This window comes from Saccharothrix deserti, from assembly GCF_009769385.1.
In the GTDB taxonomy this organism is placed as follows: domain Bacteria; phylum Actinomycetota; class Actinomycetes; order Mycobacteriales; family Pseudonocardiaceae; genus Actinosynnema; species Actinosynnema deserti.
Genome location: NZ_ML775960.1, coordinates 306,842 through 364,095, shown reverse-complemented (window position 1 = coordinate 364,095; position 57,254 = coordinate 306,842). Strand labels below are relative to the sequence as shown.

Below are 57,254 nucleotides of genomic sequence, written 5' to 3'. Positions count from 1 at the left end.
TCCACGAAGCTGAACGGCCTGCCCTTGGCAAGCGTCAGCAACCACAGGGACAGTTTCGCCAGATCCACGGCGAGTTCGTCGCGGTCGACGCCGTAGAGGCAGCGGGCCGCGATCATGCGCATCGCGGCGAGCCTGATGTCCTCCGCAGTGCCGCCGATACCGCTGGGGTAGCCGTCCCGCTCCCAGGCCTCCACCAGGCGGTCGGCCAGGTACTCGCACGCCGAAACCAGGAATCCGCCGGACCCCATCGTCGGGTCGCACACCTTGAGCGACAGCAGTTCCTCGGCCGTGCGGGGACGAGAGACGCCGGAGGCCTCGCGCACTCGGCATAGCGGTGCGAGCGTGTGCTCGACAATCTCTCGCGCGAGAGCACGAGGGGTGTAGTACGTCCCCGTGGCACGTCGGCCGCTGTCGTTGGTGAACACGACCGACTTCGCGGGGAACACGGTCGGCGCACCGCGCAGGTCCTTGCGCAGCAGGCCCCAGAACGGCCGGACGCGCTCCGCCAGCTCGGAATCGTTGTCGCACGCGGCGTGCAGAGCGGCCAAATCATTCGGTGTGGGTTGGGCGGCGAGCGCCTTCTCCACCTGCCTGGAGGTGAGCCCGCAAACCTCCTTGAAATCAACCCCGGCTTCGACCCGTGCCAACGGCAGTTCGGGTTCCCGCTTGCCGATCAAGCCCAGGTACGGCTCGTCGACCTTGCGGCAGGAGAAGTCCAGCAGACCCTCGTAGACGTGCCCGATCTGCTCCACGTCGAGAGCCTGGTAGCTGAGTCGTTCAGCCGCCTTGCCGCGGTGCTTGAGCACCAGCAACGACTCCAGGATCTCGTGCACCACCCGGTCCGTGACGGGCACGGCGGCCAGCCACGGTGACACCGCGGGATCGAACAGCGAGCCGCCGTGGGCCGCGATCCGCAGGTCGGGGTGTTCGCTGCCGCCGTGGATCGCCCGGAACGTGGCCTGCAGTCGCAGCCAGGCGGCGCTGCGTCGGTCGCCGACCTCCTCGCCGTGTCGGTCGCGGTCCTCGCTCAGCTGCCGGTGCAGCGTCGTGACCGCGTACCCGTCGCGGTAGACCGGGTCTTTGACGGGCAGCAGTTCGCGTTGCTCGGCGTAGAGGAGGAACACCAGGCGCATCAGTGTCCTCAGCGCGCCCCGGTAGATGCTCCGCTCGTCGACCTGGGCCAGCACCGTCCCACCGGCTTCGCGGTCCAGCCGGGAGAGCTCGCCGACCAGCAGCTCCACCGCCTGCCGGACCTGCTCGCCCAACGTTCCGGTGATCCGGGTCTGCTCGTCCTCGGTCCTGGCGAACAACGCGGTCAGCGTGTCCGGCCGGTCCGAGGGCGCCAGGACCCGCTGCGGCGACAGCAGGGAGGCGAACGCCCGCAGCATGATCGGCTCCTCCGACCACAGGTCCGCGTCGAACACGGCCGTGCTGGTGGGGCCGCCGGGACGGGCGTGGACGAGCGTCCAGAACCGACCGTCGGTCGACAGCGCCAACGGCGTCCGGGTGTCCCGGCACACGCGGGCGGCCAGCTCGGGGTCGACCTCACGGCGGTAGACGTGCAGACGCACCGCGTGACCGCCCGAGCCGGCTGCTCCGAGCACGACCTGGTCCGGTTTGAAGGGACCACGGATGTCCACATCGGACACTGCGGTTTCCCGAAGCGCGGCGGGTGGGTAGCGGAGCAGTTCGCCGAGCACGAAGTCCTGCCAGCGCGTCCGGAGTCGGTCGGGATCGGCGTCGAATTCCCCCCACGCCTGGCGTGTCCTTTCCCGCAAAATGCGGGACAGGTTCTCCACTCCGCCCGGAAAAACCTCTGTGAGTACCGGGAGTCCGATGAACGGACCGGTTGGGCGTAGCAGTGTCAGCCATTCGCCGTGCTGTTCGGCAACGGTCAGTGGCGGTTTGGCCGCCGTTTTCGTATTCAGCGCCGTGCTATTGATCTGCCCTGTTTTGGTCGCCACAGGGTCCTAGCGGAGGGGTGCGGAATTCATTACGGTCGGTGTGGCCGGCTACCGTACGGCCATGAGCGAGAAGCCCGTCCTGGCCGTGCCCGAGGCGCGGGCCATCCGCGACGAGTTGCAGCGGTTGGTGCTCGCCGACCTGCTCGGGCCGCTGGAGGGCGAGCACGAGGAGTTCACCCGCGAGGACCCGCTGGACCGCTATCCGCTGGGCAGGCTCGCACCGCGCGGTGAGGTGATCGAGCCCGAGACCCAGGACGAGTTGGCCGAGAGCCCGGCCATCGATCCCGAGGAGGGCGGCCAGGAGCCGAGCGCGCCCAACATGGCCAGCCTCGCGCTGTCGTCGATCGGGTTCACCGCGACCGTCGCCGGTGACGTCGAAACGCTGGAGGTGAACGCCGAGTGGGCGCGCTACGAACGCGTCGTGGCGGAGACCGGGGAAGGCTTGCCGGACCGCGTCTGGCGGCGTGTTCCGATGAGCGGTGTCGTCACGGTCGCGCTGAACGAAGCGGCGCTCCAGGAAGGGCTGTTGCCGCCCGTGCCGGCGCACGCGGAAGCGCCGAACGTCGTCGTACGCGGGCGGGTTCGTCGCCACGACGACGACTGGCTGGTGTCGCTGTTCCTGGAGAACCGGCAGCCACGCGGGTCCGGTCGGGCATCGGCGGACTGGTTGTTCCAGGTGGAGTTGTCGGCCGCAGCGCCGGACGGGGCCGAGGTGTTCCTCCCCAGGCCGGACCGGCCCTCCGGTGGGCACAAGGCCGACCAGGCCGAGCAACGGGGCCTCGCCATGGCCTACCGCTTCACCCCCGAGTTCGCGGTCGGTCATGGTGTGGCCGTGCACGCGGACCGGCACACCGACCGGTCGTTGCGGGCAATTCGGCTGACCACGCGCACCGTGCCGGACATCGAGATGCCCGCGACGGACGTTCCGGACCCCGAACGGGACGCCGACCTGACCGCGTTGCGTGATGTCGTGCTCGACATGACCCGGCTCGCGGATCTCGCGGAAGGGCCGTCGGAAGAGCTGTCGGCAGTGCTGCGCCCGCTGGTGACCGGCTACCGGGACTGGATCGACCGGCGTGCCGGGGAAGTGGACGCATCCGACGCGCACCTCGACGGCCACCGTGACGAGGCGCTGAACGCGCTGATCGCCGCACGACGTGCGGCCGACCGCATCGAGGCCGGGGTGGAGCTGCTGGAGACCGATGCCCACGCGCGCAAGGCGTTCGGTTTCGCCAACCGCGCGATGGCCCGGCAGCGCCTGCACACCATCGCCGCCGACGAGCGGCGCGCGCACCCGTCGAAGCTGCTCGACGACGTGGTCACGGAGGTCGACGTGCCGCGCAACCGCAGTTGGCGACCGTTCCAGCTCGCGTTCATCCTGCTCAACCTGCCCGCGTTGGCCGACCCGCGGCACGTCGAGCGGTCCGAGGGCGCCGACGACGGTCTGGTCGACCTGCTGTGGTTCCCGACCGGTGGCGGCAAGACCGAGGCGTACCTGGGGCTCACCGCTTTCACGCTGGCGATCCGCAGGCTCCAACCCGCGTACGGCGGGCTGCGCGCGGACGAGGGTGTGGCCGTTCTGATGCGGTACACGCTGCGGCTGCTGACCATCCAGCAGTTCGAGAGGGCGACCACGCTCATCTGCGCCACCGAGGTGCTGCGGCGTGACGATGAGGCGACCTGGGGTTCCGCGCCGTTCCGCATCGGGCTGTGGGTAGGCGGCCGGGTCACGCCCAACCGCACCGACCACGCCGCCGACTGGGTCAAGGAGGTCCGCCGCTCCAGCGGCAGGCCGACCCTCGGGCAGGGCTCGCCGCACCAGCTCACCAGCTGTCCCTGGTGCGGCGCCGCGATCGAGAAGGGGCGCGACATCGAGGTCGACCCGACCCGCCGGCGGACGCTGATCCAGTGCTCCGACGTGTTCTGCCCGTTCGGCTCCATCGCGGGGCCGACGGAGGTGTCGAACCGGGGACTGCCGGTGCTCGTGGTGGACGAGGAGATCTACCGCCATCCGCCCGCCCTGCTGATCGCCACCGTGGACAAGTTCGCGCAGCTGCCCTGGAAGGGGGAGACGGCGGCGCTGTTCGGGCGCGTCAGCAAGCGCTGCGAGCAGCACGGGTACCTGACCGAAGACCTGGAACAGGCCGACTGGGAGCGGGCCAGGCACCCCGGCCGCGTGGTCGGCACGAGCGCCATCCGGCCACCCGACCTGATCATCCAGGACGAGCTGCACCTCATCTCCGGCCCGCTCGGATCGTTGGTCGGGCTGTACGAGACCGCCGTCGACCGGTTGGCGACGTGGAAGCTCGAAGGCGGCCGGTCCGTGCGGCCCAAGGTGATCGCGTCCACGGCGACGGTCCGCCGCGCGACCCGGCAGATCCACGACCTGTTCCACCGCCGGACCGAGGTCTTCCCGCCACCCGGCCTCACCATCGACGACAGCTACTTCGCCCGGCAGCGGCCGATCGACGAGCGGCCCGGCCGTCGCTACGTCGGCATCTGCGCCCACGGTTCCCGCATCAAGTCCACCCTGATCCGGGTCTACGTCTCCGTGCTCGGCGCGGCGCAGCGGCTGCACGAGCAATACGGGCGCAACGAGGTGACGGACCCGTACATGACCCTGGTCGGCTACTTCAACAGCCTCCGCGACCTGGGCGGTATGCGCAGGCTCGTCGAGGACGACGTCAGCGCCCGCCTGGCCAGGGCGGACGCGCGCGGGCTGGCCAGGCGGTACGACCCGAAGCAGAAGGAGCTGACCTCACGGCTGAGCTCCGACGCCATCCGCCCGCTGCTCGACGAACTCCAGATCCCCTTCACCGGGACCAGGCCCAAGGGGACGGCCGCGCCGATCGACGTGCTGCTGGCCACCAACATGATCGCGGTCGGTGTGGACGTGTCCCGGCTGGGTGTCATGGTCGTGACCAACCAGCCCAAGTCCACCGCCGAGTACATCCAGGCGACCAGTCGCGTCGGTCGCCAGGCACCGGGGCTGGTGTTCACCGTCTACAACTGGGCCCGGCCCCGCGACCTGTCGCACTACGAGACGTTCGAGCACTTCCACCAGACCTTCTACCGGCGCGTGGAGGCCCTGTCGGTCACGCCGTTCGCCGACCGCGCCATCGACCGCGGCCTGACCGGTGTCATGGTGGCGCTGGTGCGGGAACTGGAGCAGGCGTACAACGGCAACCTCCGTGCGCAGGACTTCGACCGGCACTCGGAACTGGCCGATCACGTGGTGCGGTTCCTCGGCAGGCGAGCGGGCGGGAGGCCACGCCACATCACCCAGCGCATCACCGACCAGCTCGACCTGCGCCTGGACATGTGGGCCAGGGAACGGGCCGTTCCGGGCCGCCGGCTCGCCTACGACCAACCTCGGGTCAGCGAGGACATCGCCGGGTTGCTGCGCCGGCCGGGCGTGGCGGGGCGAAGCCCGCTGGTCGCGCCCACCTCCCTGCGTGACGTCGAGCCTGGCGTGCAGTTGCAGCTGCTCCCGGGGATCGACCCGTGGGACACCGAACCGGCGTTCCGCGCGCCGACCGACGAAGCCGACCCGACCGGGAGTGCACTGTGACCGCGCCCGACCGTCCCCGCACCAGCAGAGTCGGCGCGCTGCGGCCCAACCAACTGCTGCACACCTACGGCGTCGGCGCGGTCGCGGACCTGCCCAACCTCTCGGTCGTGACGATGGGGCTGGACCGCTGGGAACTCCGCCACGCGACCGAGATCACCGAGGAACGGCTGCTCGCGGCCGTCCGCACCCGGTTGGGCACGCAGGTCGAGGCGCTCCGGCAGCCACCGCACCTGCCGGAGACCAGTGACGTGTTCGGCGAGTGGGCCAAGGTCGGTGTGCCGGTCGGCCTGTTCCCCACCTGGCTGCGTTGCTCGGACACCCGGTGCAACCAGCTGGGCCGTGCCGACGCCGGGTACTTCGAGCTGATCCACGACATGTTCAACCCCGACCGGGTGCGGTACGTGCACAACTGCCGGGGTGGTCGCACGACCCGACCGGTCGCCGTGCCCGCGCGATTCGTGCTCGCCTGTGACAACGGGCACCTGGACGACTTCCCGTGGCAGTACTTCGTCCACAAAGGATCGGTCCCGGAATCGGGTCACTCCCTGAAGCTCGCCGAACGCGGCACCACCGGTGAAGCGGCCAACATCGTCGTCAGCTGCGGCGAATGCGGCAACCAGCAGAGCATGGCGCAGGCGCTGGGTGCGGCGGCCGCGGAGAACCTGCCGCTGTGCCGCGGGCGCCACCCGCACCTGGGCACCTACGAGGACTGCGACAAGCAGCCGCGCACCCTGGTGCTCGGCGCCACCAACAGCTGGTTCGCCATGCAGCTGCGCGCGTTCAGCCTTCCTCGCGCCGACGAAGCGGTGGACCAGCTGGTAGCCGAGTTCTGGGGCCAACTGGGTCTGTTGGCGGCGCTGCCCGAGGGCATCGCCAAGAACCTGATGCGCACCCAGCGCTGTTGGCCGGAACTCGAACCCTACGGCGAGGACAAGGTGTGGGAGGCGATTCGACGACATGCCGAATCGCCGCCCGATCGGCAGCCGGTCGACGACCACGACTTGCTCACTCCCGAGTGGCAGACCTTCAGCGAGGGCGATCCGTACGAATTGCCCGACTTCACCACTCGCCGCGAGAACCGGCCCAGGGGCACCGACAGCTGGCTGGAGAAGGTCGTGCTGGTGACCCGCCTGCGCGAGGTCGCCGCGCTCTACGGCTTCACCCGCATCGACGCCCCCGAGTGGGGTGAACCGGGGGCCGCCGACGTGCGCCGTGCGCCGCTGTCGATCGATCCGCCGACGTGGGTGCCGTGTGCCGAGATGCGCGGCGAGGGCATCTTCATCCAGTTCTCCGAGCAGCGCCTCTCGCACTGGGAGCGGAACGACGCGGTGCGCGAACGCGGACGCCGGGTGCTCGAACCGGCCCACCACCAGTGGCGGGAACGTCGTCGGCTCGACCGTGACGCCTGGCCCGGCGCGCGGTACGTGCTCTTGCACACCTTCGCCCACGCGTTGATCCGGGAACTCGCGCTGGAATCCGGCTACAGCGCGTCCGGGATCGGGGAACGGATCTACGCCGCCACGGGTGACCGGCCGATGGCGGGCGTTCTGCTCTACACCGCCGCACCCGACAGCGAAGGCACCCTGGGCGGGCTGGTCAGCCTCGGTGAACAGCAGAACCTCGGAGCCCTGATCGAACGCGCGCTCGCCGCGGCGCGGTTGTGCAGCAGTGATCCGCTGTGCGCCGAGCACGACCCGCGCGAGCACGCCCGGCTCTACGGTGCGGCCTGCCACGCGTGCCTCTTCGCGTCGGAGACCTCGTGCGAACGTGGCAACCAGTACCTGGACCGGGCGCTGCTGGTGGACACGCTGACCTCGACCGGCTCGGGGTTCTTCGGCTGATGGACCGGGAATTCGCGGCGGAACTGGCGGGCCTGGCCCGCAGGCTGTCCGACGACCAGGTCGCGAACTGGTGCACCGTGTTGGAGCACGCGCCCGGTCCGCTGGTCGCCGTCGAGGAACGGCTGATCAGCAGGGAACCCGGCACGGAGGCGTCCGGGGCGGCACGACAGCTGATCGCGTCGTGGAGCAGGCACGCACCGCTGCTGTCCGGCGAGGCGGTCGCACTGGCGCTGTCCGCCGCCGCGACCGTGCACGACAAAGCCGACCACGACCGCGCCCGGCTGGTGGCCAGCGGGCCGGTGACCAGCGCTGTGCCGGTCAGGCTCACGAGTTCGGTCGTGGTCGACCTGGTGCGGCGGGCGACAGGCCGGCTGCTGGTGGTCAGCTTCGCGGCCTACGGTGTGGCCGAGGTGGTTCGGCAACTGCTGGCGGCCGCTCACCGCGGTGTGCGGCTCGACCTGGTCGTCGAGACGTCCACCGACGTCGGCGGCACTCTGCGCGGGCCGGGCGCCGCCGAGGCGTTCACCGCGTTACGCGACGTGGCGTCGTTCTGGCACTGGCCGGCCGAGTACCGGGGTGGATCGTCGTCGTTGCACGCGAAGGTCGTGGTGGCTGACGCCGCGAGCGCGCTGCTCGGCAGTGCGAACCTCACCAACCGCGGACTGGCCGACAACATCGAGGTCGGTGTGCTGTTACGAGATCCGGACCTCGCGGGCAAGCTCGACGAGCACTTCCGTGCGTTGATGCGCCCGGAAGCCCGCTGTCTCACCCGCCTGGCTGGGTGACGAGGCCGTTTCCACCCTGGCCGCCCTCGACCGGCTCGCTCACGATTTCCTCTGCCGTGCCTGGTGGTTGGCGTACTTGCGGGCCGCGAACTCGTGCGCCTCGGCGATCATCGGGCGGACGGTGTCGAGGGTTTCCTCGCTCGGCGTCACCACGCAGACCCAGTACTGCGACGCGTAGAACGGGTGCGGCATCAGGCGGTCCCGCACCGAGTAGTCGAATCCGGTGTCCAGCACGCCGTCTTCGTCGCGCCGGGTGGGCGGGGTGCCGAACAACGCGGTGTAGGTCGCCTTGGTCACGCCGATGTTCAGCCGGTAGGCGCCCGGTCGGCCCAGGTCGGAGACGCGGTCGTAGTTGTCGTCGGTCACGATCGTCGCGAACGGCATCTGGCGTTCCGGTGGGAGATCGCCGTCGGGGTCGTAGATGAAGAACGTGTCCTCGGAGGCCTCCATGACCCGGATTCCGTCGTAAGTCGAAACAATGTGGTTCTTCAATTCATCTGCGTTCACCCTTCAAGCGTATCTTTGAACTCCTTTGTGAGACTTTTTGGCAAAAAGCCAGAAAAACGCCTGGTGGCTCGGGTCAAACCCTCAACCGGGCTGATTGGTGAGCCCGCCCAGCAGGGTCGACGTGATGCCGGTCAGTCGGTCCTTCGCGGCCCGCTCGCCGACGCCCGTCTGGATCGACAGCACGGCGACGGCGAACCGGCCGCCGACGACGCCCGCGCTGTGCAGGTAGAAGTCCGCCGGCAGGTACCACATCCAGCCCTGCTTGGCGTAGCCGCCGACACCCGGCGCGAGGAGGCCGTACGCCTGGTCGAAGCCGTCCGCGGCGGTGGGGGAGGCGGTGGACAGGGCGTTGACGATGAAATCGCGCTCGGCGTCCGGGAGTTCGGTCAGGACGTACTGGTAGAGCTTCGCGAAGTCGTTGGCCGACACCTCGACATCGCCCCACTGGGAGGCGTCCTGCGGGGCGTGGGTGTTGGTCATGCCCGCCTGGGCGGCCACGCGGTCGATCGCGCCCATGCCGTCGTGCAACGTCCACAACGCATTCATGGCGTTGTCGTCGCTCAAGCTGAGCGCGCGCTCCAGGCGTTGGCGGTCGGCCTCCGGCAGTTCGCCCGACGTCAGCATGTCGACGGCCACGAGCAGTTTGCTCAACGACGCCGAGCGGAACGGGGTGTCGGCGTTGTGCCCGGCCGCGGCGCCGGTGTCCAGGTCGACGACGGCCAGCCCGAGATCGACACCGCCGCCGACCTCGACCGCCCGCGCCACCGCCGCCGAGAGGTCCGGGGCGGGTGTCTCGGCGGTACGTGGCGCGGCCGGGTGCGGGGTCTCCGCCGAGGTGGTCGCCGGCACGTCGGTGGTCGAGGGCACGGCGAGCGACGCGTGCGCGGTGCACCCGGACTGTTCCGGGTACACCACCGCGGTCACGCCGACGACCAGCGCGACGAGGACCATCCACCAGCGTCTTCCCACATCTCTACAGTCCGTTTCACAACCGCCTGATGTCGAGTGATTCCTCCTGTGCGGTTCCTGAAGACTCGTCGCGCCGCACGACGTACGCGCCGCCCGTGGCCCGTTCGGACACCGCCTCGACGAGTTCGGTGCCGTGGTAGACGAGCCCGGCGCCGTCGTCGGTGCAGTGCGTCACCGGCAGCACACCCGACGCCACCGCCGCGTGGATCGTCGGCCGCCGCGCCTGTTCGGTGTCGTAGTGCACCCCGTTGCCGTAGGGCAGGAAGCCCAGGCCGTTGGTGATCACGCGCAGCTCCGGCCCGAACGAGTCCGTCGCGCCGCCCTGGTACCAGCAGATCGACCCGGCGGACACGCCGGCGAGCACGACGCCGTCCTGCCACGCCGTGCGCAAGGCCGAGCCGAGGTCGTGCACCTGCCACACCGCGAGCAGGTTCGCCACCGAACCGCCGCCGACCCACACCACGTCGTGCTCGCCGACCCAGCCGGTGAGGTCGGTGGTCGGCGGCATGGTGAACAGGTTCAGGTGCGACACCTCCCAGCCCGCCACCTGGCCCGCTTCGGAGATGTTCGCGTTGAACCACCGCTGGTCGCCGGCGGCCGTGCCGATGTAGCACAGCCGGGGCTTGCGGCCGTGCACGCCGGAGAGGTCGACGGCGTGGTGGACGAGTCGGTGGAACTCCAGGTTGGTGCGGTGCCCGGCGCGGAAACCACCTGAGGTCGCCACGATCGTCGGTTGGTCTGCAGCCATGGGTGCGATCCTGGCAGCGGTCGACGCCGGCCGGGTGTGGAATTATCCGGTGCGTGACGTTACTGCCGAGACTCATCCGACTTGTCACACGCACAGTGCTCGGCGGGCTCGTGATCGGACTCCTCGTCGTCGGCGGCACGGCCTTCCGCGTGTGGCAGGTGGCCCGCGCCGACGACCGCACGCACGCGGACATGGCCGTCGTCCTCGGCGCCGCCCAGTACAACGGCGTGCCGTCCGAGGTGTTGGAGGCACGGCTGGAGCACGCGCGCCGGCTGTACGACCAGGGCGTGGTCAGCTACATCGCCACCACCGGCGGCCGGCAGCCCGGCGACAACTACACCGAGGGCGAGGCCGGCCGGCTCTGGTTGGAGGCCAACAACGTGCCCGCCGACCGGATCCTCGAAGTCGGCGAGGGCACCGACACCCTCGGCAGCATCCGCGCGCTCGCCGCCGCCGCACGTGAGAAGTCCCTCACGACCGCCGTGATCGTCAGCGACCCGTGGCACTCCCTGCGCGCCCGGACGATGGCCGAGGACGAGGGCCTGTCCGCGTGGACGTCCCCGACCCGCAGCGGCCCGAACGTGCAGACCCGCGAGACCCAGCTGTTCTACATCCGCCGCGAGACCGGCGCGCTGCTCTACTACCACCTGACGAAGGCCCCGGCCGGCGCCTTCGACGGCATCCTGCTGTAGAACCGCGTGTCCGCATCCGGCCAACGGACCCGCCGGGGCTGAACGCGTCGTTAGCGTCGTGCGCGACCAACTTCCGCCGACGTCCCGGAGTGAGCTGCCATGACCACCGGTGTCGCCATCCGCGCGGTCGCAGGCGCGGTCGCAGGCGTGTTCGCCGCACTGCTGATGGCCGGTTGTGGTTCGTCGGCCGAGCCGACCACGACCGACCTGTTCCGCGAGTACCTGGACGCGACGAACGTCAAGGGGGACCCGTTCCAGGGTGCGACCGCCGGTGATCGACGCGCCAACATGGCGTCCATGGGCAGCGTGAGCCAGGTCCAGTACCGGCTGTTCGCCGCCGACCAGTGCGGCGACGACCTGATGGGTTCGATGGAGGGCTGCGACCTGAGCGTCGCGGTGACCAAAGCGGCGCAGGGCTTCGCCGGCCTGGACGGAACGGTCCACCAACGCAACGTCCTGGTCAAACGGGGCGACACCGGCCGCCTCGAGTGGATGACGCTGTACGTGGCGCGCAAATCCGACGGCTCCAGTGCGCTCGTCGACGATGACGGCGGGCTGTACCTCGAAGGGCTGGACGACTTCCGCCGGAACAACGACCTGCTCGACGCGGACGACTGGATCCTCGCGCCGCGGGACATCACCGCCACACCCGGCGAAGGCGAGCTGGTCGCGGTCTCCGGGCACACCGGCCCGCGGTGGGAGCTGTGGGTCATCGGCGGGGCCGCCCTCCTCGTGGTGGCGGTCGGCGGCAGGCTGCTGATCCGCCGTCGCCGTGCCGGTTCCGACTGACGGCTGATCGGCTCGCTTACCCTGGGTGGATGAGTCAGGGCTACACCGAACACGACTCCGCGCGGCTGCTCCCCGAGCAGGCCAAGGGAGCGGTGCTGCCCGGGGCGCGCACCGAGCGCCGCTCGCCGTTCTCCCGGGACCGGGCGCGGGTGCTGCACTCGGCCGCGCTGCGCAGGCTGGCGGGCAAGACCCAGGTCGTCGGCCCCGGTGAGGGCGCCGAGGTGACCGGTGTGCCGCGCACCCGGCTCACCCACTCGTTGGAGGTCGCCCAGATCGGCCGGGGCATCGGCGAGGAGCTGGGGTGCGATCCGGACGTGGTCGACACGGCCGGTCTCGCGCACGACATCGGGCACCCCCCGTTCGGGCACAACGGGGAACGCGCGCTCAACGAACTCGCCGGGTCGTGCGGCGGCTTCGAGGGCAACGCCCAGACCCTGCGCATCCTGACCCGGCTGGAACCGAAGACCGCCAAGGGGCTCAACCTGACCCGCGCGTGCCTCGACGCGGCCACCAAGTACCCGTGGGCGCGCCGGCCGGGCATGGTGAAGTTCGGCGCCTACGACGACGACCTCGACGTGTTCGCCTGGCTGCGCGACGGCGCGCCGGAGCGGCAGCGCTGCCTGGAGGCCCAGGTCATGGACTGGGCGGACGACGTCGCCTACTCCGTGCACGACCTGGAGGACGGCGTGCTGGCGCACCGGATCCACCTGTCTGCCCTCGGCGACCCGGCGGAACGGGCCGCCATCGCGGGCCTCGCCGCCAAGCACTTCTCCGACGAACCCGTGTCCACCCTCGAAGCCACCGCCGCCGAACTGCTGGAACTGCCCGTCATCGCGGAACTGGCCGAGTACGACGGCTCGCTGCGGGCCCAGGTGGCGTTGAAACGGCTCACCAGCGAGCTGGTCGGCCGGTTCGCGTCGGCCGCCGTCGGCGCCACCCGCGAGGTGCACGGCGACGGCCGGCTGACCCGCTACCAGGCCGACCTGGTCGTGCCGCCGCAGGTCGCGGCCGAGGTGGCGTTGCTCAAGGCGGTCGCCGTCCGGTACGTGATGAGCGACCCGTCCCGGCTGGTCATGCAGGGACTGCAGCGGGAACTGATCACCGAGCTGGTCCACCTCCTGCTCCACCGCGCGCCGGACACCCTCGACCCCGCGTTGCACCCCGCGTGGGCCGCCGCCGGCTCGGACGCCGAACGGCTGCGCGTCGTGGTCGACCAGGTCGCCGCGCTGACCGACGCCCAGGCCGTCGCGTGGCGTCGGGCGCTCGCCGACAGCGCCCCCGAACCCCTGTGACCGGTGGCACACTCGACGTCATGGCCGATGAGTCGACAAGACCGCCAGGCCGACCGTGGCCGTGGCGCCGACCGAGCCGTGATCCGGTGCCCGTCGGGGCCGAGCCGCCGTTCGACGGGTGGGACGACGATCCCGACGACGGTTCCGCCGGCGTACGCGAACCACGCCACCCCCAGCCGCTCGGACCCATGGGCGGCGCGGGCGAACGTCCGATCCCGGACGAACCCGTAGTGATCAAGGAGACTTCGTGCCTGATCGAGCGCACCTGACGTTCGCCCTCACCCTCCACGACGCCGTCGCGGCTGATCGCACGCGGAACGCGTGCTGGTCGCCGTACTCGGTGGCCAGCGCCCTCGGCATGACCGCACAGGCGGCGCACGGCGAGACGGAGGCGGAGCTGGTCGCGCTGCTCGGCGCGGACCACGCCAAGGTGCTCAAGGGCGCGGTGGTCGGGGACGACGCCGAGTTCGCCGTGGCCAACACGCTGTGGGCGTGGGACGCGCTGCCGCTGAACGAGGGCTTCCTCACCGACCTCGCCGGGTGGCCCGGCGCGAAGGCCCGCTCCGCGCCGTTCGTCGACGACCCCGAGGGCGCGCGCAAGCTCATCAACGCCGACGTCGCCGAGACGACCCACCAGCTGATCCCGGAACTGCTGGCCGCCGGCGCGATCACGTCGGACACGGTCGCGACGCTGGTCAACGCGCTGTACCTGAAGGCGGCGTGGATGGAGGAGTTCCCCGAGCACGACACCGCCGACCTGCCGTTCCGCGACGCGGGGAACGTCCCGACCATGCGCCGCGAGGGCAGCATGAGGTACGCGCAGCGGGCCGGGTGGCAGGCCGTGGGACTGCCCGCGCGCGGCGGCGTGGAGGCGGTCGTGCTGCTGCCGGACGGCGACCTCGGCGGCACGGAGGGCGTGCCCGAGGTGTTGGAGGCGTTGGACCGGGAGCAGATCGAGCTGTTCCTGCCCAAACTGGACCTGTCCGTGAACGTGTCGCTCGCCGACGCGTTGCAGGAGGTCGGCGTGCGCACGATGTTCACCCGCGCGGCCGACCTCACCGGCCTGAGCCCCGATCCCCGGCTGTACGTGGACGACGTGGTGCACGAGGCCGTGCTGCGGCTGGACGAGCAGGGCTTCGAGGGCGCGGCGGCGACCGCGGTGATGATGCGGCTGACGTCGTTCATGCCCGTCGAACCCGCCCGCACGGTCCGCGTCGACCGGCCGTACCTGCTGCTGGTGCGGCACGCCGACACGGGCGCGATCTTCTTCTTCGCCCAGGTCGCCAAGCCCTGACGACAATGGTTATTCCGCTAGATTTCACTGAATTTTAGAGTTCGTCCCCAGGGCAACTCGTTTGCCATTACCGCTGCTCTGAACGGGTGACCTTCGGTCGCCTTCGTGCTCTCTTCGGTCGCCGCACGGCGAAACGGCGGTATACCCGTTGCGTCTCTAGAGTGAGGGCGGTCGTACGCAGGCCGGTGTTCCGGTCTAATGGACCTTTTATCAGGGCATTTCCGGATGTGGACCACACGGAGAAAGGCACGCACCATGGCGAGTGTCCCCCCCGCGTTCCCCAGCGGCAGGCCGCTGACGTGGGGAGACCTGGAGTCGATGCCCGATGACGGTCGCCGGTACGAACTGGTGGACGGGGTGTTGCTGGTGAGTCCCTCACCCCGCCCCACGCATCAGCGCGTCGTCGCCCGGCTCGTCATCGAGTTGACGAAGGTGTGCCCGCCCGACTGGGAAGTCCTGCCCGCCCCGGTCGACGTCGTCCTGGCCGAGGACACCGTGTTCATCCCGGACGTCGTGGTCGGCGATCGGGCGGCTTTCACCAAACGCGCCCTCATCGGGCCGCCGGTGCTCGCGATCGAGGTCCACTCGCCCCGCACCCGGCTCGTCGACCTGGAGCTGAAGCGGACGCGCCTGCAGCAGGCCGGGTGCCCGCACTACTGGCTGGTCGACCCGGACGCGCCGTCCCTGCGCTGCCTCGCGCTGCGTGACGGCGAGTACGAGGAAGTCGCCGTCTCCGAAGGCTCCACCGTGATCACGGTGACCGAACCGTTCGAAGTCCGCCTGTCCGCCTACGGACTGGTCAGCGACCACCCGCTCTGACGGCTGTCACGTTGTGGGCGCCCTCCTCGTCCACCGGGTGAAGACCCGAAACGAGGAGGGGACATGCCCAGGATCCCGGTCGTCACGACCAAGCAGGCCAACCCGCTGCTGAAGCTCGTCTACCGGTTCGCCGAACGCCGGTACGGCGCGGTGCCCGAGCCGTTCACGGTGTCGGCCCACCACCCGAGGCTGTTCATGGCCGGTGCGCGGCACGAGTTGGGTGTGGAGAAGGCGGCCACGACGTTGCCGGTGTCGTTGCGGGAACTGGTGGTCTACGCGACCGCGGTGAAGCTCGGCTGCTCGTGGTGCGTCGACTTCGGCACCATGCTGATCAAGCACGAGGGCCTGGACGTCGACCGGCTCAAGGAGATCCACGACTACCGGAACTCCGACAAGTACACCGAGCTGGAGAAGCTGGCCCTCGCCTACGCCGACGCGATGACCGAGACGCCCACCGCCGTCACCGACGAGCAGGTCGCCGAACTGGACCGGCGGCTGGGGCACAAGGGCCTGGTGGAGCTGACCTACCTGATCGCGCTGGAGAACCAGCGCGGCCGGTTCAACTCGGCGTTCGGCATCACCGACCAGGGGTTCACCTCGGGCGACGCGTGCCTGGTGCCGCTGCCCTAGGCGTTCTCGGGGAACGGCACGTGGCCGAGCTTGTCCGGGTTCGCCATGTCGTACACGCCGGCCACCACGCCGTCCCGCACCGCGAACGCGCTGACCCGCGCGGCGACCTCGCCCTGGGCCGGGAACAGCAGCCCGAGGTCGCCGTTGACCAGCACGGGCAGCCCGGTCGGCGCGCCGCCGTACTTGCGCAGCAGGCCGAACAGGAAGCGGGCCACCTTCTCCCTGCCGCTGACCACGTTGACGGCGGTCCTGGTCTTGCCGCCCGCGTCGCCGACGAACACCACGTCCGGGTGCAGCAAGCCGACCACCGCCTCCACGTCACCGGAGGCCAGTGCTTCGAGGAACCGTTCCAGGAGCTCGCGCTGCTCCTCCAACGCCACCCGCGGCGGCGGCTCGGCCTCGGCCGCCGCCCGACGGCCCCGCGAGGCGTGCTGGCGGGCCGTGGCGACCGTGCAGCCCAACGCGTCGGCGATCTCCGCGAACGGCACGTCGAACGCGTCGTGCAGCACGAACGCCACCCGCTGCTCGGGCGTGAGCCGGTCCAGCACCACCAGTGCCGCCATCCGCACGCCGTCGTCGCGCACCACCGCGTCCAACGGGTCGTCCTCACCGGAGGTGATCAACGGCTCGGGCAGCCACTGCCCGACGTACCGCTCCCGCCGCACCGCCGCCGACCGCAGCCGGTCCAGGCAGATCCGACCCACCACCGTGGTCAGCCAGCCCCGCAGGTCCCGGATGCCCGCCTGGGCTTCCGCGCTGAGACCGGTCAGCCGCAGCCACGCCTCCTGCACCGCGTCCTCGGCGTCCGCGACGCTCCCGGTGAGCCGGTAGGCCACCCCGACGAGGTGGGAGCGGTGGCCGGTGAAGGTCGAGGCCAGGGTCTGCTCGGCTGCTGCCGGGGTCTCCTCGCCTGCGGTCACGAGCACCAGTCTGCCAGCACTAGACTCGCTCGACGTGGCAGGACGCATCCGGGAAAGCGACATCGCGTTGGTGCGTGACCGGAGCCGGATCGACGAAGTCGTGGGCGACCACGTCTCCCTGCGCGGGGCCGGCGCCGGCGCGCTGAAGGGCCTGTGCCCGTTCCACGACGAGAAGTCGCCGTCGTTCAACGTCCGCCCCTCGCACGGCACGTTCCACTGCTTCGGTTGCGGCGAGGGCGGCGACGTCATCGCGTTCGTGATGAAGATCGAACACCTCGGTTTCGTGGAGGCCGTCGAGCGGCTGGCCGACCGGGCGGGCATCCAGCTGACCTACGAGGGCGGCGGCGCGACCGTCCAGCGCGACCGCGGCACCCGCAGCAGGCTCATCGAGGCGCACAAGGTCGCCGCCGAGTTCTACGCCGAGCAGCTGTCGTCGCCGGACGCGTTGGCCGCGCGGGAGTTCCTGGCCGAACGCGGTTTCGACGAGGCCGCGGCCAGGCAGTTCGGCTGCGGTTTCGCGCCCGGCGGCTGGGACAAGCTCACCAAGCACCTGCTCGGGCGCGGGTTCGAGCTGACCGAGCTGATCAAGTCCCAGCTGACCAAGGAGGGCAGGCAGGGGCCGATCGACCGGTTCCACCGCCGGCTGCTGTGGCCGATCCGGGACATGGGCGGCGAGGTCGTCGGGTTCGGCGCGCGCCGGATCTTCGACGACGACCCGATCCAGGCCAAGTACCTCAACACCAGCGAGAGCCCGATCTACAAGAAGTCCCAGGTGCTGTTCGGGCTGGACCTGGCCAAGCGGGAGATCGCCAAGCGCAGGCAGGCCGTGGTGGTCGAGGGCTACACCGACGTGATGGCCATGCACCTGGCCGGCGTGCCGACGGCGGTCGCGTCGTGCGGCACGGCGTTCGGCGCCGACCACATGAACGTGCTGCGGCGGCTGTTGATCGACGACTCGCTCAACGGCGAGGTGATCTTCACGTTCGACGGCGACGCGGCGGGCCAGAAGGCGGCGCTGAAGGCGTTCGAGGGCGAGCAGGCGTTCTCCGCGCAGACCTACATCGCGATCGCGCCGGACGGCATGGACCCGTGCGAGCTGCGCCAGGCCAAGGGCGACGTGGCGGTGCGGGACCTGGTGGCCCGGCGCACGCCGCTGTTCGAGTTCGCCATCAAGACCCGGCTGCGCGACTACGACCTGGACTCGGTGGACGGCCGGGTCGAGGCGCTGAAGACGATGGTGCCGTTCGTGGCGCAGATCAAGGACCGGGCCAAGCGGGACGGTTACGCGACGCGGTTGGCGTGGTGGGTCGGCTGGGAGGACGAGTCGGCCGTGGTGCGCCGGGTGCGTGAGACGGCGAACGGCCGTGCTCCCGCTCCTTCGCGGCGTTCGGCGCCGGTCGACCCGAACCAGGGCGCGCTGGCGGTGGACGTCGACGGGCCGCCGCGCCCGGACCCGCGTGACCCGGCGTTGTGGGCGCAGCGGGAGGCGTTGAAGGCGGCGCTGCAGCTGCCGGAGATGGCCGGGCCGTACTACGACTCGCTGCCCGACGAGGCGTTCACGCACCCCGCGTACCTGGCGTTGCACCAGGCGATCCGGGAGGCCGGTGGGGCGTCCTCGGGGCTGTCGGGTCCGGCGTTCCTGGACGCGGTGTCGCAGGCGTGCCGGCAGCAGGCCGTGCGGTCGGTGCTGACCGAGTTGTCCGTGGAGGCCCTGCGGGTCAAGGCGGACGACGAGTACCGGTACGTGCAGGGCGTGCTGGCGCGGTTGCAGCAGATCCTGGTGTCCGGGCAGATCACCGAGATCAAGTCGCGGCTGCGGCGGGTGTCGCCGGTGGAGGAGCCCGACGAGTACCGGGCGCTGTTCGGCGACCTCATCGCGCTGGAGGACTACCACAAGGCGTTGGGGCAACAAGCGGCGGGCGGGCTGTGATGGGGCTGTTCCGGAGGTTGTTCGGCTCGGGTGCGCCGGAGGGGTTCACCGGTTCGCTGGAGGCCGACGAGCACGTGCTGGCGTCGGCCGCGGTCGGGTCGTCGTGGCTGGTGGCGACCACGTCCGGGCTGTGGTTGCCGGATCCGGGGCAGTCCGGTCCGCGCCGGGTCGGGTGGCACCTGATCAGCAAGGCGACGTGGAGCGGGAACGCGTTGTCGGTGATCGAGGCGGTCGAGGACGGAATGGCTGGTGAGGCCGTGCTGCTGCGCGACCTGGTGCCGCAGCGGTTCGTGCTGGAGTCGCCGGGCAAGGTGCCCGAGGTCGTGCACGCGCGGGTGACGGCGTCGATCAAGTCCCGGGAACACAACAAGACGGCCGGGGCGTGGTTCGTCCAGCGCAAGGTCACCGGGCGGGACGGGGTCGTGCTGCAGGTGCGGCCGGATCCGGGGACCGATGTGGAGCGGGTCCGGGAGATCGCGGCGTCGGTGGCGGCGAAGATCGCTCGGCTGCGTGCCGACTCTTGATTCTCAGCAGTACGCGCGTACTGTAGCAGTACGTCCGTACTGTTACTTGGGGTGTTCTGGGTATGTGGGATCCGGGGAAGTACCTGGCGTTCGCCGACCACCGGTCGCGGCCGTTCCACGAGTTGGTGGCGCGCGTCGGGGCCGCGTCACCGCGACGGGTGGTGGACCTGGGCTGCGGGCCGGGGAACCTGACGTCCTCGGTGTCCGAGCGGTGGCCGTCGGCGGTGGTGGAGGCGTTGGACTCGTCACCGGAGATGGTCTCGGCGGCGCGGGCACGCGGGGTCGGCGCGCGGGTGGGCGACGTGGCGTCGTGGGAGCCCGCGCCGGACACCGACGTGGTGGTGACCAACGCGGTGCTGCAGTGGGTGCCGGGGCACGAGGACCTGCTGCGGAAGTGGGTGCGGGCGCTGCCGTCCGGCGCGTGGCTGGCGATGCAGGTGCCGGGGAACTTCGCCGGGCCGTCGCACGAGTTGGTGCGGTCGCTGGTGGACGCGTCGTGGCCGGCGTTGCGCGGGCTGATGCGGCTGTCGCCGGTGCTCGACCCGGAGGGGTACGCGGACGTGCTGGCCGGCTGTTCTGCCTCTGTCGACGCGTGGGAGACGACGTACGTGCAACGGCTGGAGGGGGAGGACGCCGTGCTGGAGTGGGTCAGCGGTACGGCGCTGCGGCCGATCCGTGCGGCGTTGGACGACGGGGAGTGGGCGGCGTTCCGGGCGCAACTGGCGCCGATGCTGCGCGAGGCGTACCCGCGGCGGGCGGACGGCACGACGTGGTTCCCGTTCCGCCGTGTCTTCGCCGTAGCCCGCATGCCGTGACGTGGCCGCCCCCTTCGTCGGGGGCGGCCACGGCGTCGGCTCTGGTCGTCTCTGATCGGCCCTAGTTGGCGCGCGGGATGACGGGATCGCGTCGGTGGCCGTTGGCGTGCGGCTGGTGACGGCCGAACCCGGTCTTCTCACTCACCTTCGCGCGGACGATGCCGGCCGCGCCCTGGACGGCCGGGTGGTCGGCCATGGCGCGGTAGGCGCGCACGATCTGGTCGTAGCGCTCACGTCCGGCGCGCGCCCCTAGGACGTAGCCGACGGCGGCGCCGAGCAGGATGCCCTTCATGAGGTGTCCTCTCCTCCGATCGTGCCTGGTCACAAACCTTCCTACCGCAAGGGCAGGGGGTGTGCGCGAGCACTGTTCCGGATGCGCTAGAGTTACATCCTGTCGGGCCGAGAGGCCCGGCCTACAACAGAACATTCCCCCTTAGCTCAACGGCAGAGCATTCGACTGTTAATCGAAGGGTTACTGGTTCGAATCCAGTAGGGGGAGCGCGATGGCAGCCCCAGGTCATGTGACCTGGGGTTTTGTCGTCTCATGGGGTCGGGGTACCCCCGTGTCACCCGATTGTCACCCCTGCTCGGGACTTTCTTGGGGCAGGCTGATCCGCATGGCCGATCGCTTCGCCAACCGCCGCCGGATCACGTCGCTGGACCCCGAGCGCGACCACGTCGAGATCATGCGCATCTCGTCCGGGTACGAGTTCCCGTGGGACTACCTGCGGTCGTTGGAGTTCGCGCTGTTCAGGACGTACTGCGTGCCGTCGATCTCCGGTCTGCTGGCCAAGACGGGCGAGTTCGAGCGGCGGCCGCAGAAGCGGTACGACGACACGGCGTTGCTGATGGTGGAGCTGGTGGAGCACGGCTACGACTCGCCGCGCGGGCGTGAGGCGCTGCGAGTGGTGAACCGGTTGCACGGGCGGTACGAGATCTCGGACGACGACATGCGGTACGTGCTGTCGACGTTCATCTTTGATCCGATCGAGTGGATCTCCCAGTACGGCTGGCGGCCGTTGACGGACCACGAGCGGCTGGCCGCGTTCCACTTCTACTCGGCCGTGGGTGCGCGGATGGGCATCAAGTCGCTGCCGGCGACCTACTCCTCGTACCTGGCGTTCAAGCGTTCGTACGAGGCGGAGCACTTCACGTACAGCGACACGAACCGCCGGATCGGCCAGTACACACTGGACCTGTTCTGCTCCTGGTACCCGGTGCCGAGGGCGCTGACGTCCCGAGCCGTGCTGGCGATGCTGGACGGGCCCATGCTGAAGGCGTTCGGCTTCACCCCCCAACCGCGCTGGCTGACCGCCCTGGCCCACGCGGCCTTACACCTACGAGCCCACACCGTCCGCATGCTCCCGCCCCGCAGGACGCCACGCCTGACGAACGACCCGAAGAACCGCACCTACCCCGGCTACCCGAAGGGCTACCGACCAGCGGACCTCGGAGCCCCGTAGCCCTGGAGTGCACAGCTTGGTCACGCCGCACCGGGTTGTCGAGACGCGGGGGGACCAGATCTGTACCCTCCAGAACCGCACGTCAGGGGGCGGTAGCTCAGCCGGTCAGAGCAGCGGACTCATAATCCGTCAGGTCGTGGGTTCGAACCCCACCCGCCCCACTGTTTCCGCTGGTCAGAGTGTGTGGCGATGACACGCTCCAAGATCATCGCCATGGAAACCCTCGCTTTGCGCCCGGGTACCCCTGTAACCGCCTCCAGCGCGCCAGCGGCCCTTTTGGCTGGTGACCCGGCGCGTCATGTAGATGTCCTTCGTGGTGGAGGCCTTGGAGTGCGGGTTGGTCGGCTGTCTGCCGTGCCGTCAGTCCGGCCTACGCGCACGTCGAGGGCATACCCCTTGTCGAACGGAAGTCAGGTCCGGCAACGCCGTGTGGAGAGTTCGCCGTCCTGACTTTGCAGGGGACTGGAACCGGACCGCATGACCGTCTGTGCCGATCGAGTTCACGCTGTGAGCCGTTTCGAGTGGTCGTGCAGCTGCCCACTCCCGGACTGACCGCTGAGAGAGGTTGAGCACCAGTGCCTTCCACCGTGATCCCGGACGAGCACCGCGCCGACGTCGTGACGTTGTGGGAGTACCACGACATGAAGCACCGGGTGCGCCCGGCCGACATCGCGATCGGTCTCGGCAGCCACGACATCGGAGTAGCCGTACGGGCCGTCGAGCTGTACGAGGCAGGCGCGGTTCCGCTGCTTCTCTTCACCGGCGCGAATGCCCCAACGACTGTCAAGCGCTTCCCGCGTGGTGAAGCCGTCCACTATCGGGAACACGCGCTTGAGCACGGCGTGCCCGACGAGGCGATCACCATTGAGACCCGGGCCAGGAACACGGCGGAGAACTTCGAGTTCAGCCGGAAAGTGTTGCAGGACAACGGCGTCGAAATCTCATCGGCAATGCTGATCTCCCGCCCGTACCAAGAGCGCCGCTCCTACGCCACCTGCAAGAAGCTCTGGCCCGAGCTGGACATCGTGTGTACGTCCCGCCGGCCGCCGATCGACGAGTATGTTGCCGGGATTGGTGACGCAGAGTTCGTTATCGGCATGTTGGTCGGAGACACCCAACGGATCACGGTGTTTGCCGAGGCCGGTTACGCCATTCCGCAAGAGATCCCCGCCGAAGTGCGCACAGCCTATGACCGCCTGGTCGCAGCGGGCTACACCAGCCGACTCATCCCCTGATCGCCCCGCAGTCGCGGCTTGTGCTCTCGTGTTCACTTCATCAAGGCGGCCCTCTCTGGCCAGTTGGGTTCAAATCCGGCGCAGCCGGTCAGTCCACGCAGGGGATTGCGGGTGGTGTGCCGGAGGCGCCGGATGAGCCGGTGGGGGAGAGAGCTGAGGCTACAGCGGCACGGATTGTGGGTTGGGCGTCGACTGAGGGGTTGCTCTCCAGGGGCAGCGTTTGAAAACTGACGCCCGGGACGCCCTGCACCAGGGACAGGATGTCTGCGCCCTCCGACAGCACGACGGTTTGTTTCGCCACCTCTGCCACGGGGCCCAGGGCACTCACGCCCTGTTCACGCATCCGGTGCAGTACGGCGCTCAAGAACGCCTGTTGGCGGCGCGTGCGGTCCAGGTCGCCGTTTGTCAGGCCGTGCCGTTGGCGTACGAATGCCAACGCCTGGCGTGCAGTCAAGTGCTGGCGACCCGCCGAAAAGTCCGCGCCCGAGTACGAATCCGACGTCGCCGCGTTCAGGCACACCTCCACCCCGCCCAACGCCTCCGCCAAGTGGTAGAAGCTGACCATGCTCACCTCGGCGATGTGATCCACCGGCACACCGAGGAACGACCGCACCGTCTCCACCTGCGCCCGACGCCCCGCCTCACGGCCCAGCCACTCGACCTCCGCCGGGGCACGCCGCACGCCATCGGCCACCAACCGGCGCTCCTCCGCCTCCTTCGCCCGCCCGTACGCCTCCTTCACCTTTCCGTGCTGCGGCCCGCCGGGGATGCCGAGCAGGGTGGCGTGGTTGTCTCGCGGTAGGGACAGGGCGGTTGCCGCCGAACCGTCCGACGGCACGTGCAACAGGATCAACGTGTTCGCGTTGTACCCGCCGCGATCCACATCCCCGGCGTGCAAAGCGTCCAGCACCTCGTCCGACGGCACCCCGCCGTCGAGATCCCGCCGCGTGGTCAACCCCATCACCAACACGTTCACCCCGGACGTCGACTTCACGTCGTCCGCACGCACCGCCCCCGACCGCCGCACCCCCGTGTCGACGTCCTCGTAGGTCGTCCACGCCAACCCGGCCACGACGAGCACCGCCGCCGACATCGACACCCATGTGGTCCGCACCACGCCCAGCACTGCTCCGCGCAACATCCCACGCCCCCTCGCGTCACCTAACCTAGATCCGTTCAGACGCTGGGGGCGTGGCGTGGTTGACCGCATGGCTCATCTGCCGAGCATGGCGGCGGTCGGGGTGTCCGCTGTCTTCACCGGTGTCGGGATCTGGCTCGACGGCGAGCAACCCGGCGTGGTCCTCGGCGTCCTGATGGTGTTCGGCGCGTTGCTCGCCGCCGCGATGGTGCGCCCGGTCGGGCTGTGGACCGTGGTTCCCGCACCCCCGCTGCTCTACGCGGGGCTCGTGGTGGCCGTGGCCGCGTTGCGGGGCAAGTCTTTGGGCGAGTTGACGATTCTCGTCGCGCCGCCGGTGGTCCGAGCGTTCCCCCACCTCGTGGTGGCGGTCGGTGTCGGTCTGCTGGTCGCGGGGGTGAGGCTGGGGGATTGTGGTGGAGGAGCAGGTCTTCGTCGACCGCACGGGGAGACGCCGTGGGTTGATGCGCGCGGTGAGCATCGCGTTGGCGACGTCGTTGTTGAGCTTGTCCGCGCTGATGCTGACGACCGTGTTCGAGCACGTCAGGTGAGAGCGCACTGGGTCTCGCTGCTGTTAGGGCTCGGGTTGCTGATGGGCGTGTTGAGCTTCCACGCCTACGCCACGTCACTGGCCGATGAGCCGACGAGGGCGCAAGTCCGAGCCGAGCCGGTGGTGGACGGCACGGCGGCACTGGTGTTCCACGGCGGCCCGCACCCGAGGTGGACGCCGCGCGTGCTCGACGAGTTGGCCGCGAGGGGGATGAAGGCGACGTTCTTCCTCGTCGGCGCGCAGGTCAACGAGCACCCCGAGCTGGTGCGGCGGATGGTCGCCGAGGGCCACGAGGTCGGCGTCTCGGGGTTCCGCGCGGGCGAGACGACCCGGTTGGGCACGGCGTTCGCGCAGAACGCCCTGGCCGACGCCGCGAACATCCGCACCGGGCTGTCCGAGCCCGAGCCGGACACGCCGGACCTGCACCGCTACGACGCGAAGCAGATCGCCGCCGACCTGGACCCGGACCGCGTCATCCGGCTGCACGTCACCAGCACCACACCGGGCGTGATCGACCTGCTCGCCGACGCACGCCCCGCCCGCCGCTTCACCACCCTCACCACCGCGACCGGCCGGGGCGCCGCGATGACCGACGCCGGGTTCGGCGCACGGTCACCGGCTACGCCCAAGCCTGGGCGCAACGCCACGGCGACGTGATCGCCACCATCCTCGGCGTCATCTGCGTGATCGTCGCCGTGTTCGCGTTGCTGCGCACGGTGATGCAGCTCGGCCTGGCCCACACCGCACGCCGCCTGCACCGCGAGATCGAGGTCCGGCCGCACGCACCACCGGTGTCGGTGATCGTCCCCGCGTACAACGAGGCGGCGAACATCGCCGCGGCCGTCCGGTCGATCGTGAACTCCGAGCACCCCGCCGACGTGGAGGTGGTCGTGGTCGACGACGGGTCGACCGACGGCACCGCCGGGGTGGTGGAAGCACTGGACCTGCCCGGCGTGCGGGTGGTGAGCCAGCCGAACCGGGGCAAGTTCGCCGCCCTCAACGCGGGCATCGCGCTGGCCAGGCACGACGCGTTGGTGCTGGTGGACGGCGACACGGTGTTCGAGCGGGACACCGTCTCCAAGGTGGTGCGCCCGCTCGGCGACACCGGCGTCGGCGCGGTGTCCGGCAACGTCAAGGTCGCCAACCGGGGCGGACTGCTCGGCCGGTGGCAGCACCTGGAGTACTGCGCGGGCTCGAACCTGGACCGGCAGATCCTCAACGCGCTGGAGTGCATCCCGACGATCCCCGGCGCGATCGGGGCGTTCCGCCGGGACGCGGTGGACGAGGTCGGCGGGATCAGCCCGGACACGTTGGCCGAGGACACCGACCTGACCATGGCGATCACCCGTGCCGGGTGGCGGGTGGTGTACGAGCCGGCGGCGCGGGCGTGGACCGAGGTGCCGACCGGCGCGCGGGGGTTGTACAAGCAGCGGTACCGCTGGTCGTACGGGACGTTCCAGTCGATGTGGAAGCACCGGCCGGCGTTGCGCGAGGACGGCCGGATGGGTCGGTTCGGGCTGCTGTACCTGCTGCTCTTCCACGTCGTGCTGCCGGTGCTGGCGCCCGCGCTGGACGTGTTCGTGCTGTACGGGGCGTTCGTGGCGGACGCGCCGTGGGCGCTGGTGATCTGGGCGGTGTTCCTGGTCGTGCAGACGGCCGGCGCGGGCTACGCGCTCCGGCTCGACGGCGAGTCGCTGAAACCGCTCTGGGCGTTCCCACTCCAGCAGCTGGCGTACCGGCAGTTGACGTATCTCGTGGTAGTCCAGTCGCTGGTCACGGCGTTGCACGGGACGCCGTTGAAGTGGCAGACCGCACGGCGCAGCGGGCTGGCGGAGGTAGCTGCCCGGTAATACCGGAGGTAGCATCAGTGGTATGAAAATCAGTGTGAGCCTCCCCGAGGAGGACGTAGAGTTCGTTGATCGCTACCTGAGGCAACATCGCAGCGCCTCACGGTCGTCGGTGATCCACCAGGCGATCACCCTGTTGCGCGAGGCGGGTCTGGAGAACGCCTACGCGAGCGCGTGGGAAGAGTGGGAAGCCGGGGGAGAAGCCGAGATGTGGGACGTGACCGCGCCAGACGGTGTCCTCGATGCGGCGAGGTGACGTCTACTGGGTGGACCTGGACCCGGCGCAGGGCGCCGAGGCGAACAAGATCCGCCCGGCCGTGGTCGTGAGCAACGACGCGGCGAACCGGGCCGCCGGACGGGGCGGCCGAGGTGTGGTGACCGTCGTGCCGATCACCTCCAACACCACGAAGGTGTACCCGTTCCAAGTGCTGCTGCCGGCCAAGGACTGCGGGCTCGGCGCGGACTCCAAGGCGCAGGCCGAGCAGGTGCGCACGGTCGCCGCGGCCAGGCTCCGCGCCCGGATCGGCGGTCTGCCGCCCGCGGTGCTCAAGCAGCTGGACGAGGCGCTGCGCGTCCACTTGTCGCTCTAGCCACGAGAACACACGGACACACCGAGACACCGACACACCGGAAGACACTGCTGGGACCGCCCGAAGACGGCCCCAGCAGCCCCCGTCACCCCAGCACGCGGATGGCGCCGGCCGGGCACAGGTGCGCCGCTTCACGCGCCGCCTTCTCGTGCTCGCCGGAAGGCGACGGCTGCAACAGCACGACCGTCCCGTCCACCTCGTCCTGGTCGAACACCGCCGGGTCGGTCAACGCGCACATCCCCGACCCCGCGCACCGCTCCGGATCGACCTCGATCTTCACGAGAACTCCACCGGCAGTTCGTGCACCCCGTAGATCGCCATGTCGTCCCGCATCCGCACCTCCTCGGCGGGCACCGCGAGCCGCAGGTCCGGGAACTCCCGGAACAGCGCGCTGAACCCGACCCTCATCTCGATCCTCGCCAACTGCTGCCCGAGGCACTGGTGCACGCCGTGGCCGAACCCGAGGTGCCCGGACGCGGGCCGGTGGATGTCGAACTCGTCCGGCCGCTCGAACCGCGCCGGGTCCCGGTTGGCGGCGGCGACGGAGATCGAGACCGACTCACCGGCCCGGACCACCACGCCACCGATCTCCACATCCTCCAACGCGGTGCGGATCGTGCCGAACTGGATGATCGACAGGTACCGCATCAGCTCCTCGACCGCGTTGTCCACCAACGACGGGTCGGCCCGCAGCGCCGCCGACTGCTCGGGGTGCTGCAACAGCAACAACGTGCCGAGGCCCAGCATGTTCGCCGTGGTCTCGTGGCCGGCGACGAGGAGGAGCAGCCCCATGTTGGCGACTTCCTCGTCGGTCAGCTCACCGGTGGCGATCAACCCGGTCAGCATGTCGTCGCCCGGCGTGACGTGCTTGCGCTGCGTCAGCCGGAGCACGAACTCCTCCAGCCGCTCGAACGCCTCCATGATCTCCTCGAACGTGGAGTCCAGGCTCAGCACCTTCGCGGTGTCCTTCTGGAACGACTCGCGCTCCTCGTAGGGCACCCCCAGCATTTCGCAGATCACCAACGACGGCACCGGCAGCGCGAAGTTCGCCACCAGGTCCACCGGAGAACCGGCAGCGCGCATCGCGGCCAGGTGATCGGCCACGATCTGCTCGATCCGCGGCATCAGCTGGTTCATCCGCCGCACGGTGAACTGCCCGGTCAACAGCTTCCGGTACCGCGTGTGGTCGGGCGCGTCCATCCCGATGAACATGCCCGGCTTGGCGGGCGGCCGTTGCGTGACCGGCTTGCCCGCGACCGTGCGCGGTGAGTGCTGCAACTCGGCCCGGCTGCTGAACCTCCGGTCCGCGTGCACCTCCCGTGCCAGCTCGTAACTGGTCACGAGCCACCCCGCGTGCCCGTCGGGGAACGTCATCCGGCTGATCGGCGCGGTCCCGCGGAGCAACCCCAACTCCGCGGGCGGGTCGAACAGCGTGCTGCGTTCAGTCGGCAGCTCGGAGTACAGCGTTTCGGTCATCTCGCACACCTCCCAGTGCGTTCGGGGACCTACCTTCGCAAGCTACAGAAAATTCACGAAGCCGTGAAGTAAATAAGCCGTAAGGGAACTGTTCTAGTACGAGTGATAGCAGGTGTGCTACAAACTGACCGAGAACTCTGACAGGGGGAGGTGAGGGTCCTTGGTCCTCGAAGTGCGCGATCTGCGGATGCGCTACGGCACGACGGACGTGCTGCACGGGGTCGACTTCACGGCGGGGCCGGGTGAGGTGGTGGCCCTGCTCGGGCCCAACGGCGCGGGCAAGACGACCACGATCGAGATCCTGGAGGGCTTCCGACTGCCCTCCGACGGCCACGTCAGGGTGCTGGGCGTCGACCCGGCCACCGGCGACGAGGCCTGGCGCGCCAAGCTGGGCGTGGTGCTGCAGTCGTGGCGCGACCACGGCCGCTGGAAGGTGCGCGAGCTGTTGCACCACCTCGGCCGCTACTACGCGCCCTACAGCACGCCCCACCAGACGCGGCCGTTCGACACCGACGAGCTGATCGAGACGGTCGGCCTGACCGAGCACGCGGACAAGAAGATCGGCAAGCTCTCCGGCGGCCAACGACGCCGGCTGGACGTGGCGATCGGCATCGTCGGCAAGCCCGAGCTGCTGTTCCTGGACGAGCCGACCGCCGGGTTCGACCCGCACGCGCGCCGGGACTTCCACGACCTGGTGCACCGGCTGTCGGACCTGGAGGGCATGACGATCCTGCTGACCACGCACGACCTGGCCGAGGCGGAGAAGCTGGCCGACCGCATCCTGGTGCTCGCGGGCGGCCGGATCATCGCCGACGGCAGCCCGGACCAGCTCAGCCGCCAGGTCGCGGGCAAGTCCGAGATCCGCTGGACGCACGGCGGCCAGCGGCACGTGCACACCGCCGACGACGCGACGGCGTTCGTGCGCGACCTGTTCCGGCAGCACGAGACGGGCATCTCCGAGCTGGAGGTGCGGCGCAGCAGTCTGGAAGACACCTACATGGCACTCGTGCAGCGGCACGAGAGCGGCCAGGCGAAGGAGGAGGTGGCGGTCCTGTGAACCCCACGGTGCACGGCGCCCGGCTGGGCATGGAACGCGGGCTGCGCGAGTTCCGCCACTCCCTGGGCAGCGAGGACCAGATCTTCAACATGGTCGTCGCCATCGCGTTCGTGACCGTGCTGTGGTTCCAGCGCGACTCGGACGTCGAAGCCGCCGGCGTCACGCTCGCCGCGCTCACGCTGCCGAGCATGCTCGGCATGTCGGTGGCCTTCGGCGGTCTGGTCGGACCGGCGGGCCAGCTCTCGCTCAACCGCGAGGACGGCACGCTGCTGCGGGCCAAGGCGGTGCCGCACGGCATGGTCGGCTACCTGGTCGGCCGGACCGTGCAGACCTCTTTGGACATCGCGTTCGGCCTACTGGTCATCCTGGTGCCCGGCCTGTTCCTGGTGAACGTGCTGTCGGACGCAGGAGCGGGCGGTCTGCTCGCGTTGCTCGCGGTGCTGGCGCTCGGCATGCTGTCGACCCTGCCGTGGGGCGCGGTCGCCGGGTCGATCAGCAGGAGTCCGGGCAGTGCGATGGGCATCACCATGCTGCCGATGATGGGCATCACCGCGATCTCGGGCATCTTCTACCCGATCACCGCGCTGCCGGGGTGGCTGCAAGGGCTGGCCCAGGTGTTCCCGGTGTACTGGACCGGCCACGGCGCCAGGGCGGCGCTGCTGCCGGACTCGGCGGCGGCAGCGGAGATCGGCGGGTCCTGGCGGATCTTGGAGATGGTGGGCGTGCTGGGGGTGTGGGCGGTGGTCGGCTTCCTGCTGGCGCCTACGATCCTGCGGCGGATGGCCCGCCGGGAGTCCGGAGCGGAAATGGAGCAGCGCCGACAGGCGGCGTTGCAGAGGGTGCGATGAGCGAAAGCGTCTACAACCGGATCGCGATGCTGCGGGCGGAACGGGGTGTGTCACGCCGGCAGCTGTCCGAGGCGTTGGGCATCCACTACCAGACCGTGGGCTACCTGGAACGGGGCGAGTACAGCCCCAGCCTGTACCTCGCGCTGCGCATCGCGCAGTACTTCGAGGTGCCGGTGGAGGTCGTCTTCTCGACCGACCCGTTCCCGCGCCTGGGCAGCTCGGAGAGATCCGCGTAGACGAACGGGGGCGGCGCGACGGCACCGCCCCCGTCCCTGCTACTCCTTCAGCGCCTACTTCTTCTGGGCCGATTCCTCCAGCGCCGACTCGATCACGTCGGCCGCCGCGGGCGTGCCGCCGGCCTCCCGGATCTCGGCCTTGATCGCGGCGAGCCGCGCGGCCACGTCGGGGTCGTCCGCCAGTTCCAGCACGGCGGCGCGCAGCCCCTCGACGGTCGCCTCGTCGCGCGGGACGTGCCTGCCGACGCCGAGGTCGACCAGGCGCATCGCGTTCATGGTCTGCTCGCCGATCATGGGCAGGCCGATCATCGGCACGCCGTGGTACAGCCCTTCCATCGTGCCGCCCATGCCGCAGTGCGTGATGAACACCTTGGCGTGCGACAGGATCTCCAGCTGCGGCAGCCACCGGTGCAGCTCGACGTTCGACGGCACCTCGCCCAGCTCGGCCGGGTCGACGTACTTGCCGATGTTGATCACCACGTGCCAGTCGAGGTCGCCGAACGCCCGGAAGCACTTCCGGTAGATCTCCGGTTCGCTCGTGTAAGCCGACCCGAACGACACCAGCAGCACCGGCCGGTCGTCCGCGGGGCGTTCCCACGTGCCCTGGAACGACGACCGGTCGCCCAGGCACGGCCCCACGAACGTGTACTTCGGGTGCACCGACTCGCTGTTCGGCTGGAACGACCGCGCGATGGCCACCACCGCCCGGTCCGGGTGGCCGACGTACGTCCGGCCGGTCGTCGGCGTACGCGGCCTCCAGCACCGGCAGCACCGACTTGGCCTCGTTGAGGAACAGGTGCATGGCCGGGGCCATCTCGGTCGGCCACTCGCGGTCGTCGGTGGGCAGGCTGGTCGGGTGGACGACCGGCGTCGCGCCGGCCTGCTCGACGATGCCCGCGAACCCGGGATCGACCGCGTAGGTGACGCGGTGGCCCCGGCTCACCAGCTCGGTGACGACGGGCAGCGTCGGGTTGACGTGGCCGTGGCCGGGGATGTTGAGGAAAGCGATGTGCGACAAGGAAATCTCCGCATGAGTGTGAGGGTGTGCTCGAAGACCCCGTCACGCGCGCCGCGCGTGGGGGTGGACGGCTGCCCTGAACTCAGAGGTAGAAGACCCGGAATGCCCACATGCGATCAACGATAACGCCCGGTTCCACTCAATTTCACGAACGCGGTTCGAGCACGCCGCGCAGCGCCGCGCGCACCGCCTGGGCCAGTTCGGCGCGGCTCTCCGGGGTACCGGGGGTGGGTGCGCCGAGCGCGCCCGCGCCGACCAGCCGGTCGAACAGCAGGCCGTCCGTGAACGCCACCAGCTCCCGGCTCTGCCGCTCCGGGTCCTCCGCGCCGAGCGCCTCCAGCACCGCCCGTGCCTGCGCGCGCGGCCGTTCGCCGTGGGCCAGGATGCCGCGCAGCTCCGGGTGGTGGGTGGCCTCCAGCAGGCACGCGTAACGGGCCAGCGTGCGTTCGCGGCCGGTGGTCATCCACTGGTCGAGCACGTGCGCGGCGCCCTCGGCGAGCCGGTCCGGGTCGAGCGGACCCGTCGTCATGCCCGCCTCCACCACCTCGGCGTTCTCCAGTTCGGCGAGCCGCTGCACGACGCCTTCGACGAGGGCCTTGCGGGTGCGGAAGTAGGCCGAGGTCGAGCCCGTCGGCACGCCCGCCTGCGCGTCCACCGCGCGGTGGGTCAGCCCGCGCATCCCCTTGGTGGCCACCAGGTGGATCGCCGCATCGGCCAGGGCCGCCATGCGCTCCGTCACAGTGCGCCCTCCTTCTACAGCTGTAGAGTACCGATATCTACAGGTGTAGAAGGGGTGGGGGATGAAGGCGGTAGTGGTGGGTGGTGGGCTCGGCGGGCTCACGGCGGCCGTGGCGTTGCGCAAGGTCGGGTGGGAGGTCACCGTGCTGGAGCGCGCGCCGGCGTTCGGTGAGGTCGGCGCGGGTGTGGGCGTGATGCCGAACGCGATGCGGGCGTTGGCCGAACTGGGGTTGGCGGACGACGTGCGACGGATCGGCACGCCTCGCGTGGCCGGTGGCATTCGCGACACGAGGGGGCGTGCGCTGACGCACGTGGACGCGTCGCAGATGGAGCACGTCGTCGCCGTGCACCGGGCCGACCTGCACCGGGTGCTGCGTTCGGCGTTGCCGGAGGAGTGCCTGGTCACGGACACCGAGGTGCGGTCGGTCGAGGAGGTGGACGCGGACCTCGTGGTGGCTGCGGACGGCATCCGCAGCCGGATCAGGCAGGAGTTGTTCCCGGGATCACCCCAGCCGGTGTACGCGGGCACGACCGCGTGGCGGAGCGTGACGACGGCGCGGTTCCCGCGCGACCTGGGTATCGGCCAGACGCTCGGGCCGGGCTCCGAGTTCGGCGTGCTGCCGTTGGGTGACGGGCGGGTGTGCTGGTACGCGGCCACGGTCGCGCCCGCACGCCATCGCTCGGACCACTGCAGCCGTTCGGGGGACGAGTTGGGCGAGGTGCGGCGGCTCGTCCGCGACTGGCACCACCCGATCGGGGCGGTGCTGGACGCGACACCGCCGGACACCGTGCTCCGGCACGACATCCACGAGCTGGCGACGCCGTTGCCGACCTACGTCCGGGGCCGGGTGGCGTTGCTCGGCGACGCCGCGCACGCGATGACGCCATATCTCGGGCAGGGCGCGTGCACGGCGATGGAGGACGCCGTGGTGCTGGCCGCCGCGTGCGCCCGCGCCCACGCCGACGTGCCGGGCGCGCTCGCCGAATACGACCGGCAACGCCGTCCGCGCACGCAGGCGATCGCCAAGGCGTCGCGGATGGTGGGGCGAGTGGGGCACAAGCTGCGCAACCCCGTGGCGGTGGCGGTGCGGGACGCGGCGATGCGCGTCGTCACCTCCGCGCCGGGTGTTCGCGGTATGACGAAGTTCCTCGACTGGACGCCGCCGTCGTTGTCACTCGATAGGTGAGAAATGGACTGTGATGTAACTCATAGGTAACTGAGTTGATTCGAGCGGATAACGATCCAATATCACTCGTTTTCGCAGGATGCGTCACCCTTCCGCGCGATCAAGGTCTCGGCGGGTGGTACCAGGTGCGTCCCGACACGCCCCCTCGGTGCCCGGCCCGGCGGTGCAACAACCACGAAAGGGCAACTACGGTGTCCCGCCATGGCCCCCGTCCCCTCGTGTCCGGCTGAAGCCATCCCCCTGCGCACCACCGCGGTCGACCTCGCCGAGGCCGACGACTTCATTCGCCTGTGCCACTCCGAGAACCCGGAACTGGGCCCCGTCGCTCCCCGTCTCGCCGAGGTGCACGCCGAGGTCGCCGCCACCGGCACGTACCGCCACACGCCCGCCGAGCTCACGTTCGGCGCACGGGTGGCGTGGCGCAACAGCGCCCGCTGCATCGGCCGCCTGTACTGGCGCAGCCTCAAGGTCCGCGACCTGCGCGACCTCCGCGATCCCAAAGAGGTCGCGGACGAGTGCGTCGAACACCTCAGGCTCGCCGGCAACGGCGGCAAGGTCCGCCCGGTGATCACCGTGTTCGCCCCCGACGAGCCCGGTCAGCCCGCGCCGAGGATCCGCAACGAGCAGTTGGTCCGCTACGCCGGCTACGAGGGCTCCGACGGCGGTGTGCTGGGCGACCGGCGCAACGCCGAGTTGACCGACTGGGCCATCGCGATGGGCTGGCGCCCGCCCGAGCGAAGAGGCCCGTTCGACGTGCTGCCGTTGATCGTGGAGCGGGCCGACGCCGACTCGGCACTGGTCGAACTGCCCTCCGACGCGGTGTTGGAGGTGCCGATCAGCCACCCGGAACTGCCGTGGCTGGCCGACCTCGGGCTGCGCTGGCACGCCGTGCCCGCGATCAGCAACATGCGCCTGCGGATCGGCGGGATCGACTACCCGGCCGCACCGTTCAACGGCTGGTACATGGGCACCGAGATCGGCGCCCGCAACTTCGCCGACGTCGACCGGTACGACCTGCTGCCCTACCTCGGCAGGCGGATGGGCCTGGACACGTCGTCGGTGCAGACGCTGTGGAAGGACCGGGTGCTGGTCGAGCTGAACCGCGCGGTGCTGCACTCGTTCGCGGCGGCGGGCGTCACCATCACCGACCACCACACCGAGTCGGACCGGTTCCTCACGCACATCAAGAAGGAGGAGGCGGCCGGCCGCACGTGCCCGGCGGACTGGACGTGGATCGTGCCGCCGATGTCGAGCGGCATCACCAGCGTCTTCCACCGGTACTACGACAAAGAAGAGCTGCTGCCGAACTTCTTCCCCGGGGACACCAAGGGCGTGTGCCCGATCATCCACTGAGGCACCCCGCAGAGGTCTCTGCAAGACGTATGTACGGTTAACGTTAACGTGTTGCTGTGGCGTAGATCACCTTTGGCGGGCTAGGGTAACTCTCCGTGAGAGTGGGCATACCCGTGGAGGCGCGGCCCGCCGAGCGCCGCGTAGCCGGTCTACCGGAAACGGTGACCACGCTGATCGGTGCCGGACTCGCGGTGGACGTGCAAGCCGGAGCGGGCAGACACGCCCACGCCTCGGACGCCGCCTACCGCGCAGCCGGCGCGAACATCATCACCGACCACCCGGCCGGTCAGTCCGACGTGGTCGTCTCCGTCCAACCGCCGACACCCGAACAAGCGGCCGCCCTCCGCGAGGGCGACATCACGATCAGCTTCCTCCAGCCGAACAGCGAGCCGGAGCTGATCGAGGTGCTCAAGGCCAACCGGGTCACCGCCTTCAGCCTCGACCTGCTGCCCAGGGTGACCAGGGCGCAGTCCGTCGACGCCCTCTCCTCGCAGGGCCTGGTGGCGGGCTACCGCGCGGTGATCGAGGCCGTCAACCGCCTGCCGAAGTTCCTCCCCATGTTCACCACGGCGGCGGGCACCATCCCGCCGGCCAAGGTGCTCGTCCTCGGCGCGGGCGTCGCCGGGCTCCAGGCCATCGCCACCGCACGGCGTCTGGGCGCGGTGGTGGAGGCCTACGACATCCGTGCGGCGGCCAAGGAGGAGGTCAAGAGCCTCGGCGCGAGGTTCCTCGAACTGGACCTCGAAACGCAGCGGGGCGTCTACGCCGAAGCCCAGTCGGAGACGTTCCTGGAACGCCAGCGCGAGCTGATCGCGGACCGCGTCGCCGCCTCCGACGTGGTCATCTCCACCGCCGCCATCCCCGGCCGCAAGGCGCCGGTGCTGGTCACCAACGACATGCTCAAGGCGATGGCGCCCGGTTCGGTGGTGGTCGACCTGGCCGCCGAGTCCGGCGGCAACGTCACCGCGAGCAGCCCCGGTGAGGAGACCTGGGTCGGCGAGGTGCTGGTCTACGGCGCGAAGAACATGCCCAGCAGCATGCCCGTGCACGCCAGCAAGCTCTATGCGCGCAACGTCGCCAACCTCCTGATGATGATGACCAAGGACGGTCAGGTGACCCCCGACCTCACCGACGAGGTGCTGGCCGGCTGCTGCCTCACGCACGCGGGCGAGCTGAGGAGGGAGCTGCGGTGATCGACCTGTTGACGATCTTCGTGCTGGCCGTGTTCGTCGGCTTCGAGGTCGTGTCGAAGGTGTCCACGATCCTGCACACACCGCTGATGTCGGGTGCGAACGCGATCCACGGCGTGATCCTGGTCGGCGCCATCCTCATCACCGGCCGGGCCGAGCACGGGGCGGAGATCGCGCTGGGCCTGGCGGCGGTCTTCCTGGCCACGGTCAACGTGGTCGGCGGGTTCGTGGTGACCGACCGGATGCTGGAGATGTTCAAGGGCCACAAGGCGGGCAAGGTCGCCAAGGCCGTCGAGAACGGGCACGGGGAGCAGGCGAAATGAGCCCCACCTGGGTCCAACTCGCGTACCTGGTGGCCGCCCTGTGCTTCGTGCTCGCGCTCAAGGGCCTGAGCACGCCGAAGCACGCCCGCGCGGGCAACCTGCTCGGCGCGGCGGGCATGGCGCTGGCCGTGATCACGGCGTACGTGCACGGCGCGGTCCACAACGGGCTGCTGATCCTGCTCGCCGTGGCCGCGGGCGTGGCGGTGGGCATCCCGGCGGCGCGGTCGGTGAAGATGACCGCCATCCCGCAGATGGTGGCGCTGTTCAACGGCGTCGGCGGCGCGGCGGCGGCACTGGTGGCGTTGACCGAGTTCCTGGAGGTCCCGGACGGTTCGGTGCTGTTCCAGGTCGCCACCGCGCTCACCGTGCTGATCGGTTCGGTCAGCTTCTCCGGCAGCGTGGTCACCTTCCTGAAGCTCCAGGAGATCATGACCACCCGGCCGGTGCTGCTGCCCGCCGGCCAGGTCCTCGGCATCGGCGTGGCCGCCGCCAGTGCGCTGCTCGCGTTGTCGGTCGTGCTCACCGGGAGCAGCCTGCTGCTGGTGCTGCTGGCGTTGGCCGGTCTCGCGCTGGGTGTGCTGTTCGTGCTGCCGGTGGGCGGCGCGGACGTGCCGATCGCGATCTCGCTGCTCAACGCGTTCACCGGCCTGGCCGTCGCCGCGTCCGGTTACGTGCTGGCCAACACGCTGCTGATCGTCTCCGGCACGCTCGTCGGCGCGTCCGGCACGATCCTGACCCGGCTGATGGCCCAGGCCATGGGCCGAAAGCTGACCAACATCCTGTTCGGCGCGTTCCAGACCACCACGGCGGTCGCGCAGTCCGACGAGCAGCGCACCGTGCGCGCAGGCACGGTGGAGGACGTCGCGATCCTGCTCGGCTACGCCCATTCCGTCCTGGTGGTGCCCGGTTACGGCCTGGCCGTGGCCCAGGGGCAGCACGCGGTGCGGGAACTGGCGCAGCTGCTGGAACAGCGCGGCATCACCGTCGACTACGGCATCCACCCGGTCGCCGGCCGGATGCCGGGCCACATGAACGTCCTGCTCGCCGAGGCGGACGTGCCGTACGAGAACCTGAAGGAGCTCGACGACGTCAACCCAGGCATGGGCAGCGTCGACGTGGTGCTGGTGATCGGCGCGAACGACGTGGTCAACCCGGGCGCGCGGGACGAGCCGAGCAGCCCCATCTACGGCATGCCGATCTTCGACGTGGACCGGGCGAAGGCCGTGGTGTTCATGAAGCGCTCGATGCGGCCGGGCTTCGCGGGCATCGACAACAGCCTGCTCTACGACCCGAAGACCACCATGCTGTTCGGTGACGCCAAGGAGTCGCTGACCAAGCTCCTGGCCGCGGTGAAGCAGGTCTAGCGGTGGAGCAGGTCTAGCGGGACAGCTCGTAACCCGGCACGGCGGGCGCGAGGTGGTCGCCGAACGCGGCGTCCACCTCGACCTGCGTCCACCACGCGGCACAATCCGCCGACGAGACGCCCGCCACCAGCACGGACACCCCGGACGACCGGATCAGTCGCACCGTCCGCGCCACCGCGTCGTGCAGGAACGCCGCCGGCCGCTCGGCCAGCCGGCGCACCACCGACGGGTCGAGGATCAGCGAGTCCACCGGCAGGTCGGCGAGCAGCGACAGCTCGGCCTGACCGCCGTTGAACCGGGCCAGTCCGGTGACGATCCCGTTGTCCCGCAAGAACTGCGCGTTGTCCTCGCCCGGTCCTTCGAGCATCGACCGGGTGTCCAGGAAGATCCGCAGCCGGGACACCGGCAACCCGGTCTCGTCCAACGTGCGCTTCACCGTGCCGACCAGGTCCTCGTCGCGCGACTGCATCGGTGACAGCTCGAAGTGCAGCACCCCGAACCCATCCGACTCGGTGGGATCGGACTCGGTGGGATCGGACTCGGTGGGATCGGACTCGGTGGGATCGGACTCGGTGGGATCGGACTCGGTGGGATCGGACTCGCTGGGGTCCGACGCGGAGGACCCGACCGCCTCGGCCGCCGCCTCGCGCAGCGCCCACTGCCCCAGCGCCAGCGACAGCCCGGTCGCCTCGGCCAGTTCGAGGCACTCGTCGTGTCCCAGCTCCTCCCACCGCAGCCGTGCCACGTGCCCGAGCACCCGCCGACTGTCGAGGTCCACCACCGGCTGGTACTCGACCTCGATCTCGCCGTCGGCGAGCGCGCCGGGCATCCTGGCGGCCCGCGCCTGCTGTTCCCGGAGCCGCTGGTCCGCGTGCCGGTCGTAGGTCTGCCACTGCCGCTTGCCCGCCGCCTTGGCCCGGCGCAGGGTCGCGTTGGCCGCGCGGAGCAGTTCGGCCACGTCCCACCCGGCGGCGGGCCGGTCCACCACGCCGACGCTGGCGGACAGGGCCACGCCGTTGTCCATCGGCCGTTCCAGCGCCTCGTTGATCCGCTCGATCATGGCGGGCACGCTCGGCGTGGTCGGCGAGTTGTCGACCACGATGGCGAACTCGTCGCCGGCCATCCGCGCGACCGACGCGGTCTCGTCGGCCACCACGGCCTTGAGCCGGCGGCCGACCTCGGTGAGCAGCTGGTCGCCGACCGCGTGGCCGAGACCGTTGTTCACCACCGAGAACGCGTCCAGGTCCAGGTAGTAGAGCGTGATCCCGCCGCGTGACGTGCCGTGCAGGGTCTCCAGCCGGGTGACGAAGTGCTGCCGGTTGGACAGGCCGGTGAGCGCGTCGTGCAGCAGCTGGAAGTCCAGGTTCTTCCGCAGCAGGTGCAGTTCGCTGACGTCCTCGACCATGGTCACGTGGTACGCGGGCTTGCCGCCCGACTCGCGCAGCAACGACACCGCCAGGTGCACCCACACCGGCTCGCCGTCCTCGCGCAGCAGCCGCCGCTGCTCGCGGACCCGTTCCACCCCGCCCTCGCCGACGGCCCGGTACGTGGCCACCAGCGCGTCCACGTCGGCCGGGTCGAACAGCTCGATCATCCGCCGGCCGATCAGCGCGGTCCGGTCGCAGCCGATCATGTCGGCCAACGCCGCGTTCGCGTCGATGCACTGGCCGCGCAGGTCGGTGAGCGCGATGCCGAACGCGGACGAGTCGAACACCTCGCGGAACCGCGCCTCGCTGGCCTTGAGCACCTGCTCGGCCCGGACCTTGGCCGTCATGAGTGCCCGCTTGACCTGTTCCTGCTGGTCGAACGCGTCCAGCCGCATCGCGGTGGCGAAGCCGGTGCTGACGGCGCCCAGGATGCCGACGACCTTCTCCGCCAGTTCCGGCACGTCCTGCAGTTCCGGGTTGAACAGCAGGGCGTGCCCGAGCACCTCCACGGTCCGCTGCAACGTCTCCGGCCCGGTGAAGTGCGCCTCGACCAGCCGGTGGCCGACCACGGCGACCGGGCAGGGGGCGAACGGCTCGGCCTGGACCGCGTCGGCGATGAGGTCCACGAGTTCGAGCAGGTACAGCTCGATCTCGACCGGCGACATCGGCACGTACGCGGTCGGGTACACCGCCCGCATCCACGCGCGTGCGATGTCCTGCCGCCGGGTCCTAGTGGGTAGTGACACGTCGGCTCACTTCTTGCGACCCACCCCGGCGAATATCCCCGCTCTGCCGGCGTCCTCGTCGACGGCGCCGTCCTCCGGGCGCCACAGCGGCAGCGGGACCACCCCGGGTTCGACCAGGTCGAAGCCGTCGAACATGGCGGTGATCTCGGCGCGCGTGCGCGGGTACATCGGGTTCGCGCTCCCGCGCATCACCGCCACTACCGCCGCCATCTGGTCCGGTTGCAGGTCGGAGGTGAACTGGGACAGCGCCAGGTAGCTGCCCGGCACGACGACGTCCCGGTACGCGGCGACCACGCCGCCCGGGTCCTGCTCGGGCGGCACGAAGTGGAGCACCCCGACGGTGAGCAGGCCGACCGGCTCGGAGAAGTCGATCAGGCCGGTCGCGCGGACGCCGGCGAGCACCGCGTCCGGGTCGGTCAGGTCCTCTTGGAGGATGGTGGTCCGGTCGTCGTCTTCGAGGATCATCCGGCTGTGCGCGACGGCGACGTCCTCGTAGTCCACGTACACCACGCGTGACTCGGGTTCGGCCTTCTGCGCGATCTCGTGCACGTTGCCGACGGTCGGGATGCCGGAACCCAGGTCCAGGAACTGCCGCACGCCCACGTCGACCAGGTGCAGCACGGCCCGGCGCAGGAACGCGCGGTTGAGGCGGGCGATGGTGCGGGCGTTGGGCTGGGCGCGGAGGAACTTCTCCGCCAGCGCGCGGTCGGCGGCGAAGTTGTGGCCGCCGCCGAGCAGGTAGTCGTAGATCCGCGCGGCGCTGGGCAGCCCGGTGTCGACCTCGTTCGGGACCCAGCTCAGCCGTTCCGCCACCGCATCCTCACCCGTGTGTGTAACCGCCCGAACTTCAGCCCCTAGGGGGCGAGATTACTGATTCGGTAGGTCCCGTGGGCAGAGGGCGGGGCCGCTTGTCCCCGATCGGCGTACAGGCGGCGCGCAAAGCGATCACGGCGAGTGCTCCAAATGACACTCGTGACCCGAAATGTGCGTTGACGAAAAGCGGCAGTGCTACGCCGAACTCGGTGCCGAGGGCGCCGGCGAGGTTCACCAGGCCACCACCCGATCCGGCGTCACCCCGTGGGAGGTCACTGAGGATGGTTGCGTTATTCGCCGGCGTGAAAAGACCGAGCCCGAACCCCAATGCGGCCGGCGCGACCGGGTGAACCTGCCAGGCCAACACCGCGCAAGCCACTGCGGACAACCGCGCCCCCTGCGGTCCGACCACTTTCCGATCGGCGCGACGAGTGCCACCAGCGTGAGCAGGTACGCGAGCGAAACCCAGTCGGGCGAGGCGCCGAAGTCGTCCCGCAATGCGGGCAGGGCGAGTGTGACCACGCTCGCGTCGAACTGGCCGAGGAACGCGCCCGGGCACACCGTGGCCACGGCGAGCCAAGGCGCCCCTGCCCAGGTGGCGACCCGCCGCGGCCGGGGGTGACTCCACGACGAACCAGCGCCACGAGAGGTTTATCGGCGCCGGACTGTCTCGGTATCCGAGGTATTGCGAGCCAGTACCATTCGCGCATGTCAGACGAGGCGCGCTCGCTCACCGACGTGGTCACGAGGCTCCGCCGGGCACTGCGGACGAGCATCCGGTCGGAATGGCCGTGGGACTCCCTGCCGATGGCGCAGGTGGAATTGCTCCAGACGCTCGCCGAGCGCCCGCCGATGCGGGTGGGCGACCTCGCGGCGGAGCTGCGGCTCGCGCCCAACACGGTCAGCGGCCTGGTCGGCCAGCTGATCGAGAGCGGCCTGGTCGAGCGGGGCGGCGACCCCAGCGACCGCCGCGTGGCCCGGCTCTCGGTGACCCCGCAGGGACACGAGCAGCTGGCCGTCTGGCAGGCCGCGCACGAGAAGCGCATCGGTTCGGCGCTGGACAAGCTCGAACCCCAGGAACGCGCCGACGTGGTCCGCGCGCTGGCCGCCCTGGACCACCTGGTCGACCACCTGCGGGCGCACTGATCGGCGTGCACACCGATCCGGTCGACCCGGACGTCCCGGTGCGACGTCGTGAACCAGGTCCCGCTGTCCTCGGTGCGATCGCGCTCGGCGGCGGTCTCGGCGGGCTGGCCAGGTACGGGGTGTCCTCGGTCGTCGCCGGCCCGTGGGGTTTGCTGCTGATCAACGTGCTGGGGTGCGCTCTGATCGGCGTCCTGATGGTGCTCGTGCCTCGCCTGCACCCCTTGGCCCGCCCGTTCTTCGGAGTCGGGGTGCTGGGCGGGTTCACCACTTTCTCGGCGTATGCGCTGGACATCGTGCACCTGGGCGGCTTGATGGCTTTCGGCTACCTCTTCGCGACCCTGTTCCTGGCCTTGGGCGCGACCTTCTCCGCCATGGCGCTGACCAAGAAGGTGCTCGGGTGACCGCGCTACTGGTGTTCGTCGGCGCGGCCATCGGCGCCCCGCTGCGCTACCTGACCGACCGCTTCGTCCAGGCCCGCCACATGACGAGGTTCCCGTTCGGCACCCTCACGGTGAACGTCGTCGGCTCGTTCGTGCTGGGCTGCGTCGCCGGCGCGTCACCAACCCTGGTCGCCTTCATCGGCACCGGCCTGTGCGGCGGCCTGACGACGTACAGCACGTTCAGCTACGAAACGGTCCGCCTGACCGAGGACGGCCACTACTGGCAAGCGTTTGCCAACGCCGCCACCAGCATCGCCGCGGGCGTGGGCGCCGCCGCGTCGGGTTACGCCCTCACCCGCTGACGACGGCCTGCGCTCACCCGGCCGCCGCCAACCTCCCCAGGACCTCCGGCAACTCGCCCGCGTGCACGACGCCGAGTCGTTGCGTGGCACGGGTCAGCGCGACGTACAGGTCGCTCGCCCCGCGCGGCGACTCGGCCAGGATGCCCGCCGGGTCGACCACCAGCACCGAGTCGAACTCCAGGCCCTTCGCGTCGGTCACGCCCAGCACGACGATCTGCGCGTCCAGGTCGTCCGAAGCGCCCGGCACGGCGGCGCGCAGCGAGGCCACCGAAGCCGCCGGCACGATCACCGCCAGCTTGCCGTCCCCGATCGCGGAGACCTCCTTGTCCACCACCGAGGGCAGCGCCTCGTCCAACGACGACACCTGCAAGCTCCACGGGGCGAACCCGCTGTCCCGCACCGACGTCGGCGGCACGAGGGTCGGGTCGACGGAGGCCAGCACGTCCGCCGCCACCGCCATGATCTCCGACGGCGTCCGGTAGTTCACCGTCAGCTCGGTGAGCTTCCAGCGGTCCATCACGTACGGGGACAGGACCTCGCCCCAGGACGAGGCGCCCGCGATGTCGCCGGTCTGCGCGATGTCGCCGACCACGGTCATCGACTTGGACGGGCACCGCCGCATCAACGTCCGCCACGCCATCGGGGACAGCTCCTGCGCCTCGTCCACGATGATGTGCCCGAACGTCCACGTCCGGTCCGCCGCCGCCCGCTCGGCCGCCGTCTCGTAGCGCTCGGCGCCGTGCCGCTCGGCCAACCGGTAGGCGTCGACCAGGTCGGTCGCCATCAGGATGTCCGGGTCGGCGTCGTCCTCCAGGTCCAGGATGTCCAGCACGCCCTGCGCGTAGTCGATCGCCTGCCGCCGCTGCCGTTCGGCCCGCGCCTTGGCCTCGGTGTCGTCCTCGCCGAGCAGTTCCGCCGCCTCGTCCAGCAGCGGCACGTCGGCGGGCGTCCACTCGGAGCCGCGCGGCCGCGCCAGCAGCGCGCGTTCGGCGGGGGACAGCTTCGGCGTGGCCTTGGCGATCAGCTTCGGCGACGCGTAAAGGTCTTCGAGCAGCTGCTGGGGCGACAACGTCGGCCACAGCTTCTCGATCGCGGCCTGCACGGCGGGGTCTTCCCGCAGCTCGCGCCGGATGTCGTCGATATCGGCCTGGTCCAGCAGGTGCCGACCGAGCCGGGACACGGCCTGCGACGCCAGCGTGGAGATGATCTCCCGCTGGAACGTCCGCCGCGCCTCGTTGTGCGGACGCCGGGTCCGCCGCGCACGCCCCCGCGCGTCGGTGATCGCGCGCCGGTCCAGTCTCAGCACGTCCTGCTCGAACGGGACCTCGACCAGGCTCGGCGCCTCCTGCCGGTCCCGGATCGCGTGCGCCACCACGTCCGCCATCTGGATGCGGCCCTTCAACGCGGCCACCTCGGCGGGCTCGCGGCCGACCGCGGTCATGTTCGGGAACAGCTCGCCGACGGTGGACAGCAGCACGCCCGTCTCACCCAGCGACGGCAGCACCTGCCCGATGTAGCGCAGGAACGTCGCGTTCGGCCCGACCACGAGCACGCCGCGCTTCGCCAGCTGCCGCCGGTGCGTGTAGAGCAGGTACGCGGCGCGGTGCAGCGCCACCGCCGTCTTGCCGGTGCCCGGACCGCCCTGCACGACGACCACGCCGTTCAGCTCGGTGCGGATGATCTTGTCCTGCTCGGCCTGGATGGTCGCGACGATGTCGCCCATCTGGCCGGTGCGGCTCGCGTTCACCGCGGCCAGCAGGGTGGCCTCGCCGGTCAGGCCCTCCGACGGGCGGTCCAGGTCGACCGAGTTGATGTCCAGCAATTCGTCGTCGAAACCGACGACTTTGCGCTGCTTGGTGCGCAGGTGCCTGCGCCTGCGCACGCCGTCCGGCGCGGCGGCGGTGGCCAGGTAGAACGGGCGGGCGGCGGGCGCGCGCCAGTCCATCAGCAGCGGCTCGTACTCCTTGTCCTCGTCGAACAAGCCGATTCGGCCGATGTAGAACCGGTCGTCGGTGTGGAAGTCGAGCCGGCCGAAGCACAACCCGTTCTCCACGGCGCTGTACTGCGCCAACTGGTCGGAGTACATCGCCACCGAGGTGTCCCGTTCGGACCGCATCTGATGCGTTCCGCCCGTTTGCCGCAGCGCTCCGGCCAGGCGCTTCGAGCTCTGTTCGCGGAGGTCGTCCAGCCTGCCGTACAGCATCGACACGTATTCCTGCTCCGACTCGGTTTCCGCGAGCCGGAGGTCATCGGAGGGGCTTGACAACGTGCCTCATTTCTGGATAGCGTGGTTTATCAGCCTGTGTCGCATTGCGGCTGACAGTTCCCTGCGCCCGTCATGCGCAGAACGTCTAATCTACTACACGTTCTTCGCCGTGGTGCGCGAACAACTCCGCGCCCGCCCTCCCGGGCCCGTGACGTGCGAGAGCCGCCGCCGAGCGGGTGCTCGACGGCGGCGTCCGGACCAGGTCCGGTGACGGTGATCTTGCCGGTGATGGTGATCTTGCCGGCGACGGTGCCGGGGGCCGGGTCTACAACCGGGTGGCGACGAACCTGCCGATCTCGTCCATGCCCAGCTTGTTCGGGTGCAGTGGCGCGACCGGCCCGACCGGCGTCAGCCCCTCGAACCACTTCACGCCCCGCTCGGCGCACACGTCGTGCCCGACGCTCGGCGGCGCGATGTCCACGAACCGCGCGCCGTGCCGGGCGGACTCGGTGGCGAACACGGCGTTCAGCCGGTGGATGCCCGCCTGGATGTAGTCCGCGTCCCGCGCCCAGATCGGCTCGTCGGGGTAGCAGCCGCCGGGCTTGAGGTAGGTGCCGTACCCGACCACGACGATCCGGGCGTTCGGCGCGCGTGCCGAGATCCGGTCGAGCGCGTCGGCGAACTCCGGCGCGTAGGCGTCGATCCGCTCGGCCACCTCGTCCCGCCCGCCCGTGGTGAGGCGGTCGCGGCACGATTCGCCGACCGGCTCCGGGAACACGTTGACGCAGCTCAGCGCCACCCTGACGAGTTCGATGTCGTTACCGCCGATGGTCAGGGTGACCAGGTCGGTCGACTCGCCCAGCGCGTCCAGTTGCGGCGGCTGCGGCCCGCTCAACGTCGACTGGGACCCGGCCAGGTCGTCGGTGACCGCGCCGGAGCACGTCACGTCCGTCAGCCGGGCGCCGATGGCGGAGGCCAGCACGGACGGCCAGTTGCGCGACGAGCGCAGGCATCCGGGCGCCGTCTCGTCCTGCACCGGGATCAGCGGCCCGGCGGCGGCCGAGTCGCCCAGTGCGACGTACTCGGTGATCGGCTCGGCAGTCGGCTCGGCAGTCGCCGTGGTGGTCCAGGGGGTGGTCCAAGTGGTGGTCCAGGTGATCGACAACGCCGCCAGCAGCGCTGGTAGCAGTCTGCGCACGATCGCCTCCTCTGCGTGATCGGTCTGTCGCCGACATGATGTGGCCTGCGCCGGTCCGCGCCACCGCGCTGGACCTGGGAGTCCACGCAGATTCACCCAGGAGGGGGTTGGGACAGGCAGGGGGTTGGGACAGGCCGCGCGCCTTGTCGATCGCCGGCGGTTTCCACAGGCCGGCTGGTTGTCCACAGCCCGGCTGGTTGTCCACAGGCCCGCCTCGGCCGCCCGTCGTTGTCGGACCGCCCTGGCAGGATCGAAAACAGGGATCCCCTGGGCGGGGACCCCTGCGAAGCCGCGGTCGGCCGCGTCCGAGCAGGCGCGGTCGGCCGTGTCGAGCACGGCGGGTGAGGACTGGACCACCCGATGAGCGGCTGTGGCCGGGCACGTGGGTGAAACCCGTCGGCGACGGCTGATCACCCCGGCACGCTGGAGCGTGTGAGGGAGCAGCGCCAAGAGCTGGCCAGGCTGTGCCGCGTCGCGGTCGACCGGCCGCGGTGGCAGATCGGTATCGCGGTGGTCGTGTCGGTGTGGTCCCTGGCGTGGGTGGTGGGCCAGGCGTTCGGCGGGCCGAGCCCGCTGGAGGTGCTGCCGCTGCGCTGGGCGGGCCTGCCGACGGGGTGGCTGGACGCGGTCCGCGGCTGGTTCGACGGCCGCACCGGCTTCCTCGCCGTCGCCGGCGGGCTGCTGTGGGCGATGACGAGCGCGCGCCGGCAGGCGTCGGCGCTGTTCGGCTGGCTCGCGGTGATGGCGGCGGCCGAGGACGCGGGCTACGTCGCGGTCCGGTGGGCGCTGCTGACGTTCGCGGTGTTCCTCGCGGTGATGGGGCTGGTGTCGATCGCCGGGCGGCGGGCGTTCGTGGTCGACCGGATCGCGGTCATCCCGAAGGACGTGGCGCGGGCGGGCGCGACGGCGGTGGCGCTGTCCGCGGTGGTGCCGCTGGTCGCGCCGGGGCTGCTGCTCGCCCGGCTGGTCGGCCCCTACGTGACTCGGCCGCCGCGCCGCCGGGCGGGGACGCCGATAGTCCGCGCCCCTTCCGCCGAACGGCCACCGTCCGCCGACACGGCCGGTGAAGTGCTGAAACCGGTCCCGGCGCAGCGCGCTTCACGGTGACGTGATCGGATTTCGCGTTCCTACTGGCCCGGTAAATAGTTTTGCACCCCAACAATCCCGGTGGAGAAAGTCGAGCGAACCTCACATCACATTCCGGAATCGTCTGTTTGGGCTTACCGGTCCGTATCCATCAAGATGAGCGCGTGCCAGAAAATCCCGCCGAAAACCGCTTAGCCAAGGTGATGCGTCGTCAGCCCGTTCAGCAGCGCGGCGCCGCGACGGTGTCCGCGATTGTCGATGCCTGCGCGACGCTGCTCAACGACTACGACTACGACGACATCACCACAGCCCGGATCGTCGAGCTGGCAGGCGTGCCAATTGGATCGTTCTACCAATACTTCCCGGACAAGCGTTCTGTTGTGCACGCGTTGGCGTTGCGCGGCATGGAGGAGTACCTGGGGCGCGTCGAAACGCTGTTCACGGAGGACCGACTCGCCGGGGACTGGCGGCAGGCGGTGCAGCAGGTCGTCGGCGTCTACCTGCGGATGCTGGTCGAACTGCCCGGCTTCGGGAGGGTGCGGTTCAGCGATCTGCTCGACGGCCACCGGCTCGACGCGTCCGTCGACCAGTACGAGCTGATGGCCGAACGGCTGCGCGACCTGTTCCTCGGCCGCTTCGCGGTGCGCGGCGACGCGCCGGTCATGTTGATGTTCCGGATGGCCGTCCAGACCGCCGACGCGATGTTCAAGCTGGCCGAACGGGTGGAGCCCGACGAACGCCCGCTGGTGCTCCGCACCGCCGACGGTGTGATCTTGAAGATGCTGTCCGGGGTGTTCGACCCCACGTGACTTGCCGCGCCGGTCCGGGTGGTGTGGGGTGGACCGGTGAGCGACGACGACTTCGACGTGATCGTGATCGGCGGCGGTGCGGTGGGCGAGAACGCCGCCGGTCGGACCGCCGCCGGCGGTCTGCGGACCGCGCTGGTGGAAGCCGAACTCGTCGGGGGTGAGTGCTCGTACTGGGCTTGCATGCCCAGCAAGGCGTTGCTGCGCCCCGGCCACGCGCTCGCCGCCGCCCGCCGGGTGCCGGGCGTGCCGGTCGGTGACCGGCTCGACCCGGCGGCGGTGCTCAAGCGGCGCAACAGCATCGCGTCCGACTGGGACGACGCGAGCCAGGTCGCGTGGGCCGAGGGCGCCGGGCTGACCGTGATCAGGGGCCGTGCCCGCCTGGTGGGGGAGCGCCGGGTCGACGTGGACGGCCGCGTGCTGACCGCCGCCAAGGCGGTCGTCCTGTGCACCGGCAGCGTGCCGCGCATCCCGTCGCTGCCCGGTCTGTCGGACGTGCCGTACTGGACGTCCCGCGACGCGACCTCGGCGCAGGAGGTGCCCACGTCGTTGGTGGTGCTCGGCGGCGGTGTGGTCGGCGTCGAGATGGCCCAGGCGTGGGCACGGCTGGGTTCCCGGGTCACGCTGGTCGTCTCCGGTGAACGGCCGCTGCCGAAGTTCGAGGCGTTCGCGGGCGACCTGGTCGCGGACGGACTGCGCGAGGACGGCGTCCGGGTCGTCACCGGCGTCAAAGCGACCGGCGTGTCCACTTCGGACGGTGAGGTGTCGTTGCGGCTGTCCGACGGCACGTCGGTGTCGGGCGCGCACCTGCTGATCGCGACCGGCCGCCGACCGGCCACCGCCGACCTCGGCCTGGAGCAGTTCGGCATCACGGCGGGCGAGGCGCTGGACGTCGACGACACCGGCCGGTCGACCGAGGTGGACTGGCTGTACGGGGCGGGCGACGTCACCGGCCGCGCGCTGCTCACCCACCAGGGCAAGTACGCCGCGCGGGCGGTCGGCACGGCGATCGTCACCGGCGCCACCGCCCCCGAGCCGTGGACCGCGCCGGTCGCCACCGCCGATCACACCGCCGTGCCGCAGGTCGTCTTCACCGACCCCGAGGTGGCGTCGGTGGGGTGGTCCGAGGCGCAGGCCCGCGAGGCGGGACTGGAGATCCGGGTGATCGACCTGGACATCGCGGTGGCCGGGTCGTACGTGCACGCGGAGGGGTACCGCGGCAAGGCGCGCATGATCGTGGACGAGAAGAAGCGCACGCTCGTCGGCGTCACGTTCGCGGGCCCCGATGTCGCCGAACTGGTCCACGCGGCCACGATCGCGATCGTCGGCGGGGTGACCGTGGACCGGTTGTGGCACGCGGTGCCGGCGTACCCGACCATCAACGAGGTCTGGCTGCGGCTGCTGGAGGCCTACGGCCTCTGACGCCCGCGCACCTCACCCGGCGGTGTGGTTCTGACGCTGGGTACGCGCTGGTCAGCACACCGTGTTCGGCCTGGTCCGAGTGCCGTATCGCGCCTGCGGCCATAAAGCGTCACATCCGCAAAATGCGGCTTCGTCTCATTAGACTGCGGAGGTGACCAGAGGAACCGTGGTTCTCACGATCGGCGCGGTGCTCTGGTGCGCGTTCGTCATCGTGACCACGTTCCTGCCCGGCGGGCCTTCCTGGCCGCCGACCGCGGTCTACCTGCCGGGGTTCCTGCTGCTGCCCGTGGTGCTCTACACGTTGTTCCGCGCGCGTTCCGCCGCGTTGTTCTGCCTGGCCCACGTGCCGAAATCCGTGCTGCTCCTGGGGCTCGCGATCGCGGTCGGCGGGTGGCTGTTCTCGTTCGGCGCGATCGCGGGCAAACCGGGCACCGAAACGCTGAGCGCGGTGGCCGGTCTGGTGATCGTGCTGCACGTCGCGTTCGGGCTGATCGGCATCGGCATGGTCCGCACCGGCCGCTGACCGCCGGCCCTCACTGCTGCGCGGCGGGCAGTCGCAGCGCCTGTTCGGCGATCTCCGCCAGCTTCGGGTCGGCCGCGGCCGGTTCGCCCTCCGCCCACACCACCTGCGTGATGCGCAGCTGCGCGCCCTTCACCGACACGCGGATGGCCGACCGGTCGAACGACGCCGGACCGCCGGACCACCCCTTGCCCTCCTTCACGAGCGTGCTGATGCCGCCCGCGCCCGCCGTCGACGCGACCGCGTTCAACTCGGCCGCACGGGTGGCGTCCGGCAGGCTCAGCTCGGCGATCGCGACACCGGCCTTGCGCCCGTCCACTGTGGTCTCGTACTGGGCACGCCGCAGCTGCATGCACATGTGCCCGGACAGCCAGGCCTGCACGTCGCCGAACGCGTGCGCGGCGCAGTTGTCGGTCCGGTCCGCGCCGCGCGGCGAGAAGTTCCGGCCGTCCACGACGACCGTGGTCGGCTGTGAGGTCGGGGCGGTGGACGCCGAGCCGTCCGCGCCGCCGCCCGACGACAGCGACGCGATCAGGGCGATGACCAGCAGCGCGCCGACGACCACGCCGCCCACGTAGGGCAGCACCTTGCGGCCGGTCGGGGCCGCCTTGACCCTCGGCAGCAGCATGGTGCTCGCCGACGCCAGGTCGGCCGCCGCGTCGGAGAAACCCTCGGCGATCAGGACCTGCCGGTCGGGCGGCGCGCCGGTCGGCGCGAGCACCGCGACCAGCTTGGCCGCGTGTTCGGCGGAGCACGGCCGGTCGCTGGTGGCCAGTTCACGTGCGGCGGCGAGCAGCGTCGTCGGTTTCGGGTGCAGGACGCGCACGCCCCGGTTGAGGTCGACGGTCGGCTGCACGACCTGGGCGACGTACGGGCCGACGGCCACCACGGTGGTGACCGGCAGCGGCTCGCCGCGCATGTCCTGGATGCGGCGGGCGACGGCGGTGCTGGCCTCCAGCGCCTCGGCGGCCGGGCTCACCGCGCCGTCGGTGCGGGTCAGCGGCCAGCCGTCGATCTTCCACTGGCCGTTGAGCGGCGCCTCCAGCCGCATGGCCGGGTCCGGCAGGTCCACGCCGACGACGACGAGCACGCCGCGCGGCAGCACGACCACCGCGTCCAGGTCGCGCGGGCAGTCCGGCGGTCGCACCCCGAGCAGCGCGATACCGCCCAGCACGGCGTCGCCGTTGCCCCACGTGCTCAACGCGGCGCGCACGTCGGCACCCACTTCCGAGGGTTCGCTCCCGAGTCGGATCAGCCGCACGAGATCACCACAAGATCACACCGTTCCACACGGTCAGACACGGTAGCGCCCGCAGGGGCAGGGCCATTCGGTGCATCGCGAGAGTTGACGATCCGTGACACCCATCACCTGAACGGATGTGACTCGTTAGTGGGATTGCTCAACCCTGCATTGGAGGTCCGCCAGTGAAGCGCAAAGCCGCCCTGCTCGCGGCGGGAACGCTCGCACTGTCCGTCGCGGTCGCACCTTCCGCCTCGGCCGGTCTGCTCGCCCCCGTCTCGACGCTGCTCGCCAGTCAGCTGTCCGGCGCCCCGTCGGATTCCGTCGGCACCGTGTTCGTCCACGGCTCCGACCTCGCCACCGCCGAACGCGCGGTGCGCGACTCCGGCCTGAGCCGCATCACGAGCTTCGACCGCATCGGCGTCGTCGCCGCCCGCGGCACCGCCGCGCAGATCACCGCCGCGCGCGCCGTCACGGGCGTGACCTACGTCGAAGCGAACCGGCCGATCGAGTTCACCGGCTCCACGTCCCACACCGCGACCCGCGGGCTGGCCGCGCGGCAGACCCTGACCGGGGCGAACGGCCAGGCCCTGGACGGCAGCGGCGTCACCGTCGCGGTGATCGACTCCGGCGTCGACCCGGCGCACCCGGCGTTCAAGCAGCCGAACGGCCAGACCAAGATCGTCCGCAACCTCAAGAGCGTCTGCCTGGACGAGGCGAGTACCGGCACCGGCTGCATCCTCGACGTGCCGACTTCGGTCGACACCGACCTGCTGTCGGTCGGCGGCCACGGCACGCACGTCACCGGCATCGCGGTCGGCAGCGACACCACGTTGACCGACGGCACGGTGGTGCGCGGCGCGGCACCCGGCGCGAAGGCCGTGGTGATCTCGACCGGCGCGGTGCTGTTCATCATCGGTGCGGACGCGGCGCTGAACTGGGTGCTGGAGAACCACCGGGCGCCGTGCGGCGCGGGCGTTCCGGCGTCGGTGTGCCCGCCGATCAAGGCGATCAACAACTCCTACGGCCCGAGCGGCGGCGGTGCGTTCGACCCGAACTCCACCACGGTCAAGCTCCAGCGCGCGCTGGCGGCAGAGGGTGTCGTGACGGTGTGGGCGAACGGCAACGACGGCGGCGACGGCAGCGCGAACCTGTCCAACCCGCCCGGTGTGGACCCGACGCCGGGTGTGATCTCCGTCGCGTCCTACCACGACCTCGGCACCGGCACCCGTGACGGCGCGGTGTCGGAGTACTCGTCGCGCGGCCTGGCGTCGGATTCCTCGACGTGGCCGGACATCTCCGCGCCCGGCGAGGACATCACCTCGGCGTGCCGGCCGTACCTGGTGATCTGCGCGACCGGGCTCCAGCCGCAGAACGGGCCCGGCCTGCTCGACGTCGGCACGTTCAACACGATCAGCGGCACGTCGATGGCGGCTCCGCACATCACCGGCATCGTGGCGCAGCTGTTCCAGGCCGATCCCGCCGCCACGCCCGCGCGGATCGAGGCGGCGTTGAAGTCGACGGCCTACAAGTACGGTTCCGGCTACCGGACCGTGGGTTCGTACACGACCAGCCACGACAAGGGAACCGGCCTGGTCGACGTCGTCGCGGCGGCCACCGCGCTCGGCGCCCGTTGACCACGCTGTTGATCGAGCCGTTGATCAGCCTGTTGATCGGCTCGCCTATCACCCGTTGATCACGTCAACGTGTCGGGGTGATCTCGTAAAGTGACCTCGCGGCCCGGCCTCCGGGCCGCGAGGTCACCGTTTTAGGGTCGAAAGTCCTGCATGTGCCCCGCCCGGGTGAGGAACGGGATGGTTCTTATGGCGGACTGCTCCCGTAGCGGGCAGAATGACCAAGTCGGGAATTCGCAAGATCGTCCGCATCCTCGAGAGGTCGTAGGGGAAGACGTCCCTCGTCGAGTAGCGGAGGTCAGCTGTGAGCACCCGTGGCAGCACCAGTGGCGTGGTCTACGTCCACTCGTCGCCGTCTGCGGTCTGTCCGCACGTCGAGTGGGCGATCTCGGGCACCCTCGGTGAGCGAGCGGACCTCAAGTGGGCGGCGCAGCCCGCCGCGCCAGGGCAGTTGCGCGCCGAATGCAACTGGACCGGCGACGCCGGCACCGGGGCCAGACTCGTGTCCGCGCTCAGGGCGTGGCCGATGCTCAGGTTCGAGGTGACGGAAGACCCGAGTCCGGGCGTTGACGGCGTGCGGTACTGCTTCGCGCCCGTGTTGGGCCTGTGGCACGCGCGCACCAGCGCGAACGGCGACATCGTCGTGTCCGAGGACCAACTCCGAGCCCTGGCCGCCCGGAGCAGGGGCGGCGAGTCGTTCGCGCACGGCGTGGACGAGATCCTCGGCGCCGCGTGGGACGACGCCCTCGAACCCTTCCGGCGTGCCGGCGACGGCGCCCCCGTCACCTGGCTGCACCGCGTGGGCTGACCAGTCCCCAACGCCCTCAGCCCGGTTCGGTTCGGGAGTCACGGACACCCGCGTCGAACTGTCGTGTGCCGGCCGCGAGGTCGCGTACCTGTTGGGCGGTGGTGTCGTCAGTACCGACGACGGGCGCGAGTGCGCGGGTGAGTTGGCGGTCTGCGGCGTGGTGGTCGCCGGAGAGGCGGTGGGCTCGGCTGAGCAGAGCGCGGCACAGCGCCAGGGACACGGCATCGTCCAGGTGCTCGTGGGCGTTGGCCCAGCGGGCCGGCACCCGGCGCGACTCCGCAGCGTCGAGGGCGACCTTGTCGAGGTACGCATCTCTAGCGCGCGATCGGCGTGGGTTGCCAGGCGGCCATGAGGTCGCGGTAGAGGGCTGAGGTGGCCAGCAGGTCGGTGTGGCTGCCCAGCAGCGGCGGGCCGCCGTCCATCAGCAGCACAAGGTCCGCCCGCAACGCCGACGACAGCCGGTGCGCGATCACGATCAACGTCCCGCCGCGAGCCGCGAACGCCTGCTCCACCACGGCTTCGGCCGCCGGGTCCAGCGACGACGTCGCCTCGTCCAGGATCACCACGTCCGCCGCCGACGCGTAGACCCGTGCGGCGGCCAACAACTGCGCTTCACCGCCGGACAACCCGCCGCCGGCGTGACCGACCGTCCCGGCCAGGCCGCCCAACCGCGCCACCAGATCCGACGCGCCGACCGCCGCCACGGCCTCCAGCAGCGCCGCGTCCGACGCCGAAGGCGCGAACAATGCCAGGTTCTCCCGCACGGTCCCGGTGAACAAGTACGTCTCCTGCGGCACCAGGGCGATCCGCTCGTGCCGCACTTCCGGCACCACCGACCGCACCGGCACACCGCCGAAGCACACGACCCCGGCCTGCGGCTCGACCAGCCCGGTGACCAACCCGGCCAACGTCGACTTGCCGATCCCGCTCGGCCCCACCACGGCCAGGTGCGAACCCTCCGGCAGGACCAGGTCGAGTGACCGCACGACCGGTTCGGCTGACGCGCTCCACCCGAACGTCACCCCGCGCAACCCCACCTCGTACCCGTCGGGCACCGCGTCACCACCAACCGGCGCAATCGGTGGCGCGGCTTCCGCCAACCGCCGCAACGCCACCACGAGACGCAGCACCACGGTGCTCGTCGTGTCCGCCAACCCCCGCAACGCCGGCTGCACGCTGGTGCTCAGGTACACCACCGCGCCCAGCACCTCGCCGGTCGTCAACGTCCCGGCCCGCACCATCCCCGGCGCCGAGAGCAGCAACAGCACCAGCGGCGCGAACCCGCCCAAAGCGATCACCACACCGCGCAGGGCGGTGGCGAACGCCATCCGCACGGTCGCCGAAGCCTGCCGGTCCACCTGCGCCATCACGTCGCGCAACGCGTGCCCGGAACCGCCGACGGCCACCACGTCCCGGACACCGAGGAACGCCGTCCCGGCCACCGAAGCCGCCTGTTCGTCGGCCATCACCAGCCGCCGCTGCCCCCGCGCCAACGACGGCAGCAGCAACCCGAACAGCACCAGCGCCGCGATCACCGGCAGGATGACCAGCCACGCCAACGACGACACCGTGGCCGCCAACCCGACCAGCGCGGCGGCCGTCGTCACCAGCAGCGCACGCGCCTGCACCAGCACACCCGCGGTGGCATCGCGCACCACCTCGACGTGCCGGGTGATCCGGGCGACCGCGCTCGCGTCCGGCTGCCGGGTGTGCGACCCGGCGTGCAGCACACCGCGCACGACCTCGCGCACCAGCGCGTCCCGCAGCGGCTCGATCACCGCGCCCAGCCGCATGAACACCTGGCGCAGCCCGAACCCGCCGAGCACCGCGACCGCCGCCAACACCAGCAGCCACCCGACACCGACCCACGGCCGCCCGGCCGCGAACCCGCGGTCCACCGCCAGCCCCACCAACCGGCCGGACAGCAGCGCGGGTACACCCTCCAGCACCGACCAGCCGAGCAGCACCACGATGCCGCGCCGCTGCTCCCGCAACGCCCGCAGGTAGGCCATCAGCCGAACACCGCCCGGTACTCGTCGTCGTCCCACAGGTCGGCGTGCGGACCCACCGCGCGCACCCGGCCGTCGTCCAGCCACACCACGAAATCCGCCCGCCGCGCCGTCGCCGCGCGGTGCGTCACCACCACCCGCGTCCGACCGGGCAGCGCCGACTCGACCGCACGCTCCACAGTGGACTCGGTCACCATGTCCAGGCTGGCCGTGGCGTCGTCCAGCACCAGCACCGCCGGGTCGCGCACGAACGCCCTGGCCAGCCCGAGGCGTTGCGCCTCACCGCCGGACATCGGCGCGGCCGACATCGGGGTCCGGTAGCCCTCCGGCAGCCGGACCACCACGTCGTGCACCTGCGCGGCCCGACAAGCCGCGACCACGTCGTCGTGGTCGAGGGACGTGCCGTAACGGACCGCGTCGGCGACCGTCGTGCCGACCAGGGCCGGCCGCTCGAACGCGTAGCCGACGGACCCGCCGCGCCGCACCCGTCCGGCCGATGGCCGGGCCAACCCGCCGATCACGGCCGCCAACGCGGACTTGCCCGACCCGGACCGCCCCACCACGGCCACGAACGCCCCGGCGGGCACGGTCAGGTCGACGTCGTGCAGGGCGCCGGGCACGGACACCCCGCTCAGCTCCACCTCGCCGGACGCCGCGTACCCCGGGAACCCGGTCGGCGGCACGGGCGTCGACAGCACTTCCTCCAGCCGTTCCGCGGATGCCCTGGCGCGTTGCAGAGCCGTCAACAGGGTGGCCTGCCCGACCACCCCCATCCCCAGCGCCACGTACCCGAGGGTGGCGAGCACGTCACCGACGCTCAACCGGCCCGCGACCACGCCGAACCCGGCGGCGGTCAGCACGGCCAACTCCACCGCGGGCAGCAGCAGGCCGGCCCGCCAGATCATCCGCGCCTGGGTGTGCCACATGCCCACACCGGCGGCGCTCAGCCGGGGCAGGGGGCGCAGCACCCGTTCGGCCTCCTGGTCGGCCCGGCCGGAGGCGGCGATCGTGCGCAGCCCGCCGACCGCGTCCACGAGCCGTGCCGACAGCTCGCCGGAAACCTCTTGGTAAGTCGCCACGTCCGCGGCCGTGAGCCGCAGGTGCGACCGCACCAGCAGCGCCGCCAGCGGCACGCTCAGCAGGAACACCACCGCGAGCCGCCAGTCCAGCAACGCCAACGCCGTGACCGCGCCGGCCGCCGTGAGCGCCGAGATGCCCAGGTCCACCACCAACACCGCGACACCGCCGGCGATCCCGCTGTCACCGGTCAACCGGCTCACCGCGTCACCGGCCTCGAACCGCGCCGGGTGACCCAGCGCCAACAGGTGTTCGGTCAGCCGACGTCGCAGCCACGCCGCGCCGCGCGCCGTGATCGACGCCGCCAGCACCACGCCGATCGCGTCACCGAGCACTTCCACGCCCGCCAGCCCGACCAGCCACAACACCGTGCCGCCGTCCAGCCGACCGGCGAGCGCCATGTCCACCGCCGAGGCCAGCGCGGTGGGCAGCAGGAGACCCGCCGCGGTGACCGGCAGCGCGTTCAACGCCAACAACAGCCACCGAGGATCACGCCGAACCACCGACAGCAACATCCCGTGCTCCCTAGCGTTGGATGGCTGCGTTGAAATGCGCCGCCTCGTCGAAATGCGCCCTCCAGCGTCACAGGCGACCTCTCGGAGCGCATCATGTGGGCGGGGGGGCGCCCCCCGGGCGGGCGGCCCCCCCCCCCCCCCGGGGGGGGGCCCCCCAGC

The 57,254-nt window shown here is 70.7% G+C and carries 53 protein-coding genes, 2 tRNA genes and 1 pseudogene (1 of these 56 cut by a window edge); 37 read left to right on the top strand and 19 right to left on the bottom strand.

The window, feature by feature from the left end:
• On the bottom strand, positions 1-1,799 hold the start of the coding sequence (locus tag FM051_RS03955; RefSeq protein ID WP_158840686.1) for an Eco57I restriction-modification methylase domain-containing protein. Its footprint begins 1,936 nt before the window's first position; 1,799 of the gene's 3,735 nt are visible here — the first part of the coding sequence; it begins with the start codon at positions 1,797-1,799; its stop codon lies beyond the left edge, outside the window.
• A 226-nt stretch (positions 1,800-2,025) separates the two neighbouring features.
• Between FM051_RS03955 and drmA the strand changes: the two genes are divergently transcribed.
• Genes drmA through drmC form a run of 3 tightly spaced genes read left to right on the top strand, consistent with a single transcriptional unit; the run spans position 2,026 to position 8,161 of the window.
• The gene (gene drmA, locus FM051_RS03950; protein ID WP_158840684.1) at positions 2,026-5,535 is read left to right on the top strand and encodes a DISARM system helicase DrmA; all 3,510 of its coding nucleotides are present in this window, start codon (positions 2,026-2,028) and stop codon (positions 5,533-5,535) included.
• Positions 5,532-7,376 carry a DUF1998 domain-containing protein gene (drmB, locus tag FM051_RS03945; RefSeq protein ID WP_202918663.1) on the top strand — a complete coding sequence of 615 codons (1,845 nt, stop codon included), beginning with the start codon at positions 5,532-5,534 and terminating at the stop codon, positions 7,374-7,376. Before drmA ends, drmB begins: the two co-directional genes overlap by 4 nt.
• Positions 7,376-8,161, top strand: a complete 786-nt coding sequence (drmC, locus tag FM051_RS03940) for a DISARM system phospholipase D-like protein DrmC (protein WP_158840682.1) — start codon at positions 7,376-7,378, stop codon at positions 8,159-8,161. The genes drmB and drmC overlap by 1 nt, the downstream gene beginning before the upstream one ends.
• A gap of 39 nt (positions 8,162-8,200) precedes the next feature.
• Here drmC and FM051_RS03935 read toward each other — a convergent pair whose 3' ends face one another.
• From FM051_RS03935 to FM051_RS03925, 3 genes are all read right to left on the bottom strand, one after another.
• Positions 8,201-8,668 carry a DUF6194 family protein gene (locus tag FM051_RS03935; protein ID WP_158840680.1) on the bottom strand — a complete coding sequence of 156 codons (468 nt, stop codon included), beginning with the start codon at positions 8,666-8,668 and terminating at the stop codon, positions 8,201-8,203.
• 81 nt (positions 8,669-8,749) lie between these two features.
• Positions 8,750-9,637 carry a serine hydrolase gene (locus FM051_RS03930; protein WP_158840678.1) on the bottom strand — a complete coding sequence of 296 codons (888 nt, stop codon included), beginning with the start codon at positions 9,635-9,637 and terminating at the stop codon, positions 8,750-8,752.
• A 16-nt stretch (positions 9,638-9,653) separates the two neighbouring features.
• On the bottom strand, positions 9,654-10,385 hold the full coding sequence (locus FM051_RS03925) for a Type 1 glutamine amidotransferase-like domain-containing protein (protein ID WP_158840676.1): 732 nt from the start codon (positions 10,383-10,385) through the stop codon (positions 9,654-9,656).
• 110 nt (positions 10,386-10,495) lie between these two features.
• Between FM051_RS03925 and FM051_RS03920 the strand changes: the two genes are divergently transcribed.
• The 6 genes from FM051_RS03920 to FM051_RS03895 all read left to right on the top strand — a co-directional run bounded on the left by FM051_RS03920 (position 10,496) and on the right by FM051_RS03895 (position 15,901).
• On the top strand, positions 10,496-11,077 hold the full coding sequence (locus FM051_RS03920; RefSeq protein ID WP_338019448.1) for a YdcF family protein: 582 nt from the start codon (positions 10,496-10,498) through the stop codon (positions 11,075-11,077).
• 99 nt (positions 11,078-11,176) lie between these two features.
• A complete protein-coding gene (locus FM051_RS03915) occupies positions 11,177-11,866 on the top strand; it encodes a hypothetical protein (RefSeq protein WP_158840672.1) in 690 nt (229 codons plus the stop codon).
• A gap of 29 nt (positions 11,867-11,895) precedes the next feature.
• Positions 11,896-13,158 carry a deoxyguanosinetriphosphate triphosphohydrolase gene (locus FM051_RS03910; RefSeq protein WP_158840670.1) on the top strand — a complete coding sequence of 421 codons (1,263 nt, stop codon included), beginning with the start codon at positions 11,896-11,898 and terminating at the stop codon, positions 13,156-13,158.
• Positions 13,159-13,405: 247 nt separating this feature from the next.
• Positions 13,406-14,452 carry a serpin family protein gene (locus tag FM051_RS03905; RefSeq protein ID WP_158840668.1) on the top strand — a complete coding sequence of 349 codons (1,047 nt, stop codon included), beginning with the start codon at positions 13,406-13,408 and terminating at the stop codon, positions 14,450-14,452.
• Between the two features lie 255 nt (positions 14,453-14,707).
• A complete protein-coding gene (locus FM051_RS03900) occupies positions 14,708-15,271 on the top strand; it encodes a Uma2 family endonuclease (protein WP_158840666.1) in 564 nt (187 codons plus the stop codon).
• 63 nt (positions 15,272-15,334) lie between these two features.
• Positions 15,335-15,901 (top strand): carboxymuconolactone decarboxylase family protein, encoded by a 567-nt coding sequence (locus FM051_RS03895; RefSeq protein WP_158840664.1) that lies wholly within the window; start codon positions 15,335-15,337, stop codon positions 15,899-15,901.
• Here the strand turns inward: FM051_RS03895 and FM051_RS03890 are convergent.
• A complete protein-coding gene (locus FM051_RS03890) occupies positions 15,898-16,821 on the bottom strand; it encodes a sigma-70 family RNA polymerase sigma factor (RefSeq protein WP_238412113.1) in 924 nt (307 codons plus the stop codon). The two genes, FM051_RS03895 and FM051_RS03890, sit on opposite strands and share 4 nt — an antisense overlap.
• Positions 16,822-16,855: 34 nt before the next feature.
• Between FM051_RS03890 and dnaG the strand changes: the two genes are divergently transcribed.
• From dnaG to FM051_RS03875, 3 genes are all read left to right on the top strand, one after another.
• Positions 16,856-18,751 carry a DNA primase gene (gene dnaG / locus FM051_RS03885; RefSeq protein ID WP_158840660.1) on the top strand — a complete coding sequence of 632 codons (1,896 nt, stop codon included), beginning with the start codon at positions 16,856-16,858 and terminating at the stop codon, positions 18,749-18,751.
• Positions 18,751-19,275 carry a hypothetical protein gene (locus FM051_RS03880; RefSeq protein ID WP_158840658.1) on the top strand — a complete coding sequence of 175 codons (525 nt, stop codon included), beginning with the start codon at positions 18,751-18,753 and terminating at the stop codon, positions 19,273-19,275. The genes dnaG and FM051_RS03880 overlap by 1 nt, the downstream gene beginning before the upstream one ends.
• Positions 19,276-19,337: 62 nt before the next feature.
• Positions 19,338-20,090, top strand: a complete 753-nt coding sequence (locus tag FM051_RS03875; protein WP_158840656.1) for a trans-aconitate 2-methyltransferase — start codon at positions 19,338-19,340, stop codon at positions 20,088-20,090.
• 61 nt (positions 20,091-20,151) lie between these two features.
• Here the strand turns inward: FM051_RS03875 and FM051_RS03870 are convergent, their stop codons facing one another.
• Positions 20,152-20,382, bottom strand: coding sequence for a hypothetical protein (locus FM051_RS03870; protein WP_158840654.1), 231 nt, complete (start codon positions 20,380-20,382; stop codon positions 20,152-20,154).
• Positions 20,383-20,517: 135 nt separating this feature from the next.
• On the opposite strand from FM051_RS03870, the gene FM051_RS03865 reads away from it, so the two are divergent.
• The 4 genes from FM051_RS03865 (at position 20,518) to FM051_RS03850 (ending at position 22,788) form a co-directional block, all read left to right on the top strand.
• Positions 20,518-20,589, top strand: a tRNA-Asn gene (locus tag FM051_RS03865).
• 118 nt (positions 20,590-20,707) lie between these two features.
• On the top strand, positions 20,708-21,553 hold the full coding sequence (locus tag FM051_RS03860; RefSeq protein ID WP_158840652.1) for an oxygenase MpaB family protein: 846 nt from the start codon (positions 20,708-20,710) through the stop codon (positions 21,551-21,553).
• Positions 21,554-21,639: 86 nt separating this feature from the next.
• Positions 21,640-21,714 (top strand) — tRNA-Ile (locus FM051_RS03855).
• A 414-nt stretch (positions 21,715-22,128) separates the two neighbouring features.
• Positions 22,129-22,788, top strand: coding sequence for a YdcF family protein (locus FM051_RS03850; RefSeq protein ID WP_420803567.1), 660 nt, complete (start codon positions 22,129-22,131; stop codon positions 22,786-22,788).
• Positions 22,789-22,876: 88 nt separating this feature from the next.
• On the opposite strand, the gene FM051_RS03845 is transcribed toward FM051_RS03850, so the two are convergent.
• On the bottom strand, positions 22,877-23,929 hold the full coding sequence (locus FM051_RS03845) for an LCP family protein (protein ID WP_158840650.1): 1,053 nt from the start codon (positions 23,927-23,929) through the stop codon (positions 22,877-22,879).
• A gap of 67 nt (positions 23,930-23,996) precedes the next feature.
• Between FM051_RS03845 and FM051_RS51495 the strand changes: the two genes are divergently transcribed.
• From FM051_RS51495 to FM051_RS03825, 4 genes are read left to right on the top strand one after another with little or no spacing between them, the layout of a single operon-like run.
• Complete coding sequence (locus FM051_RS51495; RefSeq protein ID WP_158840648.1) at positions 23,997-25,130, top strand: polysaccharide deacetylase family protein; 1,134 nt, start codon at positions 23,997-23,999, stop codon at positions 25,128-25,130.
• Positions 25,127-26,323 carry a glycosyltransferase family 2 protein gene (locus FM051_RS51490; RefSeq protein WP_238412112.1) on the top strand — a complete coding sequence of 399 codons (1,197 nt, stop codon included), beginning with the start codon at positions 25,127-25,129 and terminating at the stop codon, positions 26,321-26,323. Before FM051_RS51495 ends, FM051_RS51490 begins: the two co-directional genes overlap by 4 nt.
• A 22-nt stretch (positions 26,324-26,345) precedes the next feature.
• Positions 26,346-26,576 carry a ribbon-helix-helix domain-containing protein gene (locus FM051_RS03830; protein WP_158840646.1) on the top strand — a complete coding sequence of 77 codons (231 nt, stop codon included), beginning with the start codon at positions 26,346-26,348 and terminating at the stop codon, positions 26,574-26,576.
• Positions 26,563-26,910: a type II toxin-antitoxin system PemK/MazF family toxin gene (locus FM051_RS03825; RefSeq protein WP_158840644.1), complete on the top strand. Its 348-nt coding sequence runs from the start codon at positions 26,563-26,565 to the stop codon at positions 26,908-26,910. Before FM051_RS03830 ends, FM051_RS03825 begins: the two co-directional genes overlap by 14 nt.
• A gap of 85 nt (positions 26,911-26,995) precedes the next feature.
• Here FM051_RS03825 and FM051_RS03820 read toward each other — a convergent pair whose 3' ends face one another.
• Positions 26,996-27,190, bottom strand: a complete 195-nt coding sequence (locus tag FM051_RS03820) for a ferredoxin (protein WP_158840642.1) — start codon at positions 27,188-27,190, stop codon at positions 26,996-26,998.
• Positions 27,187-28,386 (bottom strand): cytochrome P450, encoded by a 1,200-nt coding sequence (locus FM051_RS03815; RefSeq protein ID WP_158840640.1) that lies wholly within the window; start codon positions 28,384-28,386, stop codon positions 27,187-27,189. The genes FM051_RS03820 and FM051_RS03815 overlap by 4 nt, the downstream gene beginning before the upstream one ends.
• 187 nt (positions 28,387-28,573) lie before the next feature.
• Between FM051_RS03815 and FM051_RS03810 the strand changes: the two genes are divergently transcribed.
• The 3 genes from FM051_RS03810 to FM051_RS03800 are packed head-to-tail and all read left to right on the top strand — an operon-like array spanning position 28,574 to position 30,527.
• Entirely contained in the window at positions 28,574-29,443 is an 870-nt protein-coding gene (locus tag FM051_RS03810; protein WP_158841044.1) for an ABC transporter ATP-binding protein, read from the top strand.
• The gene (locus tag FM051_RS03805) at positions 29,440-30,291 is read left to right on the top strand and encodes an ABC transporter permease (protein ID WP_158840638.1); all 852 of its coding nucleotides are present in this window, start codon (positions 29,440-29,442) and stop codon (positions 30,289-30,291) included. Before FM051_RS03810 ends, FM051_RS03805 begins: the two co-directional genes overlap by 4 nt.
• Complete coding sequence (locus FM051_RS03800) at positions 30,288-30,527, top strand: helix-turn-helix transcriptional regulator (protein ID WP_033437276.1); 240 nt, start codon at positions 30,288-30,290, stop codon at positions 30,525-30,527. The genes FM051_RS03805 and FM051_RS03800 overlap by 4 nt, the downstream gene beginning before the upstream one ends.
• Positions 30,528-30,581: 54 nt before the next feature.
• On the opposite strand, the pseudogene FM051_RS03795 reads toward FM051_RS03800, so the two are convergent.
• A pseudogene (locus FM051_RS03795) lies at positions 30,582-31,551 on the bottom strand (macrolide family glycosyltransferase).
• A 139-nt stretch (positions 31,552-31,690) separates the two neighbouring features.
• A complete protein-coding gene (locus tag FM051_RS03790) occupies positions 31,691-32,284 on the bottom strand; it encodes a TetR/AcrR family transcriptional regulator (protein ID WP_202918662.1) in 594 nt (197 codons plus the stop codon).
• 61 nt (positions 32,285-32,345) lie between these two features.
• Here FM051_RS03790 and FM051_RS03785 point away from each other — a divergent pair, with 61 nt between their 5' ends.
• The 5 genes from FM051_RS03785 to FM051_RS03765 all read left to right on the top strand — a co-directional run bounded on the left by FM051_RS03785 (position 32,346) and on the right by FM051_RS03765 (position 37,700).
• Complete coding sequence (locus FM051_RS03785; RefSeq protein WP_158840636.1) at positions 32,346-33,470, top strand: FAD-dependent monooxygenase; 1,125 nt, start codon at positions 32,346-32,348, stop codon at positions 33,468-33,470.
• A 201-nt stretch (positions 33,471-33,671) separates the two neighbouring features.
• Positions 33,672-34,823 (top strand): nitric oxide synthase oxygenase, encoded by a 1,152-nt coding sequence (locus tag FM051_RS03780; protein ID WP_158840634.1) that lies wholly within the window; start codon positions 33,672-33,674, stop codon positions 34,821-34,823.
• A gap of 95 nt (positions 34,824-34,918) precedes the next feature.
• Positions 34,919-36,016 (top strand): Re/Si-specific NAD(P)(+) transhydrogenase subunit alpha, encoded by a 1,098-nt coding sequence (locus FM051_RS03775; protein ID WP_158840632.1) that lies wholly within the window; start codon positions 34,919-34,921, stop codon positions 36,014-36,016.
• Positions 36,013-36,336, top strand: a complete 324-nt coding sequence (locus FM051_RS03770) for a proton-translocating transhydrogenase family protein (protein WP_338019446.1) — start codon at positions 36,013-36,015, stop codon at positions 36,334-36,336. Before FM051_RS03775 ends, FM051_RS03770 begins: the two co-directional genes overlap by 4 nt.
• Positions 36,333-37,700, top strand: coding sequence for an NAD(P)(+) transhydrogenase (Re/Si-specific) subunit beta (locus FM051_RS03765; RefSeq protein WP_158840630.1), 1,368 nt, complete (start codon positions 36,333-36,335; stop codon positions 37,698-37,700). The genes FM051_RS03770 and FM051_RS03765 overlap by 4 nt, the downstream gene beginning before the upstream one ends.
• 13 nt (positions 37,701-37,713) lie before the next feature.
• On the opposite strand, the gene FM051_RS03755 is transcribed toward FM051_RS03765, so the two are convergent.
• Entirely contained in the window at positions 37,714-39,873 is a 2,160-nt protein-coding gene (locus FM051_RS03755; protein WP_238412111.1) for a diguanylate cyclase domain-containing protein, read from the bottom strand.
• 6 nt (positions 39,874-39,879) lie between these two features.
• Positions 39,880-40,686 (bottom strand): SAM-dependent methyltransferase, encoded by an 807-nt coding sequence (locus FM051_RS03750; RefSeq protein ID WP_158840628.1) that lies wholly within the window; start codon positions 40,684-40,686, stop codon positions 39,880-39,882.
• 708 nt (positions 40,687-41,394) lie between these two features.
• Between FM051_RS03750 and FM051_RS03745 the strand changes: the two genes are divergently transcribed.
• From FM051_RS03745 to crcB, 3 genes are read left to right on the top strand one after another with little or no spacing between them, the layout of a single operon-like run.
• Entirely contained in the window at positions 41,395-41,832 is a 438-nt protein-coding gene (locus tag FM051_RS03745; RefSeq protein ID WP_158840626.1) for a MarR family winged helix-turn-helix transcriptional regulator, read from the top strand.
• A 5-nt stretch (positions 41,833-41,837) separates the two neighbouring features.
• Positions 41,838-42,233: a fluoride efflux transporter FluC gene (locus tag FM051_RS03740; protein WP_158840624.1), complete on the top strand. Its 396-nt coding sequence runs from the start codon at positions 41,838-41,840 to the stop codon at positions 42,231-42,233.
• Positions 42,230-42,574, top strand: coding sequence for a fluoride efflux transporter CrcB (crcB, locus tag FM051_RS03735; RefSeq protein ID WP_158840622.1), 345 nt, complete (start codon positions 42,230-42,232; stop codon positions 42,572-42,574). The genes FM051_RS03740 and crcB overlap by 4 nt, the downstream gene beginning before the upstream one ends.
• 13 nt (positions 42,575-42,587) lie before the next feature.
• On the opposite strand, the gene FM051_RS03730 is transcribed toward crcB, so the two are convergent.
• Both FM051_RS03730 and FM051_RS03725 read right to left on the bottom strand, forming a co-directional pair.
• On the bottom strand, positions 42,588-44,840 hold the full coding sequence (locus FM051_RS03730; RefSeq protein ID WP_158840620.1) for a HelD family protein: 2,253 nt from the start codon (positions 44,838-44,840) through the stop codon (positions 42,588-42,590).
• A gap of 265 nt (positions 44,841-45,105) precedes the next feature.
• Entirely contained in the window at positions 45,106-45,978 is an 873-nt protein-coding gene (locus FM051_RS03725) for an SGNH/GDSL hydrolase family protein (RefSeq protein WP_238412110.1), read from the bottom strand.
• A gap of 432 nt (positions 45,979-46,410) precedes the next feature.
• Here FM051_RS03725 and FM051_RS03720 point away from each other — a divergent pair, with 432 nt between their 5' ends.
• The 4 genes from FM051_RS03720 (at position 46,411) to FM051_RS03705 (ending at position 49,815) form a co-directional block, all read left to right on the top strand.
• Entirely contained in the window at positions 46,411-47,085 is a 675-nt protein-coding gene (locus FM051_RS03720) for a hypothetical protein (protein WP_202918661.1), read from the top strand.
• 182 nt (positions 47,086-47,267) lie between these two features.
• Positions 47,268-47,873: a TetR/AcrR family transcriptional regulator gene (locus FM051_RS03715; protein WP_238412109.1), complete on the top strand. Its 606-nt coding sequence runs from the start codon at positions 47,268-47,270 to the stop codon at positions 47,871-47,873.
• Positions 47,874-47,909: 36 nt separating this feature from the next.
• Positions 47,910-49,292, top strand: coding sequence for a dihydrolipoyl dehydrogenase family protein (locus FM051_RS03710; protein WP_158840618.1), 1,383 nt, complete (start codon positions 47,910-47,912; stop codon positions 49,290-49,292).
• Positions 49,293-49,443: 151 nt separating this feature from the next.
• The gene (locus FM051_RS03705; protein ID WP_158840617.1) at positions 49,444-49,815 is read left to right on the top strand and encodes a hypothetical protein; all 372 of its coding nucleotides are present in this window, start codon (positions 49,444-49,446) and stop codon (positions 49,813-49,815) included.
• 10 nt (positions 49,816-49,825) lie between these two features.
• On the opposite strand, the gene FM051_RS03700 is transcribed toward FM051_RS03705, so the two are convergent.
• Positions 49,826-51,073 (bottom strand): hypothetical protein, encoded by a 1,248-nt coding sequence (locus tag FM051_RS03700; RefSeq protein WP_158840615.1) that lies wholly within the window; start codon positions 51,071-51,073, stop codon positions 49,826-49,828.
• Positions 51,074-51,237: 164 nt separating this feature from the next.
• Between FM051_RS03700 and FM051_RS03695 the strand changes: the two genes are divergently transcribed.
• Entirely contained in the window at positions 51,238-52,689 is a 1,452-nt protein-coding gene (locus FM051_RS03695; RefSeq protein ID WP_238412108.1) for a S8 family serine peptidase, read from the top strand.
• A gap of 301 nt (positions 52,690-52,990) precedes the next feature.
• Positions 52,991-53,494, top strand: coding sequence for a DUF3145 domain-containing protein (locus FM051_RS03690; protein ID WP_143532371.1), 504 nt, complete (start codon positions 52,991-52,993; stop codon positions 53,492-53,494).
• 16 nt (positions 53,495-53,510) lie between these two features.
• Here the strand turns inward: FM051_RS03690 and FM051_RS03685 are convergent, their stop codons facing one another.
• The 3 genes from FM051_RS03685 to FM051_RS03675 are packed head-to-tail and all read right to left on the bottom strand — an operon-like array spanning position 53,511 to position 57,095.
• On the bottom strand, positions 53,511-53,759 hold the full coding sequence (locus tag FM051_RS03685) for a hypothetical protein (RefSeq protein WP_158840613.1): 249 nt from the start codon (positions 53,757-53,759) through the stop codon (positions 53,511-53,513).
• 49 nt (positions 53,760-53,808) lie between these two features.
• A complete protein-coding gene (locus tag FM051_RS03680; protein ID WP_158840611.1) occupies positions 53,809-55,506 on the bottom strand; it encodes an ATP-binding cassette domain-containing protein in 1,698 nt (565 codons plus the stop codon).
• Positions 55,506-57,095 (bottom strand): ABC transporter ATP-binding protein, encoded by a 1,590-nt coding sequence (locus FM051_RS03675; RefSeq protein WP_158840609.1) that lies wholly within the window; start codon positions 57,093-57,095, stop codon positions 55,506-55,508. The genes FM051_RS03680 and FM051_RS03675 overlap by 1 nt, the downstream gene beginning before the upstream one ends.
• Positions 57,096-57,254: the final 159 nt, after the last annotated feature.

What these genes read in the sequence shown, in the direction of transcription:
- drmA (WP_158840684.1), top strand. Translation starts at nt 2,026, where the DNA reads ATGAGCGAGAAGCCCGTCCTGGCCGTGCCCGAGGCGCGGGCCATCCGC.
- drmC (WP_158840682.1), top strand. Translation starts at nt 7,376, where the DNA reads ATGGACCGGGAATTCGCGGCGGAACTGGCGGGCCTGGCCCGCAGGCTG.
- FM051_RS03925 (WP_158840676.1), bottom strand. Translation starts at nt 10,385, where the DNA reads ATGGCTGCAGACCAACCGACGATCGTGGCGACCTCAGGTGGTTTCCGC.
- FM051_RS03915 (WP_158840672.1), top strand. Translation starts at nt 11,177, where the DNA reads ATGACCACCGGTGTCGCCATCCGCGCGGTCGCAGGCGCGGTCGCAGGC.
- FM051_RS03910 (WP_158840670.1), top strand. Translation starts at nt 11,896, where the DNA reads ATGAGTCAGGGCTACACCGAACACGACTCCGCGCGGCTGCTCCCCGAG.
- FM051_RS03900 (WP_158840666.1), top strand. Translation starts at nt 14,708, where the DNA reads ATGGCGAGTGTCCCCCCCGCGTTCCCCAGCGGCAGGCCGCTGACGTGG.
- FM051_RS03895 (WP_158840664.1), top strand. Translation starts at nt 15,335, where the DNA reads ATGCCCAGGATCCCGGTCGTCACGACCAAGCAGGCCAACCCGCTGCTG.
- FM051_RS03880 (WP_158840658.1), top strand. Translation starts at nt 18,751, where the DNA reads ATGGGGCTGTTCCGGAGGTTGTTCGGCTCGGGTGCGCCGGAGGGGTTC.
- FM051_RS03875 (WP_158840656.1), top strand. Translation starts at nt 19,338, where the DNA reads ATGTGGGATCCGGGGAAGTACCTGGCGTTCGCCGACCACCGGTCGCGG.
- FM051_RS03870 (WP_158840654.1), bottom strand. Translation starts at nt 20,382, where the DNA reads ATGAAGGGCATCCTGCTCGGCGCCGCCGTCGGCTACGTCCTAGGGGCG.
- FM051_RS03860 (WP_158840652.1), top strand. Translation starts at nt 20,708, where the DNA reads ATGGCCGATCGCTTCGCCAACCGCCGCCGGATCACGTCGCTGGACCCC.
- FM051_RS03845 (WP_158840650.1), bottom strand. Translation starts at nt 23,929, where the DNA reads ATGTTGCGCGGAGCAGTGCTGGGCGTGGTGCGGACCACATGGGTGTCG.
- FM051_RS51495 (WP_158840648.1), top strand. Translation starts at nt 23,997, where the DNA reads ATGGCTCATCTGCCGAGCATGGCGGCGGTCGGGGTGTCCGCTGTCTTC.
- FM051_RS03830 (WP_158840646.1), top strand. Translation starts at nt 26,346, where the DNA reads ATGAAAATCAGTGTGAGCCTCCCCGAGGAGGACGTAGAGTTCGTTGAT.
- FM051_RS03825 (WP_158840644.1), top strand. Translation starts at nt 26,563, where the DNA reads ATGCGGCGAGGTGACGTCTACTGGGTGGACCTGGACCCGGCGCAGGGC.
- FM051_RS03815 (WP_158840640.1), bottom strand. Translation starts at nt 28,386, where the DNA reads ATGACCGAAACGCTGTACTCCGAGCTGCCGACTGAACGCAGCACGCTG.
- FM051_RS03810 (WP_158841044.1), top strand. Translation starts at nt 28,574, where the DNA reads ATGCGCTACGGCACGACGGACGTGCTGCACGGGGTCGACTTCACGGCG.
- FM051_RS03800 (WP_033437276.1), top strand. Translation starts at nt 30,288, where the DNA reads ATGAGCGAAAGCGTCTACAACCGGATCGCGATGCTGCGGGCGGAACGG.
- FM051_RS03785 (WP_158840636.1), top strand. Translation starts at nt 32,346, where the DNA reads ATGAAGGCGGTAGTGGTGGGTGGTGGGCTCGGCGGGCTCACGGCGGCC.
- FM051_RS03780 (WP_158840634.1), top strand. Translation starts at nt 33,672, where the DNA reads ATGGCCCCCGTCCCCTCGTGTCCGGCTGAAGCCATCCCCCTGCGCACC.
- FM051_RS03765 (WP_158840630.1), top strand. Translation starts at nt 36,333, where the DNA reads ATGAGCCCCACCTGGGTCCAACTCGCGTACCTGGTGGCCGCCCTGTGC.
- FM051_RS03745 (WP_158840626.1), top strand. Translation starts at nt 41,395, where the DNA reads ATGTCAGACGAGGCGCGCTCGCTCACCGACGTGGTCACGAGGCTCCGC.
- FM051_RS03715 (WP_238412109.1), top strand. Translation starts at nt 47,268, where the DNA reads ATGCGTCGTCAGCCCGTTCAGCAGCGCGGCGCCGCGACGGTGTCCGCG.
- FM051_RS03680 (WP_158840611.1), bottom strand. Translation starts at nt 55,506, where the DNA reads ATGGCCTACCTGCGGGCGTTGCGGGAGCAGCGGCGCGGCATCGTGGTG.
- FM051_RS03675 (WP_158840609.1), bottom strand. Translation starts at nt 57,095, where the DNA reads ATGTTGCTGTCGGTGGTTCGGCGTGATCCTCGGTGGCTGTTGTTGGCG.